Source organism: Hyalangium ruber, assembly GCF_034259325.1.
GTDB lineage: Bacteria > Myxococcota > Myxococcia > Myxococcales > Myxococcaceae > Hyalangium_A > Hyalangium_A rubrum.
The window spans coordinates 1-57,671 of record NZ_JAXIVS010000021.1; the positions used below are offsets into that span (position 1 = coordinate 1).

The 57,671-nt window shown below is 69.1% G+C and carries 38 protein-coding genes and 1 tRNA gene (1 of these 39 running past the window's edge); 18 read left to right on the top strand and 21 right to left on the bottom strand.

Annotated features, from left to right (window positions below; translation table 11 throughout):
* Positions 1 to 285: 285 nt before the first annotated feature.
* Together SYV04_RS39345 and SYV04_RS39350 are read left to right on the top strand one after the other, a co-directional pair.
* On the top strand, positions 286 to 1,779 hold the full coding sequence (locus tag SYV04_RS39345) for a catalase (protein ID WP_422724021.1): 1,494 nt from the start codon (positions 286 to 288) through the stop codon (positions 1,777 to 1,779).
* A gap of 92 nt (positions 1,780 to 1,871) precedes the next feature.
* Positions 1,872 to 2,504 carry an ankyrin repeat domain-containing protein gene (locus SYV04_RS39350; RefSeq protein WP_321551223.1) on the top strand — a complete coding sequence of 211 codons (633 nt, stop codon included), beginning with the start codon at positions 1,872 to 1,874 and terminating at the stop codon, positions 2,502 to 2,504.
* Between the two features lie 17 nt (positions 2,505 to 2,521).
* On the opposite strand, the gene kdd is transcribed toward SYV04_RS39350, so the two are convergent.
* From kdd to SYV04_RS39380, 6 genes are all read right to left on the bottom strand, one after another.
* Entirely contained in the window at positions 2,522 to 3,553 is a 1,032-nt protein-coding gene (gene kdd / locus SYV04_RS39355) for an L-erythro-3,5-diaminohexanoate dehydrogenase (RefSeq protein WP_321551224.1), read from the bottom strand.
* 6 nt (positions 3,554 to 3,559) lie between these two features.
* A complete protein-coding gene (locus SYV04_RS39360) occupies positions 3,560 to 4,567 on the bottom strand; it encodes an alpha/beta hydrolase (RefSeq protein ID WP_321551225.1) in 1,008 nt (335 codons plus the stop codon).
* 23 nt (positions 4,568 to 4,590) lie between these two features.
* Complete coding sequence (locus tag SYV04_RS39365; protein WP_422724022.1) at positions 4,591 to 5,541, bottom strand: uracil-DNA glycosylase; 951 nt, start codon at positions 5,539 to 5,541, stop codon at positions 4,591 to 4,593.
* 195 nt (positions 5,542 to 5,736) lie between these two features.
* Positions 5,737 to 6,981, bottom strand: a complete 1,245-nt coding sequence (coaBC, locus tag SYV04_RS39370) for a bifunctional phosphopantothenoylcysteine decarboxylase/phosphopantothenate--cysteine ligase CoaBC (RefSeq protein ID WP_321551226.1) — start codon at positions 6,979 to 6,981, stop codon at positions 5,737 to 5,739.
* A gap of 50 nt (positions 6,982 to 7,031) precedes the next feature.
* The gene (locus tag SYV04_RS39375; protein WP_321551227.1) at positions 7,032 to 10,007 is read right to left on the bottom strand and encodes a carboxypeptidase regulatory-like domain-containing protein; all 2,976 of its coding nucleotides are present in this window, start codon (positions 10,005 to 10,007) and stop codon (positions 7,032 to 7,034) included.
* 127 nt (positions 10,008 to 10,134) lie between these two features.
* Positions 10,135 to 10,965 (bottom strand): sterol desaturase family protein, encoded by an 831-nt coding sequence (locus tag SYV04_RS39380; protein ID WP_321551228.1) that lies wholly within the window; start codon positions 10,963 to 10,965, stop codon positions 10,135 to 10,137.
* A 132-nt stretch (positions 10,966 to 11,097) separates the two neighbouring features.
* Between SYV04_RS39380 and SYV04_RS39385 the strand changes: the two genes are divergently transcribed.
* From SYV04_RS39385 to SYV04_RS39400, 4 genes are all read left to right on the top strand, one after another.
* On the top strand, positions 11,098 to 11,805 hold the full coding sequence (locus SYV04_RS39385) for a TetR/AcrR family transcriptional regulator (RefSeq protein ID WP_321551229.1): 708 nt from the start codon (positions 11,098 to 11,100) through the stop codon (positions 11,803 to 11,805).
* Between the two features lie 119 nt (positions 11,806 to 11,924).
* A complete protein-coding gene (locus SYV04_RS39390) occupies positions 11,925 to 12,908 on the top strand; it encodes a hypothetical protein (protein ID WP_321551230.1) in 984 nt (327 codons plus the stop codon).
* A gap of 68 nt (positions 12,909 to 12,976) precedes the next feature.
* Entirely contained in the window at positions 12,977 to 14,077 is a 1,101-nt protein-coding gene (locus SYV04_RS39395; protein WP_321551231.1) for a trigger factor, read from the top strand.
* 154 nt (positions 14,078 to 14,231) lie between these two features.
* Positions 14,232 to 14,594 (top strand): hypothetical protein, encoded by a 363-nt coding sequence (locus SYV04_RS39400; protein ID WP_321551232.1) that lies wholly within the window; start codon positions 14,232 to 14,234, stop codon positions 14,592 to 14,594.
* A gap of 12 nt (positions 14,595 to 14,606) precedes the next feature.
* Here the strand turns inward: SYV04_RS39400 and SYV04_RS39405 are convergent, their stop codons facing one another.
* The 4 genes from SYV04_RS39405 to SYV04_RS39420 form a co-directional block, all read right to left on the bottom strand.
* Complete coding sequence (locus SYV04_RS39405; RefSeq protein ID WP_321551233.1) at positions 14,607 to 15,644, bottom strand: polyprenyl synthetase family protein; 1,038 nt, start codon at positions 15,642 to 15,644, stop codon at positions 14,607 to 14,609.
* A gap of 11 nt (positions 15,645 to 15,655) precedes the next feature.
* A complete protein-coding gene (locus tag SYV04_RS39410) occupies positions 15,656 to 16,369 on the bottom strand; it encodes a hypothetical protein (protein ID WP_321551234.1) in 714 nt (237 codons plus the stop codon).
* A 23-nt stretch (positions 16,370 to 16,392) separates the two neighbouring features.
* Complete coding sequence (locus SYV04_RS39415) at positions 16,393 to 18,558, bottom strand: FAD-dependent oxidoreductase (protein WP_321551235.1); 2,166 nt, start codon at positions 18,556 to 18,558, stop codon at positions 16,393 to 16,395.
* 93 nt (positions 18,559 to 18,651) lie between these two features.
* Positions 18,652 to 19,704, bottom strand: a complete 1,053-nt coding sequence (locus SYV04_RS39420) for a saccharopine dehydrogenase family protein (RefSeq protein WP_321551236.1) — start codon at positions 19,702 to 19,704, stop codon at positions 18,652 to 18,654.
* Between the two features lie 139 nt (positions 19,705 to 19,843).
* Between SYV04_RS39420 and SYV04_RS39425 the strand changes: the two genes are divergently transcribed.
* The 3 genes from SYV04_RS39425 to SYV04_RS39435 are packed head-to-tail and all read left to right on the top strand — an operon-like array spanning position 19,844 to position 25,987.
* Positions 19,844 to 21,103, top strand: a complete 1,260-nt coding sequence (locus tag SYV04_RS39425) for a hypothetical protein (RefSeq protein WP_321551237.1) — start codon at positions 19,844 to 19,846, stop codon at positions 21,101 to 21,103.
* Complete coding sequence (locus SYV04_RS39430; protein ID WP_321551238.1) at positions 21,100 to 21,747, top strand: hypothetical protein; 648 nt, start codon at positions 21,100 to 21,102, stop codon at positions 21,745 to 21,747. The genes SYV04_RS39425 and SYV04_RS39430 overlap by 4 nt, the downstream gene beginning before the upstream one ends.
* Positions 21,748 to 21,802: 55 nt before the next feature.
* Positions 21,803 to 25,987, top strand: coding sequence for a protein kinase domain-containing protein (locus SYV04_RS39435; RefSeq protein ID WP_321551239.1), 4,185 nt, complete (start codon positions 21,803 to 21,805; stop codon positions 25,985 to 25,987).
* A 7-nt stretch (positions 25,988 to 25,994) separates the two neighbouring features.
* Here SYV04_RS39435 and SYV04_RS39440 read toward each other — a convergent pair whose 3' ends face one another.
* Positions 25,995 to 27,284 carry a Stp1/IreP family PP2C-type Ser/Thr phosphatase gene (locus SYV04_RS39440; protein WP_321551240.1) on the bottom strand — a complete coding sequence of 430 codons (1,290 nt, stop codon included), beginning with the start codon at positions 27,282 to 27,284 and terminating at the stop codon, positions 25,995 to 25,997.
* 156 nt (positions 27,285 to 27,440) lie between these two features.
* Positions 27,441 to 28,037: a hypothetical protein gene (locus SYV04_RS39445; protein WP_321551241.1), complete on the bottom strand. Its 597-nt coding sequence runs from the start codon at positions 28,035 to 28,037 to the stop codon at positions 27,441 to 27,443.
* 95 nt (positions 28,038 to 28,132) lie between these two features.
* On the opposite strand from SYV04_RS39445, the gene SYV04_RS39450 reads away from it, so the two are divergent.
* The 8 genes from SYV04_RS39450 to SYV04_RS39485 all read left to right on the top strand — a co-directional run bounded on the left by SYV04_RS39450 (position 28,133) and on the right by SYV04_RS39485 (position 36,244).
* Positions 28,133 to 28,771 (top strand): BMC domain-containing protein, encoded by a 639-nt coding sequence (locus SYV04_RS39450; protein ID WP_321551242.1) that lies wholly within the window; start codon positions 28,133 to 28,135, stop codon positions 28,769 to 28,771.
* A gap of 68 nt (positions 28,772 to 28,839) precedes the next feature.
* Complete coding sequence (gene eutM / locus SYV04_RS39455) at positions 28,840 to 29,142, top strand: ethanolamine utilization microcompartment protein EutM (RefSeq protein ID WP_321551243.1); 303 nt, start codon at positions 28,840 to 28,842, stop codon at positions 29,140 to 29,142.
* 2 nt (positions 29,143 to 29,144) lie between these two features.
* Positions 29,145 to 29,435 (top strand): EutN/CcmL family microcompartment protein, encoded by a 291-nt coding sequence (locus tag SYV04_RS39460; RefSeq protein WP_321551244.1) that lies wholly within the window; start codon positions 29,145 to 29,147, stop codon positions 29,433 to 29,435.
* Positions 29,436 to 29,440: 5 nt separating this feature from the next.
* Positions 29,441 to 29,629 (top strand): hypothetical protein, encoded by a 189-nt coding sequence (locus SYV04_RS39465; RefSeq protein WP_321551245.1) that lies wholly within the window; start codon positions 29,441 to 29,443, stop codon positions 29,627 to 29,629.
* A 41-nt stretch (positions 29,630 to 29,670) separates the two neighbouring features.
* A complete protein-coding gene (locus tag SYV04_RS39470; protein WP_321551246.1) occupies positions 29,671 to 31,194 on the top strand; it encodes an aldehyde dehydrogenase family protein in 1,524 nt (507 codons plus the stop codon).
* Positions 31,187 to 31,753, top strand: coding sequence for a BMC domain-containing protein (locus tag SYV04_RS39475; protein ID WP_321551247.1), 567 nt, complete (start codon positions 31,187 to 31,189; stop codon positions 31,751 to 31,753). Before SYV04_RS39470 ends, SYV04_RS39475 begins: the two co-directional genes overlap by 8 nt.
* A 187-nt stretch (positions 31,754 to 31,940) precedes the next feature.
* Positions 31,941 to 33,491, top strand: coding sequence for an ATP-binding protein (locus SYV04_RS39480; RefSeq protein WP_321551248.1), 1,551 nt, complete (start codon positions 31,941 to 31,943; stop codon positions 33,489 to 33,491).
* 11 nt (positions 33,492 to 33,502) lie between these two features.
* A complete protein-coding gene (locus SYV04_RS39485; RefSeq protein WP_321551249.1) occupies positions 33,503 to 36,244 on the top strand; it encodes a PAS domain-containing sensor histidine kinase in 2,742 nt (913 codons plus the stop codon).
* Here SYV04_RS39485 and SYV04_RS39490 read toward each other — a convergent pair.
* The 3 genes from SYV04_RS39490 to SYV04_RS39500 form a co-directional block, all read right to left on the bottom strand.
* Positions 36,228 to 37,934, bottom strand: coding sequence for an acyclic terpene utilization AtuA family protein (locus SYV04_RS39490; protein ID WP_321551250.1), 1,707 nt, complete (start codon positions 37,932 to 37,934; stop codon positions 36,228 to 36,230). The genes SYV04_RS39485 and SYV04_RS39490 overlap by 17 nt on opposite strands.
* Positions 37,935 to 38,071: 137 nt before the next feature.
* Positions 38,072 to 39,319: an imm11 family protein gene (locus SYV04_RS39495; RefSeq protein ID WP_321551251.1), complete on the bottom strand. Its 1,248-nt coding sequence runs from the start codon at positions 39,317 to 39,319 to the stop codon at positions 38,072 to 38,074.
* Positions 39,320 to 39,334: 15 nt separating this feature from the next.
* The gene (locus SYV04_RS39500) at positions 39,335 to 40,690 is read right to left on the bottom strand and encodes an AHH domain-containing protein (RefSeq protein ID WP_321551252.1); all 1,356 of its coding nucleotides are present in this window, start codon (positions 40,688 to 40,690) and stop codon (positions 39,335 to 39,337) included.
* Positions 40,691 to 40,940: 250 nt separating this feature from the next.
* On the opposite strand from SYV04_RS39500, the gene SYV04_RS39505 reads away from it, so the two are divergent.
* A tRNA-Ile gene (locus SYV04_RS39505) sits at positions 40,941 to 41,014 on the top strand.
* A 118-nt stretch (positions 41,015 to 41,132) separates the two neighbouring features.
* Here SYV04_RS39505 and SYV04_RS39510 read toward each other — a convergent pair.
* The 6 genes in view from SYV04_RS39510 to SYV04_RS39535 are tightly spaced (at most 36 nt apart) and all read right to left on the bottom strand, a layout consistent with a single transcriptional unit that may run on beyond the window.
* Positions 41,133 to 45,740, bottom strand: coding sequence for a type I polyketide synthase (locus tag SYV04_RS39510; RefSeq protein ID WP_321551253.1), 4,608 nt, complete (start codon positions 45,738 to 45,740; stop codon positions 41,133 to 41,135).
* Position 45,741: 1 nt separating this feature from the next.
* The gene (locus SYV04_RS39515; protein ID WP_321551254.1) at positions 45,742 to 51,978 is read right to left on the bottom strand and encodes a type I polyketide synthase; all 6,237 of its coding nucleotides are present in this window, start codon (positions 51,976 to 51,978) and stop codon (positions 45,742 to 45,744) included.
* Between the two features lie 36 nt (positions 51,979 to 52,014).
* Complete coding sequence (locus SYV04_RS39520) at positions 52,015 to 53,832, bottom strand: IucA/IucC family protein (RefSeq protein WP_321551255.1); 1,818 nt, start codon at positions 53,830 to 53,832, stop codon at positions 52,015 to 52,017.
* On the bottom strand, positions 53,829 to 55,043 hold the full coding sequence (locus SYV04_RS39525; RefSeq protein WP_321551256.1) for an MFS transporter: 1,215 nt from the start codon (positions 55,041 to 55,043) through the stop codon (positions 53,829 to 53,831). The genes SYV04_RS39520 and SYV04_RS39525 overlap by 4 nt, the downstream gene beginning before the upstream one ends.
* A complete protein-coding gene (locus SYV04_RS39530) occupies positions 55,040 to 56,368 on the bottom strand; it encodes a lysine N(6)-hydroxylase/L-ornithine N(5)-oxygenase family protein (protein ID WP_321551257.1) in 1,329 nt (442 codons plus the stop codon). The genes SYV04_RS39525 and SYV04_RS39530 overlap by 4 nt, the downstream gene beginning before the upstream one ends.
* On the bottom strand, positions 56,365 to 57,671 hold the 3' portion of the coding sequence (locus SYV04_RS39535) for a GNAT family N-acetyltransferase (RefSeq protein ID WP_321551258.1). The gene runs 1,108 nt beyond the window's last position; only the last 1,307 of its 2,415 coding nucleotides appear in the window; its start codon lies off the right edge, out of view — the gene reads right to left on this strand; the stop codon is at positions 56,365 to 56,367. Before SYV04_RS39535 ends, SYV04_RS39530 begins: the two co-directional genes overlap by 4 nt.

Sequence of the window (57,671 nt, forward strand, 5' to 3'; positions counted from 1 at the left end):
GACCCGGCATGGACGCACCTTAAACGCCATTCCAGGGAAAGTGCTCAACCTCCTTACCTTCAAACCACCGCACACCGATATTTGGGTGCAACCCAGCCCACCGACATGACAGTGGATGTTCACCGCTCTTTCGGTGAACCCGAGGCGACTTCTTTCCTCAAACCATTGAATTCATTGAACTTAAACCCCTGGCACGGGCCCTGCTGAAGGAATCTCCCGCTTCCCCACCCCACCTCTCGGGAGACTGCCTTGAAGACGAAGCCCCTGATCCTCTCAGCGCTGCTCATGGGTAGCGCGGCCTACGCCGGCGCACCGGCCCTCACCACCGACTCGGGCTCCCCGGTCGGCTCCAACCAGAACTCGAAGACGGCGGGCCCGCGTGGCGGCATCCTCCTGGAGGACTTCCACCTCATCGAGAAGCTGGCGCGCTTTGATCGCGAGCGAATCCCGGAGCGCGTGGTGCATGCGCGCGGCGTGGGCGCCTACGGCACCTTCGAGAGCGCGGGTGACTTCTCGCAGCTCACGCGCGCATCGATCTTCTCCGCCAAGGGCAAGAAGACGCCGATGTTCGTGCGCTTCTCCACGGTGATCCACCCGCAGGGCTCTCCGGAGACGGTGCGCGATCCGCGTGGCTTCGCGCTCAAGTTCTACACGGACGAGGGCAACTGGGACCTGGTGGGCAACAACCTGCCGATCTTCTTCATCCGCGACGCCATCAAGTTCCCGGACATGGTGCATTCGCTCAAGCCCTCGCCCATCACCAACCGCCAGGACCCCAACCGCTTCTTCGACTTCTTCTCCCACCAGCCCGAGTCCACGCACATGCTGACGCAGGTGTATTCGGACCTGGGCATCCCGGCCAACTACCGGCAGATGAACGGCCACGGCGTCCACTCGTTCAAGTTCGTCAACGCCAAGGGCGAGGTGCGCTACGTCAAGTTCAACTGGAAGTCGCAGCAGGGCGTGAAGTCGCTCACGGCGGAGGAGGCCACGCGCACCCAGGGCCAGGACTTCCAGCACGCCACGCATGACCTCTACGAGTCCATCGGCAAGGGCAAGCTGCCCTCGTGGGAGCTGACCGCGCAGGTGCTCGACCCGAAGGACCTGGACTCCTTCTCGTTCGACCCGCTGGACGCCACCAAGGTGTGGCCGGAAGACAAGGCCCCGTCGATCAGCCTGGGCAAGTTCACCCTGGAGCGCACACCGGACAACTTCTTCGAGGAGACGGAGCAGGCCGCGTTCTCCCCGGGCGTCATGCCGCCGGGCATCGAGCCCTCCGAGGATCGGCTCCTGCAGGGCCGGTTGTTCTCCTACGCTGACACGCAGCGCTACCGGGTCGGCGCCAACTACCAGTCGCTGCCGGTCAACCGCGCGCGCGCTTCGGTGAACAACAACAACCAGGGCGGCAGCATGAACGCCGGCAACACTAAGTCGGACGTCAACTACGAGCCGAGCATCACCCGGGAGACGGAGGATGCCCCCGCGTACCTGCTGGCCCGGATGCCTCTGAACGGCACGACGCAACAGGCGGGCATCTCGAAAACGGACAACTTCTCGCAGGCGGGCGCCTTCTACCTGGCGCTGTCCCCGGCGGAGAAGGAGCGGCTGGTGAAGAACCTCGCCGCGGACCTCGGGCAGGTGCGTGACGCGCGGGTAAAGGCGCGCATGGTCGGCTTCTTCTACAGCGCCAACGCCGAGTACGGCACGCGGCTGGCCAAGGCGGTGGGCATCAAGGTGGATGACGCCAAGGCCGCCATCGCCCCGCTCGCCAGCCGGTAGCCCGCCCGGTGGTACCCGCCCCGGGGCCGTCTGTGCCCCGGGGCCTCTTTTGCCTCGGTAAACCCCTCGAACGTGCTGGATGGAGTGAAGCGATGCTGCGCAAGGTGATGAAGCTTCTGGGCCTGGTGGCGCTGGTGATGCTGACCGGCACGGCGGTCATGGTGGGCTACCTGATGACCGGCGGCCGTCCTCCCAAGGAGGGTCGCGTGCTGGCCGTGAGCGAGGCCGAGCGCTACCTGCTCGCCGCCGCGCGCGAGGGAGAGACGGAGCTGGTCGCCGGCCTGGTGAAGGCGGGCACTCCGGTGAACATCCAGAACGACCGAGGCTTCTCGCCGCTCATCCTCGCGGCGTACCACGGCCACCTCGAGACGGCGCGGGTGCTGGTGGCGGCGGGCGCGGACGCGTGCGCCGGAGACTCGCGCGGCAACACGGCGCTGATGGGCGCGGCCTTCAAGGGCCACGCGGACATCGTCGAGCTGCTGCTCCAGCAGCCCTGCGCGGTGGATCAGTCCAATGGCGTGGGCCAGACGGCGCTGATGTTCGCCAGCCTCTTCGGCCGCAAGGAGGTGGCGGAGAAGCTGCGCCAGCACGGCGCCTCGGCGCAGCGGCGCGATGCCAGCGGGCGCAGCGCCGAGGACTGGGCGAGCACCCAGAACCCCGAGGCTCCAGTCGCGGCGCCTACCGCGCTCGTGCCAGCAGGCGCCTCCACGGCGTCGGCGCGGTAGGGCCCCTTGGGGACCTGTCAGACGTAGCGCGTCTCGAACAGCTTGCGCAGGGCGGGCTCGGAGCGCAGCAGGTCCAGCGTCAGGTCCGCGTGACCCGCCGCGTAGCCGTTGCCCACGAGCATGGTGACGTCCTTGCCCACGCCCTCGGCGCCCAGGGCCGCCGCCGTGAAGCTGGTGGCCATGGAGAAGAAGATGACGGTGCCCCCGTCCTTCACGGAGAGGATCGAAGCCATCTCCGTGTTGCCCACCGAGGCGCAGTTGACGACGAGGTCGCACAGCGCGCCGTCGGTGGCCCGGGAAACGGCCTCCATCACGTCCACGCCCTGGGTGGCATCCACCTTCAGCGTCGCGTCACACAGGCCAATGCCCGACAGCGCCGCCAGGGCTTTCTCGGAGATGTCGAGCGCCAGCAGCCGCCCCTTCCCCTGGAGGTTGCGCCGGGCCTGCGCCAGGCACAGCGCGCCGCTCTTTCCCGCGCCCAGCACCGCCACCGTCATTCCGGGGCGCACATAGCGCGCCACCAGCGCGGGCGCGCCACACACGTCCAGCGCCGCCAGGGCGAGCGTGTCCGGCATGTCCGAGGGCAGGCGCGCGTAGATGCCGCTGGCGAACAGCAGGGCATGGCCGCGGATGTCCACCCGGTCGATCTCCGGGTGTACGGCCTTGATCTCCTCGATGACGAGCGGCGTGAGGGTGAGGCTCACCAGCGTGGCGATGCGGTCGCCCACCTGGAGCTTCTCGCGCGCCGGGTGCTGGGGGCCGATCTCCTTCACCCGGCCAATCAGCATGCCGCCCGAGCCGGTGACGGGGTTCTGCATCTTCCCGCGCTCGCGGACGATCTCCTGGATGCGCGCGGCGATGCGCGCCGGCTCACCCTTCACCTCGTCCTTGATCTGCTTGAAGGACGCGGCGTCGATGTTGAGGCTCTCCACGTCGATGAGCAGCTCCGCCTCGCGGCACGGCAGCGACGGGTCCAGCTGACGGGCCCGCTGCGGCAACACGCCCCGCTCCCCGACGACGCGGGACAGTCCGTACGTATCAGTGCTCATGTCCACTCACTCCCGCGCCATGCGCGGTACCAGGAAGCCCAACGAGCGCTCGAAGCGGTACGTCACCCCCGAGTGCGAGTCCTCGAACTCCTCGTGGCACAGCTCCGTGCCACTGGCCTTGAGCTCGTCGGCCAGCATGCGCGCGCCCCAGCGCAGGTTGAACTCGTCGCGGGTGCCGCAGTCGATGAAGACCGACTTCTGCTTGCGGAACGCGTCCAGGAACTTGGGCACGAAGCGCACGGGGTCATGCACCAGCCAGCGGTTCCACACGTCCAGCTTCAGCCGAGCCGTGTTCAGATCGAACGGCAGCTCGACGCCCAGCGGCTCGCCCTTCTTCGGCGAATACGCGGCGGCCATCGCCAGGATGTTGATGACGGTGAAGTCGTCCCCGCGCGGCTTGGTCTCCCGCGAGCGCCGCTTGAAGTCCTGGTACCAGGCCTCCACCCCGCCCGCCTTGAGCAGCGCTCCGGCCGCCTTGGGCAGGTCCGGCATGTAGCAGTACTCGAAGTAGGCGTCGCCGGAGTGGCTGCCCAGGTGGGAGAACAGCTCCGGGTGGTAGCGCCCCATCACCATCGCGCCGTAGCCACCCGAGCTGTGCCCCACCACCGCGCGCGAGAGCGCCTTGGGCAGGGTGCGGTACGTGCGGTCCACGAAGCCCACCACGTCCTTGGCCACGTAGTCCCGGTAGCGCCCGATGGCGTCACTGTTGATCCACTGGCTGCCGCCCAGCGACGTCCACCCATCCGGGAACACGCCGATGACGGGGGGAATCGTCCCCGCCTCGATGAGGGCGTCCAGCCGGTCCAGCGCGCTCAGGCCGAAGGCCGAGACGTTCGTCCACGTGGCCCCGCTGTTGGAGAAGGCGTGCAGGAAGTAGACGGTGGGGTAGCGCTGATCCCCCGCGCTGTAGCCGGGCGGCAGGTAGACGCGCAGCGCGCGGCGGGAGGGATCTCCCAGCGGGTTGGACTCCAGCGCGGGCGAATGCAGCTCGCGCGTCTCGAGTACTCCCTTCATCGTCTACCCCCTCACGCTCCGCACTAGGTGCGGGAGCCGGGTTGCTTGCCGAAGAGCTTCATGACCTGCTGGAGATCCTCCCAGGCCTTGCGCTTCTCCGCCGGACTGCGCAGGAGATACGCCGGGTGGAAGGTGGGCATCAGCTTCACGCCCTGGTACTCACGCCAATTGCCTCTCAGCCGTGTAATCGGTGTGCTGTCGCGAAGCAACGTCTGCGCCGCGAACTTTCCCAGCGCCACGATGACCTTGGGCTGCAACGCCAGGAGCTGCGCTCGCAGGAACGGCTCGCACGCGGCGATCTCGTCAGGCTCCGGATTGCGGTTTCCCGGCGGCCGGCACTTCACCACGTTGCAGATGTAGACGTCGTCCCGGCTGAAGCCCATGGCCTGGATCATCTTCGTCAGCAGCTCGCCCGCCGCGCCGACGAAGGGCACGCCCTGCAGGTCCTCGTTCTCGCCAGGACCCTCGCCCACGAAGACCAGCTCCGCGCGCGGGTTGCCCACTCCGAAGACGATGTTCTTGCGCCCCGAACACAGCTTGCAGCGCCGGCAGTCGCCCAGCTCGCGCCGGATCTGATCCAGCGTGGGCCGCTCGCCATCGACGACCCCGGGCAGCGGACCCGGGTAGGCGGGGGCGCGCTGGGGGACGTCGAGGAGCATCCCGTTGCCCACGGGTGCTGCGGGTGTCCGGGCCGGAGCGGGCTCGGGAGGAGCGGCGCGAGGCGGGGACGCCGGGCTCGGAGCGGCCTCGGGTGCGGCGGTCCGAACAGGGTCCGCCAGGGGCCGGGCGGCCGGGGGCGTCGCGGAAGACGCTGGCGCGGCGGCAGCCTCGGGCGTGGCCTTCGCTGCCCCGCGTGGAGGCATCATCGAGCGCAGCGAGGCGGAGCGCTCCGCGGCTTGCTTCGCCGCGTCGACCATCAGCACGCGGCCTCCCGCCTCCTCCTGCCAGAGCAGGTGGCGGCGCAGGTCCTCCATGGCTTCGGTCAGTTCTTCGGCGGATTCGCGCGGATCGCTCACGGTAGCCCGATCGGTAATGGAGGCGGTGCCTCCGGTTCAATGAGCCAGCCTGCGCCCGCCACCCGTACGCTTACCGCACAGGCGAGCAGGGCGCCACGGCCAATGTGCCCATCTTACAGGTAGGATCCGCCGCTGCCAACGTGCCACGTCACATCAACGTCCCGCGCCCCCTCGGCCGGAGGGCTCGGAGGCAAGGGGTAGGAGCAGCTCCAGGATGCCCCGAGCCACCTCGCGCTTGGTTCCGGTCAGGTCCTGTCGCAGGCCCGTGCGGGTGAGCACGGACACCCGGTTGGTGTCCGTCCCGAAGCCCGCCCCGGGAACCGTCACGTCATTGGCGACGATGGCGTCCAGGCCCTTGCGCTCCAGCTTCCCCTGGGCGTGCTCCAGCACCCGCTCCGTCTCCGCCGCGAAGCCCACCAGCACGGGCCGCTTTGGGGCTCCAGCCACCTTCCGCGACGCCTCGGCGAGCACATCCGGGGTGCGCACCAGCCGCAGCGACTCGGGCTCCTCGCCCTTCTTCACCTTCTGGGGGGCGCGCTTCTCAGGCCGCCAGTCGCTCACCGCCGCCGAGGCGATGAACCAGTCGACCGCCTCCACCCGCGAGAGCACCTCGCGCGCCATGTCCTCGGCGCTCACCACGTCCACCACCTCGAGCCCGTTGCGATCCACCGCGCCCACCGGCCCCAACACCACCGTCACCTGGGCCCCGAGCGCCCGCGCCGCCTCCGCGAGCGCCAGCCCCATCTTCCCCGTCGAGGGGTTGGAGATGAACCGCACCGGATCCAGGAACTCTCGCGTGGGGCCCGCCGTCAGCAGCACCCGCCGACCCGTGAGCGGCCCGCCGCCCAGCCGCGCCGCCGCTGCCTCCACGATGGCCGCCACGTCCGCCAACCGCCCTGCCCCCACGTCCCCACAGGCCAGCAGCCCCGCTCCCGGCCCCACGAACTCGAAGCGCGGATCGGCGCGCAGCGCCGCCACGTTCTCCTGCATCTGCCGGTTCTCCCACATCGCCACGTTCATCGCTGGCGCCAGCAGCACCGGCCCTCGGAACGCGAGCAACGAGGTGGTCACCGCATCCCCGGCCAGCCCTCCGCGGATGCGCCCCAGCAGGTCCGCCGTCGCGGGCGCCACCACGAACAGGTCCGCCCAGCGCGCCAGGTCCAGGTGGCCGAAGTTCCCCTCCTGGTTCGGATCGAAATAGTCCGTGAGCACGGGGTGCCCACTGAGCGCCTGGAAGGTCAGCGGCGTGACGAACTGCTTCGCCGCCTCCGTCATCGCCACGCGGACCTCGGCTCCGGCACGCCCTAGCTCGCGTACCAACTCGCACGCCTTGTATGCCGCGATGCCACCGCCTACTCCCACAATCACCCGGCGGCCCTTCAATCCCGTTGCGTCCATGGGACTTCCTTATGCGCGGCCAGGCGGGCTCGCAACCTCATGGCCGCCCTTTACTGGAGGAACGAGACCTCCTGCGCGCCAGGAACGCTCACCGAACGCACCACCGGCCCTCCTGGCGTCTCCGCGTGGAAGTTCGCCCACACCACCGAGTAGCGCCCCGGAGGCAGCCCCTGCAGCGTCACCCGCTCGGAGCGAGGCTGGTAGATCATCTGCCCATAGGCGGTGCGCATCAACTCCGAGGGAGGGCTGTCCACCGCCGGCACGTCCCCCGCCACCACCCACAGGGCCCGGCCCCGCTCGGGCTTGATCAGGACGGTGATCGAACCCGAGCCCGGCGCCGGCCCGAAGTCGAGCCGCTGCTGCGCGCCGCCCACCTGCACCAGCAGGGCCGGCTCGCCCGCGAACTCGCGATCCGTGCCCAGCAGGAAGCGGTAGCTGCCCGCCGGCAGATCCACGCCGTAGCGCCCATCCTGCCCGGTGACGATGGTCACGGGCTCACCGCGCTCAGCGCTCACCCCTTCGATCTGGTAGCCCGGAGCGGGCTGTCCACTGGGCAGGTACACCGTGCCGGACACGCGCGTGGCGGGCCGCAGCGTCAGCTCCAGCGGCCCTTCGTTGCTTCGGGTGAGCGTCCGCGTCGCCGACAGCCGGCCCTTGCGCGCGGACACCGAGAACTGCGCCACGTAGGGCGGACTGGAGAGCGTGAAGCGCCCATCGGGCCCGGAGAGCACGGACTCGTCGCAGACCTCGCACGACACCACCGCGTCCGGCGCGGGAGCACCGCTCTCGTCGCGCACCAGGCCGGAGAGGCTCGGCGCCTTCTGGAGCACCAGATCGCCCAGGTCCGGCGTCACGGGCCGGTCCACCATCAGCGGCTCATAGCCCGGCGCATCCACCGAGACGATGATGCGATCGCCCGCGGTGGCCAGGGCCACCTCGAAGCGCCCGTCGGGGCTGGACACGTCGTGCTCGTCCAGGCGGAAGCGGCGCACCGGCGTGCCGTCCTCGGCCACCACACGGCCGCGGAAGAGCGGGCGCCGCTTGAGCACCACCTTCACCGGCGGGCCTCCTGGCTTGCCCTCGGCGCGCTCCACCTGGTCGTACCCCGGGTGGCGCGCCTCCAACCGGTAGGTCCGCTCGGGGCGCAGGGCGCGGATCTCGAAGTGCCCTCGGGTGTCACTGGCCACGGGCTCCGCGCCACGCGGCATCACCACCAGGGTGGCTCCCGATACGGGAGCGCCCTGCTCATCCGAGACGTCTCCGGTAAGGACGGCGCCCGGGTTGAGCTCCGCGGTGAGCTTCAGCGTCTGCCCATCCTCCACCGTCACCTTCTGGCGCTCGGAGGCCAGGTAGTCCGGATGCGAGGCCACCATCCAGTAGGTGCCCGCGGGCAGGCCGCGCATGGGCACCACGCCGTCCGGACCCGAGGGCCGATCGCTGCGGAAGATGCCCTGCTGTTCCACCCAGAGGACGACGTCGGCGCCCTCCACCCGGCGGCCCTCGGACGTCACCGTCACCTCCAGCGAGGCGGCAGGCTCCAGCTCCAGCCGCACCCCTGAGGCGGGCGCCGTCACCTTCACCTTGCCGCCGCCCCACTCCGAGTGGTGCGCGTGCAGCTCGTACAGGCCCGGCGTGGGCACCTGCGCGGTGAAGAGACCTTCCGCGTCCGCCAACACCGCGTCTCCGGTGGGCTGGACCAGCACGGAGACGTTGGGCGCGGGCCGCCCGTACTCATCGATGACCTGGCCGGAGATGAGCGTCGCGCGCGTCATCTCCAGTTCCAGGGGCGTCTCCCCGGCCTTCACTCGCGCGGGGATCTCTACCTCCCGGAAGCCCTCGGCGCGCCCCAGCAGCATGTAGTCGCCCACGCCCAGGGGCCCCAGTTCCACGAGCGCCCCCGTCGAGGCCTTCTCCTGACGGATCACCTCGCCCTTGGAGGTGCGCAGGATCAGCTCAGGTTGGGGAACGGGCTGGCCGGCATCGTCCACCACGGTGACGAGCAGCCGCCCCGCTTCCTCCAGTTCCAGCGTGACCTGCGTCACGCGCTCCTCGAGCGTGAGAATGCGCGGCGCCGAGCCCAGCGCTCCGGCCTCGGCCGTGACCACCACCTCGTCCGGGTACAGCCCGGTGAACCGCGCGGGCGGTCCCTCGGTGCGAAGCTCTCGCGACAGGTGGTCCGCCTTCAGCCGCACGGTGGCCGCCACGGGCGCCCCGTCGTGCGTCACCCGGACCTCCAGCGTCCGCGTGGGCGTCAGCCGTAGGCGCACTGTCTGCGGGCCAGCCTCCACCTGGGCCTCCACCGCGGGCAGGAACCCCTCCGCGCTGGCGACGATATAGAAGGGGCCTTCCCCCAGTCCCTCGAGCGTGAAGATGCCCTGCCCTCCCGCGACAGCCTCGTGCGGAAGCGAGGTGCGGCGGGACACGGCGTGGACGCGCGCCCCGGGCAAGGGCTGGCCCGCGTCATCCACCACCTGTCCAGAGATGGTGCGCAGCGGGGGCAGGAACAGCTCCACCGGCTCGCCGGGAGCGGCGCGATCCCGCATCGCCACACCGTACCCAGAGGCCTTGGCCCACACGGAGAAGGAGACCCCGGCCAGGTGCGCGAAGCGGAACTTGCCGTCCGAGTCCGTGCGCGCGGTGGCCCGAGGCGTGAGGAAGCCGTGCTGCTGCTCGAAGAAGGCCAGCGCATGCACCCCACTCTCATGCGCCTGACACGAGAGCAGCGGCTGGCCACACTCGTCGCAGCGAACGGAGGTGATCGTCTTCTGCGCGCTGGCCGCGAGGAACACTTCCGCGCCGGGCACGGGCCGGCCGGTCGGATCCAGCACGCGACCGGTGAGCGCGAGTCCCTCCGCCTCGCCGGAAGACACCTCGACGGCCTGGAACTCGGGGAGCGCGCGCGAGGAAGGAGAGTCGGAGGCAGCGGATGCACGAGAGGGGCGCGAGGGCTCCGACTGCGGCCAGAACAGGGCCCCACAGACGACCACGAGGACAGACGCTGCCCCTATGACGAGCCACTTACGCATGGGTTGCCGCGACGGAACTTAATCCGGGGCGTGCCGGGCAACCTTCCTTCTTTACGGGAAATTCCCGGGCCGTTGCCCCCCAGACGCTCGGCCGGTCACGACAGCCGCCCTGGTCTCCCTACACGACTCAGGCGGCCTTGCTTGCGCCCACGGCATGCGTGGCGGGAAGCGCGTCCGCAACCTGGACGGGAGACAACCGCTCTCCGATGCGCGTCAGTCCCTGCCCTTCGCGCGCCCGGGCGTGGACGTGGGGATAGTCCGTGAACGCCGTCCCAAACCACCGATCCAGCACCACGGTGAAGAGCCCGTAGTGCCCCTGGTACCGGGCATGGTGCAGGGCATGGAACGTGGGCGTGAAGAAGAGTCGCCCGGCCCACGAGGACACGAAGCGCTTGGGCAACCACTCGGTGTTGCTGTGTCCCACGACGTTGAGGACGTAGTTGGTGAGGATGTACCCCATGAGGCCCGCCTGGGTCATGGGCATCACCTCCATGGCCAGCAGCACCAGACCAAAGCTTCCCCCCAGCAGCACCAGGCGCTCCAGCAGTGAGAAAGACAGGGAGGTGAGCGGATCCGTCACCTGCGCCACGTGGTGCTGCGCGTGAAAGCGGTAGAGCACACGCGTGTGCAGCAGTCGGTGCGTCACGTAGAACCACACCTCGAAGCCCACGAACATCCAGGCGAACGACAGCAGCGCCACCGGCACGCTGAAGGGCGCCAGGCGGTGAGCCGCGAAGTACCGGAACACCCCCACCAGCACCGCGTCGAAGAGCACCACCCCGACCGCCGCCCACGCCTCGCTGCGAAGCTGCCCATCAGCCAGCGCCCGACGGTAGACCCGCCAGCGCTCCGCCACGCGCGTATTCGCCAGCAACCCGCCGCCTCCCAAGATCGCGAGCTTCACCAGGCCTGTGACCACCAGGCTCATGCACAGCACCTGCACCAGGGTGGACTCCATGGGGTACTCCTCTTCACATGAGCGGGAATTTTTATTGGCAACGTTGATAACAACAGCGGGCCCGCATTGTCAATGCTGCCAATAACCACCCCGGCGTTGAACACGGAGAGGTGACGGGTAGGATGGGCGGCGATGGCATCCAAGCGTCCCGCTCGTCGAGACAAGGGCCGGCGCTCCTCCAGCCCCACAGAGCCTCCTCCTCCCCGGCGGCGCCGCACACCCGAGGAGGCGCGCGAGGAGATCCTCCAGGCGGCCGAGCCGCTCCTGGTGGAGCAAGGGCCCGATCGGGTGGGCCTGCAGGCCGTGGCGCGCGCCGCGGGGGTGAGCCATGCGCTCGTCACCCACTACTTCGGCACGTACGAGACGCTGGTCCGCGAGGTGCTCCTGCGCCGCAACCAGCTCGTGGTGGAGGAGTTCCAACGGCGCATGCTGGAGGCCTCCGAGCCGCTCAGAGCCGGTGAGCTGCTCGATCGCTTCTTCGCCATTCTCCAGCAGGTCGGTCAGACGCGGCTGCTGGCCTGGGCGCTGCTCACGGGACGCAGCGAGCACATGCCCCTGGCGCGCGCCCAGGGGCTGCGCGTGCTGGTGGATGCGCTGGAGTTCCACGCCCAGCGCGTGGCCCCCACCCTGGGGCAGCCCCCTCCTTCGCGCGAGACGCTGGAGATGGCGCTGCTGGTGGGGATATGCGCCTCGCAGTGGTACATGCTCGCTCGCGAGGGCCTGCTGCCTGCCCTGGGGAAAAGCGTGGATGCGGAGACCGACGCGCGATTCCGCGAAGTGCTCGCCGGGATGCTGCACTCCACCTTCGGGCTGAAGCCGCGAGGGAACGGCATGCCATGAGGGCAATCATCCCACATCAAGCCACAGTGTAAAAATGCACCTGGGTCTGCAACTTTCTTCCCGCTGCGCCGATAATCCCGGGTGAAGACGTAACCCTTTGAATCTCCCTGGAGTCCTTCATGGCCCCCCGCATTGGTGATGAGCCGCGCGTCGTCCGGCAGCCCCAGCCCACTCCCGCCAAGCCGACCACCCCGGCGCGGGCTCAGCCCACCAGTGGCACGCAGCAGCAGCCCGCTCAGAAGGAAGATCGGTTCGACGGGCCGATCAACGTCGTTGGCCGGATCGCCAACACCGTCAAGAGCTTCACGGACACGGTGCTCGGGCGCGAGACGAAGACCACCAGCGGGCAGCGCTCGTTCGGCCCCTTCAACCTCGGCAGCCAGCCCCGCTCGACGGTGGAGCCGCTGAACACGCGCGCCAGCCGCGGGGCGAGCATCCTGGGCACGGCCGCCAGCGTCGCGCAGCTGCCGGGCGCCACCTACACGGCCTTCCGTGACGCCCGTAACTTCATCCAGAACGCCACCCTGGAGAACGGCATCAAGGCGGCGGGCTCCGGGGCGAGCTTCGTCTCGACGACCGCCAACGTGGCCAAGGGCGTCATCGAGACGGGCAACCTGATCAGCAACTTCCGTGGCATCCGCGACGCGGCCGCTCGGACCATCCTCGACCGGGCGCCGGACGCCGCCCGCGGGCTGGTCAACCGCGTGGCCGGTGAGACCGCGCAGCAGGTGCTCGATGGCGCCTCGCGCCAGGTGACGCGCAGCGTGGCGGCCCGTGTGGCGGGCGAAGGCCTCGAGGTCGCGGCTCGGGCGGGCGCCTCCGCCGCGCGTGAGGCCGCTCCGCGCGTCCTCGCCGCCACCGCTGGCAAGGCCGCCTCCCGGTTCGTGCCGGGCCTCAACGTGGCGATCGCCGCGGCCGACACCGCCGCCTTCGGTGCGGAGGTGGCCAACGCCATCCGCTCCGGCGAGCCGAACTGGGGCAAGCTCGTCACCGGCGGCGTCACCGCGCTGGGCTCCATCGCCGCCGCGACGAACATCCCGGTCGTCAGCCAGGTGGGCGCGGCCGTCTCGACGGTCTCCAGCCTCATCGGCTCGTTCTTCTAGTCGGCCCCTGACTCTGGACCTTCGGCCTCCTCCCGAGGTGTGCTATCGAAGGTCCGGAGCGAGGCCCCATGGACCAGAAGAAGGACCGTTCCGAGAGCAGCATGTCCGGGTTGCCCACCGAGGATGTGCAAGTCAAAGGGCTCCTGAACAAGATCCCCGCGGCGCTGGCGCTGGACAACGCGCCCGTGAAGCTGCCGGAGGTGCAGGCGCCCTCCCTCGAGGGGCTCACCGCGGAGCTGTCTCCCAGGCCCATCACCCAGGACGATCTCCTCGAGCGTCTGGCGGAGCTGGTGCGCGAGCAAGCGCAGCGGCGCGTCCGCATGGACGGGGAAATCGTGGCCATGGGTGACGAGGTGATGATCGACACCCTGGGCTATGCCCAAGGGCGCCTCCTCCCGTTCTCCGTCCGGGAGAACGCGTGGGCCCTGGTGAATCCGGATCCCCTGCTGCCCGGCTTCTTCGAGGCGATGGTGGGCCGGCAGGTCGGCCTCTCGGTGGACATCGCCCTCACCCTCCCGTCGGACTATCCGGTGGAGGCGCTGCGCGGCGCGTCCGCGCGCTTCCTGGTGGATGTGAAGGAGGCGCGCGAGCTGGCGCTGCCGGACCCCCAGTCCGCGGCGTTCATCGCGTCCCTCGGCCGCGGCGCCACGCTCGCGGAGGTCATGCGCCACCTGGGCGAGGAGATCGCCCACGAGCGCACCACCGAAGCCGAGCGCGATGCGCGCGAGCAGGTGCTCGATGTGTTGGTGGAGCGCGCCAAGGTGGAGGTACCCACGGCGCTGGTGGACGAGGAGATCCGCCGCCGCTGGATGGAGGCCGAGCGCCCGATCCTCCAGCGCAAGGCCTTCGAGGCGGACGAGCTCCAGCAGGCGCTGGACGCCTGGCTCCAGGATCCGCTCACGCGGGCCGACGCCGCGCGGCGCCTGAAGATCGCCCTCGTCATGGCCGCCATCGCCCGGCGCGATCAGATCCAGCCCCGGCGCGAGGATCTCGACTCGATCGCGGGGCTGCTGACGGGGCCGGCGAAGATCCCGCGCGAGGAGCTGAAGCGGGTGCTCCAGAGCGATCCTTCGGCGCAGGAGCGGCTGGCCAACGTGATGATCCATCTGGCGACCCTCGACCACGTCATGTCGAAGGTGAAGTTCACCGCGGCTGGAACCGGCGCCTGATCCGGCCATGGGCTTTCTGGAATCGTGGATGTTCCGCGGCTGGCCGAGGCCCTCGCAGCCAGCTTCGTTCACGCTGGACCTGAGTACTGCGCGCCTGGGGACCCTAACCCTGGGGGCGCCGGCCCAAAGCCTGGCGGAGAGCCTGGGGCCTCCGGTGTCCTACTGGCTGATGCGCCGGCGGGGCTGGTGGCTCTATCCGGAGATCGGCCTGGCTTTCGAGGTGATGAACGATCGCATCATCTATATGGCGATCGTGGCCGCCCAGCCGGAGACCTCGCTGCTCCAGAACTTCGTGGCCCAATTCCGGCCCTTCTCCGGGCTCGTGCGCCACAGGCATGGGACCGAGCGCACCTCGAACCTCCAGGAGCAGACCTTCCGCGACGCCTTCGGAGCGCCCGTGTACGAAGACCGCGATCCCGAGGAGATCGTCGTGACGTTCCGCGTGAACGAGGTGGATGTAGAGACGGAGTTCCTCCCCAACGGACGCCTCAAGCACCTGGCGCTCTTCCCGACATAAGGCGCGGGGGCGTCAGGTCCGCTCGATGACCCAGGTGGGCAGCGCCGCCAGGAAGTCCTTGTCCGGCGAATCCGGCAGGTCGGCGAACACCAGCCAGAACTCGTGGAGCGCCGCCCCCGCCAGTCCGTGGGCCACCTGCCGCGCATAGTCGATCGAGCCGTACCGATCCATGCACTCGCGAACCCACCGGACCTCCTCCGGGGTCCGCTCCAACCGCGGCGTCCCGAGTACTCGCGAGAGTCGGGCCCGCTCATCGGCGTCCATCACGTTGAGCAGGTGGATGAGCATCAACGTGCGCTTGCCCTCCCAGATGTCCCCGTTGCGCTCCTTGCCGTAGCTCGCCTCGTCGCCCACGAGATTGAGCAGATCATCCTGGATCTGGAAGGCAGCGCCGACGAAGAACCCGAAGTGGAGATACCGGTCCAGCTCCACGCTGTCCCGGGTGCCGATGAGCGCCCCCACACGCATCGGGTAGATGCTGGTGTACCAGCAGGTCTTCTTCAGGACCATGCGCAGGTAGTCGGCCTCTCCCAGATCGGTGACGTGATGCTGGCGCCACCACAGCTCCAGCGCCTGACCCTCGACGGACTCGCGCGCCATCCGCTCCGCCTCCTCGAGGATCCGCAAGGCGAGCCGCGAGCCCAACATCCCCACGTTGTCGATGAGCGGCCGCAGGCTCAGGACGGCCAGGGCATCCCCGGCGTTGATGGCCAGGGGAGCCCCGTGGCGCAGGTGCAGGGTTGGACGTCCACGCCGCTCCTCGCTCTCGTCCTCCAGGTCGTCGTGGACCAGGAACGCATTGTGGAGCAGCTCCAGCGCCACGGCCGAGTTCAAGGCCTCCGTGGGCTGGGCACCAAAGGCGCGCGCGGTGGCCAGACAGAGGCTGGCGCGCAACGCCCGGCCGCCCCGCTCGGGATAATCCGAGACCAGCTCGTAGAACGCGTGACGGGACTGCCCGTCCCGCAGGTACTCACGCATGCGCTCCCGCGCGGCGGCCCCGTATTCCTCGAGCCGCTCCCGGACCCGCTCCGATGTGGCCCTGGCCGACATGCGCGCTCCAGTCATGGGGGAGGAATGCGAACGGTGAGCGTGCCGCGAGGAAGGCTCGTCCGCTCATCGAGGATGAGGCCGCTATAAACCCCGGGAGGGTGCTCCCCCGGAACCTGAAGGCGCAGGCACACCCGCTCCTCCTCCGGCAGGGCCTCGAGCCGCACGCCCGTGATGCGCGGCGTGTCTGGCTCGGGAGCACGCAGATCGTGAACCACGAGCGGCAAGCCCAAGGAGCGCGGGCGCAAGTCCACCGAGACCTCGACGCGCCGCGACGACTGGATGTCGAGCGTCAGTCCCACGGGAACTCCCCCCGAGGGCTCCGAGGACACGGGAGGCTCCGGAGCAACCGCCTTCGCCGTCTCGGTGGCGGTTTGGCCTCCCCCCGCCGCGAAAGGACCGGCAGTGCCCGAGGCGGGCGCGACGCCTGGAGCGAAGGGAGCCCCTGCCCTCCCCATCCAATCCATCCACAGGCTGGCGAAGTCCGCGAAGCTCCGGAACATCGCCCCGAAGCGCTGGGAGCCCTCATCCGCCGGTGGTGTACCCATGGAAGGAATCCCCATCCCACGCGCAACGTTCTGGCCCTGGCGCAGGTACTCCTCGATCACCCGGTACCCCATCGCCGCCCCACGGGAGGCGGCATCGCCGGGAGGAACCGGCGCTGGAGGTTCGAACAGCCCGCACCAGTTACGGATGGGCCGCGTGCGATCCGGCTCCGGCTTCTTCACTCTCTCTTGAGCGTCCATGGAACTCACGGGTGATCGAACCCCACGATCTCCTCGAGCCGAGGTGCGCCCGAGATGGCATGCGCCGCCAACCGACCTGACATCACCGCCGCTTCGACACAGCCCTGGTTGAAGCCACAGTCCGTCCAGTCGCCCGCGACGGTGAGGTTGTCGTAGGTATTGTCCAGCGGCGAAAGGCGGTACTTCAGCGTCCCAGGCAGGCTCAGGGTGTACCGGTCCGAGGGATTCACGTTGGCGGCCCAATACTGGGAGGAAAGGCGCGCCTCGCCCTGCATGTTCGCACTGGCCTCCGGCGACGCGTTCGCGTCCATGAGCAGGTCCCACCGGAACCCGCCCCCCTCTCCATGGGCCCGAGGCCACAGGTGGGAGATATCCCGCTGGAGGAAGCGCACGGCGTTGCGCCGGACCCGCTCGTGCTGCTCCTGAGGAAACGCAGGCCGGGCCCGCTCCGCCTCGGGGACATCCGGTAGCACGCTGCAGAAGTAGGCGATCGAAGCAGGAGGCTGGGGCCAGCTCTCCTCCGAGGCCAGGTGCGTCATGTCCGCCCAGGTGTCGAAGGGCTCGACGAACCCCGAGATGTTGATCGGCGGCTCTTGCCAGCCCAGCTCACGCATGCTCGCGCTCAGCCAGAGCTGGCAGGCCTGGGTCGGCACGCTCTTGACGTGCTCGACCATGGCACGCCAGCGCTCATCCCGCTCCACCAAGGGCTTGCAGACGTAGGGAATGGCCCCTCCCCCCACCGCGAGGACGACGAGGTCGAAGTCTTCCCGCACGCGCAGCGTCCGTGTCCCCGCTTTGCGCCGATCCCAGTGCGACTCGAAGGCCCATCCCTCACGCTCGAGCCGCTCGCCCTCCTCGAGCTGCTGGTAGTCGGGAGCCGCGGGCCAGCAGGGCAGCCCGCGCACGTCCACGAGCGGCTGGTACTCCCCTCCTCCCGCCACCCGGGCCTGCACATCGAACTCGAGCGTCTCCACGTACGGGCGCTCGCCCGGCCCGAGCCGCTCGGGCGTCACGAGTCGGACTTCCTCCAGGCGATGGAAGAACTCGAAGCGGACACCCCGTCGCTTCAGCACCTCGTAGAAGGGAGCGAAGACCACGTCGCCCATCCCGGATTGCATCTTCCAGAAGAAGGCCCCCCGGTAGGAGTAGAACGCGCGGAACGCGGCCCGCAGCCCCTGCCCGGCGGCGACCCGTGGCCTGCGGACATCCCCATCCTCATAGGCGAAGGTGAAATCGTAGAGCGCCCGAACGAAGGCACCGTTGATCGTCCCTTCCGAGGCACCATTGAGGCGCAGCCACTCCCGGCAGTCGTAATCATCGATGGCGTCAAAGCCTCTCGGATCCGTCAGCAGGCGGAAGCGCAGCCCCCCACGGACGACCGCCAGGATCATGTCGATGATCTCCCAGAGGCGGCGGAGCCTGTCGTCCGTCCCGAGCAGCCTCGCGAGCTGGTCGCGCAGCGCGGTGCTCACCGCGTCATGGAAGCGCAGCAGGAGGTTCTCCGGATAGCGGCGCAACGTGCCCAGCGCGACCTCCATCAGCCCCAGGGCCTCGACCACGGCGGCGAGCGTGGCGAACTGCCCGTACTTCAGGAGGCGCGACATCGACTCCATGAGCGCCTCCGGGTTCCCCGCTCCCGTCGGAGCAGAAGGCACCTCGGGCTCCCTGCCGGCGACGGTCGCCTCCGCGGACAGCACCAGGGCGCGCACCATCTCCAGGCTCCTCGCCAGATAGTCGGCGATGCTCGCCCGAGGGCTCTCGTTCCCCGGCTCGCCGGGCAGTCCCTTGGCGGGAGGCAGCCGGACCAGCCAGGGGGACCACTCCCCTCGCGGGGACCAGTCCATGATCCCGTTGAAGGGATCCGGCGTGAAGGCATCGCGCCAGTCTGCGATGCGGCAGGTGGCCGGGTCGCGCTTCAGCTCCGCATAGCACTCCCGAATCAACCGGAAGGCATTCTCATAGAACCCCATCCACAGATGGAGGCCGTGCTCCTGGATGCGATCCGCCGGCCCCCTTCCTGACGCGCCCTTGCCCCCCAGCCTCCAGCCAAGCTGGTACACGGTGACGCGATAGCGCCCCTGGTGCTCGGGGCGCGTGAGCTCGAAGGCGGCGGTGATCCCCGCGCATCCACCTCCGATGATCGCGACGTCGATGCAACGCTCGGTGCTCATGACCCCATCTTCATGAAGATGCACGCAAAGCCTGTCAATCCACGCAGGCCCCGAGCGTCCATGCACGAACGGCGATCTGGAACCGCGGGGTGATCAGAGTTCCTCCCGGAAGACACCTGGGAGTGAGAGCACGAAGTCCGGGCCGTAGACGCGCGCGGGCGTCTGGGCTCCGATCTCCAGATCTCCAGCCAGGACGCGCTCGAGGATGGCCAGCCCGGTGGTGCAGCTGAACCCATAGACTTCGGGAGTGCGCAGGCGCCCACGGAGACGGCGGCCCGCCGCGTCCTCCACCTCCGCGACGATGACGCCCTGGCACCTGGCACGCTCCGCGCTGGTGGGCCCCTCTGGCAGGACCCGCGCATGGACCTCGAGCATGAAGCGGCTCAGCGGCGTCGCGAGCAGCCCACCAGCCCAGCGGTTCGCCATCACCATCATCCACAGGGGCGGCGTCGAGTCCCAGTACACCTCGATGTCTGGAATGCCCGTCGAATAGTACGCGGCGCTCACGTCTCCCCAGCTCACGACGAGCCCCTGGCGCGGTCCGGTCCCAAAGTCGAACTCGTGCTGGAGCGAACCCGAGACGATCTCGCGGATCCTCCCGTCCCGGCGGATGTGGCTGGGCAGGCCCGCGTTGTCCGCGAGCGTCCGGAACGAGCCCCGGGAGACCTGATCGAGTCCAGAGATGCCCAGCTTGAGTCGCCGGGCCCCGCGTAACCGGCGTGACAAGTGGAGCGCGAGGCAGTCCGATGGGACGACGTCGAACCCGACGCCCGGCATGAGCATCACCCCGCGCCGGCGTGCCTCCATGTGATGCTGGAAGACGCCCTCGATGGACAGGGGCTCTCCGCTGAGATCGAGGTAATGGGTCGCCGTGCGCAGGCAGGCCTCGACCATGGGACGGAACGTCTTGGAGAACGGCCCCGCGACATGGAGGACGGCCGCGACATCTCGCAAGGCTTCGTCCAGCCCTGCGTCCAGGCGAGCTACCCGGTACTCCAGCCCCAGCTCCGAGGCGAGGGCCGCCAGCCGAGCCTCGTCCCTCCCGCCAAGGATGGGGCGCAAGCCGCGCTCCTTCGCCGCGCGTGCCAGCAGCCTGCCCGTGTAGCCCGTGGCACCGTAGAGGAGGAAGGGATGGGAGGTCGGCATTGGATCACCTCCACCAGCAACCTACGACAGGACACCCAACCCGTCGCATGGCCGTCCGTTGAGGACGCGCCGACCTGACTCATTTTCTACGGAGTGGGGTTCGGGCAAGGCCCGAGACATGCCGCGGAGGGTGGGGCTCATGAGCGCCAAGCGACAATCCGACGACGTCCTGCCCGAACGCGCCAAGTTCGTGCATGAATCCCGTGCGGCGCTGCTCAGTGTCTTCGTGCATGCGGACGCCCAAGCCGATCTCTCGGGTGCCCTCACTCCAGATCTGCGGCCGCTCCCTCTGCCGAAAGCTCTCGAGGTCATCGACGGGCTCCCGGACGGTGACTTCGAGCCCGCGCAGACCATCGCCGGGTTGAGGCTGACGAGCGCTGTTCTCCTCGAAGACAAGAAGGAGCTCGAGCCCTATCTCACGGAACTCCTGGGCGTGAACGCCAGGTCATTCAGGGGCTCGATACGCGACGCGTTGCTCCGACCACGTGATGGCCGAGTCGAGTCCGTGACCTATGCGGATCTCCGGCGGATCTTCTATAGCGACTCCTCCCGGGACCTGAGGGGAGACTTCCGCAGGAGAAGGAGCCCCCCAGCCCCCGTCTCTCCTGCCAAGGACAGCGAGCAGCGTCCCAAGCCCGACCCGGCCATTCTGGCGCGCCTCCAAGCGGAGAGCACCCGGGAGGACGAGCGGACGGGTCGCCGGGAGGGTGTACTGAAGGACATCCAGTCCTGCTTCGCCGGGCCGGCCGAGCAACCGCTGAGAGCACGGCGTGAGAGCCGGGTGGACCTGAACTCTCTCGTCACGACCGTGGACATTGCCTCGGAGTCCCGCTGGGACTTCCCGACGCTTGTCAGCGCCCTGGATCCACGCAACTGGAAACAATCGAAGTTCTGGCCCGCGAGCGACCAGATGCAGCTCAGCGAGACGACCCCTCCCGTCTTCACGCCCGTTGAGCCGAGCTCCCAGAAGGGACCGAGCTGGCATGGGTACCTCTTCGAACACGTCGAATGGAACTGGAACCTGCAGCGCATCTCCTCGTTCCGGAACTTCCTCGAGATCGACTTCGCCGTGGACCCCGTCGAGCAGTGGATCCGTCTGCAGTTCGCTCTCTACTCGTGCGAGGGCAGCGAGCTCTCCGTGCTGAAGCAGAAGCGGGGCATCGACGTCGACTCCGGCTTCCAGTGCGTCGCGGCGCTCCCCGCCTCTCCTGGCCAGCAAAACGGCGCCTTCAAGCTCCGCACCGTGAAGCACGTCCGCTTCGCGGACCTCCTGGACCGGCGAACCCCGAACCAGGGCCCGGCGGGAGTCGGTCTCTTCCTGTCCTTTCTGGCTCCGTCCCTCGTGGGGCTCTGGATGAACGAACTCCTCGATAGTCTCGAAAGGAATCCTCCGTCATGACCACGTCCACTCGAGACAGTGACCGGGATACGCCGATGATGGACGCCTCCTCGGCCGCCACCTTCTGGAACGACATGTTTCAGACCAACTTCACCTTCTGGCAGAGCCAGCACAGCCGCTTCTTCTCCGCGCTCGATAAAATGAGGGAGGGAAAGTACGACTCCGCCCAGTGGATGCAGGACGTCGCCGGGTCCTGGGATGCGTGGCTCACGCTGCTGGCGAGCCCCTGGCAGGCGTCGGCAGGTCGAGAGCGGCAACTGCCCACCTTGCTCTTCGTCGTGGATGGAGACGCCGAGTTCATCGGCCCCACGGATGCCCCCACGCATGTCTTCCTCCCCGATGGCGTCACAACCCGCGTGACGGATCTCCATCCAGTGGTAGGGGCAGGAATTGCGGTGCGAGGAAAGAGCCTGGAACAGGGAACTGGCAACATCGACGCGAACGCTCACATCCGGGCCCAGCTCTCGCCGAACCGGGACCGGGTGGAGGTCTCCCTCGTCGATCTCGGCCGAGGCCAGAGCCGGCGAAAGACCCAGGGCATCGACCCGGGGCTCTACGTGGGTGCCGTCTATGCCACGGAGGTAGCGACCCGCCGCCCCCTGGCGATCATCTACGTGCTCGTCGAGGAGTCCAAGGAGCCGTAACGCCCACGCAGGGCAGCCCCTCTCCCTACCCGAGAGCACCAGACTGGGAGACGCGATGAGCCACATCGGAGGTCATGAGGAGGAGAACGCGCTGCCGCTGGCCGAGTACTCGCTCTCGCGCGGGGACTCCGAGTTCGAGGACTCATTCCTGCGAGAGCTCGTCTGGCAACCTCCCCCGGTGCCCATGCCCGTGCTGGGCGAGCGGCTGGGAGGCCTGGATGGGAGCCGCTACGAGATCCTCGAGCTGATCGGCCAGGGTGGCATGGGCCAGGTCTTCCGGGCCCTGGATCATGAACTGCAGCGGACCGTCGCCCTCAAGTTCCTGCTCTCCTTCCTGCGCATGTCCCCTCAGCAGGTGACGGCGCTCCTGCGTGAAGAGGCCCAGGCCATCGCACGGCTGGACCACGACAACATCGTGCGGATCCACGATCTGGCCCTGTGGAACACCGGCTTCCGGCAGAAGAGCGGGCTGCCCCCGGCGAAGGTTCCCTTCCTGGTGATGGAGTACCTGGAGGGAAAGACCCTGCAGTCCATCCTGATGAAGGGGCGGCTGGAGCTGCGGCGCGCGCTCGACATCATGCTCGATGTGGGCGCGGGGCTGGCCCATGCCCATGAGCGCCACCTCGTCCATCTGGACCTCAAGCCAGGCAATGTCTTCATCCTCGCCCAAGGCCGCGCGAAGCTGCTCGACTTCGGCCTGTCGCGCTTGCTGACGGGCGGCACCTTCACGCTCGACACCACGGGCTCGGGAACACCTCCCTACATGTCTCCCGCCCAGTGGCGGCGCGAGCCTCCCCATTCGTGCGACGACACGTGGTCCTGCGGCGTCCTCCTCTTCGAGATGCTGACGGGCCAGCTCCCCTTCCCCTCGCTGGAGTCCGAGGAGATCCAGAAGTACGTCACCTCGGCCCGGCCGATGCCCTCGGTGCGCGAGCGTCGACCAGAGCTGCCCGTGGAGTTGGACAAGTTCATCGCCTCGACGCTGGACAAGACGCCCGGCAACCGCCCTCCCGATGGCTCCGAGCTGCTGAAGCGGCTGTGCGCCCTTCAAGAGAACCTCGCCCTCAGGCCCCGGCGGGTGCGGGCCGTGGCGGAGCGGCGACAAGTCACCCTGGTGGCATGCCGGCTCTCGCTCGCCTCCAGCAGCGGCGTCATCGATCCCGAGGACTTCAGCGAGCTGGAGGAGTCCTTCCACCGCGCCTGCACGCGCCTCATCCAACAGGCGGGGGGAACCATCACGACGGCCATGGGGGCCGAGGTGCTCGCGAGCTTCGGCTACCCGCGCCTGCAAGAGGATGACTCGGAGCACGCGGTCCGGGCGGCCCTGCGCCAGACCCAGGAGCTGCCACGAGAGCTGTTGAGCCACTGGCGCCAGGGGCTGTCCGTGCGGGTGGGCATCCACACGGACCTCGTGGCCCTGTCCGACGTGATGCCCGAGTTCCATGGAATGACACCCGCCATGCAGGGCGAGGGCCCTCGCATCGCCTCCTGGCTGGCCACGCAGGCCGAAGCAGGGACGGTGCTCCTCAGCGATCAGGCCTATGCGCTCGTGCGCGGTCGCTTCCACACCAGGTTCCTCGGCCAGCGAACCTTCGAGGCGCTCTCGGGGCCCCAGTCCGTCGGCCTCCACCAGGTGCTTCACGAGCGCAGGAACGTGACCCGCTTCGACCGGGCGCTCGTCATGGGCCCCCTCACGACGCTGACGGGACGAGAGCCGGAGCTGCGGCGCCTCACCCTGTTGAGGGAGTCCACGCGCGATCAAGGGGCCTTCATCCTCCTGCGGGGCGAAGCGGGGATCGGCAAGTCCCGCCTCATCCAAGAGCTGCACGATCGCGAACCCGCCAATGCGAGCACCTGGTTCCGGTGCCAGTGCTGGCCCCAGTTCAAGGACAGCGCCTTCCATCCCTTCATCACCTGGCTCCAGCGCTTCCTGGAGTTCTCCCCCGAGGACACGCCCGAGGAGAAGCTGCGCAAGCTGGGGGAACAACTGGGAGCAGCTGGCCTGCCCACGGAGCATGTGCCCCCCCTCGCCTCGCTCCTGTCCCTGCCTCTTCCCGAGGGCACTGCCTTCCGGAGTCTCCCCCCGGAGCATCAGCGGGAGCGAGGGGTGCGGGCGCTGGCCGCGCTCTTCCAGCAACTGAGCGAGAAGCGGCCCCTCGTGTTCGTCGTGGAGGATGTGCATTGGGCCGATCCCTCGACCCTCCAGTTCCTAGGGTTCCTCCTGGAGAGCCTCGAGCGCCTCCGGGCCTGCTTCCTGCTCACCACCCGTCCCGAGTTCACCCATGCCTGGGCGGGCCATGACTCCTTCTTCGAACTCCGGCTCGAGCCCCTCTCCCCTCAAGCCACCTCGGCGCTGATTCAGGAGACCGCCCACGGCACGCCCCTAGCGGCGGAGACGATCGAGATGCTCGTGGCGAGAACCGACGGCGTTCCGCTCTTCATCGAGGAGCTGACCCGGATGGTGGTGGAACAGGGAGGCACGGGCGCCACCGCGGAGGGCTCGCTCCTGCCCATCCCCACCACCCTGCACGAGCTGCTCCAGGCGCGGCTCGACCAGCTCCCTGCCCAGACGAAGGCGCTGGCGCAGCTCGCGGCCCTGCTCGGCCGGGAGTTCAGCCACGACGTGCTCCACGCCGTCTCGTTCCTGGAAGAGGACGAGCTGCGACAGACCATCGAGCGACTCGAACGCGCCGGCCTGCTCTTCCAGCAGGGGTGGCCACCCCACCTGACCTATAGCTTCAAGCACTCGCTCATCCAGGACGCGGCCTACCAGTCGCTGACGCGGAGCACGCGCCAGCACTACCACACGCGCCTCTTCCACGTGCTGAGCGAGCGCTTCCCCACGATGGCGCAAGAGCAGCCAGAGCTGCTCGCGAACCACGCCACCCGCGCGGGCCTCTCGGAGCAGGCCGTGGAACTCTGGCAGCGGGCGGGGCAGCTCGCCGCATCGAAGTCCGCCCTCGCCGAGGCCATCCACCACTTCACCCGAGCCCTCGAGCAGCTCGCGTTCCTGCCACCGTCGCGAGAACGGGACGAGCGGGAGATCACCCTGCGGGTCGAGCTGGGCCAAGGGCTCGTCTCGACGAAGGGCTTCGCCGCCAAGGAGGTCGAGGAGGTCTTCACCCGCGCACACGAGCTGTGCGAACAGTACGGGGAGGTCCCCTTCTCCGTCCTCTGGGGCATCTGGGCCGTCGCGCTGGTGCGGGGCAGCCGCGAGGACACCGATCAGCTGGAGGCGCTCTTCTATCGGCTCCTGGAAACCCAGGCGGATGCCACCACCCAGGTGGTGGTCCATTCCTCGCTCGGAACCCTGGAGTTCTGGCGAGGCCACTACGCCGAGTCCCTGCGGCACAACACCCTGGCCAAGCAGTTGAGCCGCGAGGACCCCTCCATGAGGAACCTGGCGCGCATCCGCGGCGGCGGCAGCCAAAGCTATGTCGCTGAACAAGTGCTCCACGCGCACCTGAGCGGGGCCTTCGGCGAGTCGATGCTGGGAAACATCGACCGCGCCCGCGAGCTCTGCCAGGAGGCGCTCGCCCTGGCCGAGGCGATGCAACACCCGTACGCCGTCGCGCTCACGCTCTCATTCGCCGCCACGATCGAGTACGAGGTGGACGAGCCCGAGGTGGCGCGGGACCTGGCCAACCGGCTGATCGCCGTCTCCACCCGGAACGGCTTCCTGTTCACCCTGGCGACGGGCTACTGCGTCCTGGGCTGGGCCACCGCCCGCCTCGGAGACCCTCAGGCGGGCATCCCCATCGTCCAGCAGGGCCTTGGGCTCCTCCAGGCCATGGGCGCCCTGCTCATCTACCCCACCTGTCTGGTGTGCCTGCTCAAGGCCCAGCTGCTCGCCGGCCAGAACGCCGAAGGACTGGCCGCGACGAAAGAGGGGCTGAGCATGCTCGACACCCTTCTGGCCCGCCGGGCGCGCGGCGACCTGCTGCGGCTCCAGGGAGAGTTCCTGCGCCAGCAGGGCGCGCTGGAGGCGGCACGGGCGTCCATGGAACTGGCCCTGGCGGAGGCCCGCGACTGTGGCGCGAGGCTCCACGAGCTGCGCGCGGCCGCGAGCCTGGCTCGACTCCTGCGACAGTCCGGCAACGTCTCCGAGGCCCATGCGGTCCTCGCGGAGACCTGCGGCAGGTTCCCCGGAGGGTCCGAGCTCCGGGACTACAAGGTCGCCCGCGAGCTCCTTACGGAGCTCTCCGGCCACGAGGAGGCACCTGGGGCGACGCCGGGCTGAGCCCGGGCTACTCCTCGGCGAAGGGCTGGACGGACTGCGCCACCGCCAGCTCCTGGCGCGCCTCGCTCAGCTCCGAGTTCGTCGCCCGGAGCCGATCCGACAGCACCTGCACGAAGCTCCAGAGCATCTTCACCGCGAGGATGGACTCGCGCTTCATCAGGCTCATCAGGTCCGGACGGGCAATGACCATCGTCCGCGTGGGCTCGGTGGCGCGCACCGTGGCCGAGCGCGGCGCGTTGTCGATGAGCCCCATCTCTCCGAAGTGCCCGCCGGCGCGCAGCTCCGCGATCTCCACACCGTTCTTCTCGATGACGACGCGGCCGCGGATGACGACGAAGAGCTCCTCGCCGGGCTGCCCTTCGATGACGATCTCTCGCCCCGCCGGGAAGGTGCGCGTGGTGGCGATGGACAGCACCGCCGTCTGCTCCTTGTAGGTGAGGTGCCGGAAGAGCGGGATCTTCCGCAGCGCCTCCATGCGCGACTGCGCCTCGCTCGTCTCCTCGCTGGCCACCGCGCCGTCGCCCGCCACCTTCACCACCACCGCGGTGATGTTGTCCTTGCCGCCGCGCTCGTTGGCCGTGTCCACGAGCTTCTTGGGCAGGTCCCCCGCCGCGATGTTGCTCACCAGCGGCAGCATCTCCTCGTCCTCGAGGTAGCCGTGCAGGCCGTCCGAGCAGAGGATGAACACGTCGCCCGGCATCAGATCGACGATCAGCGTGTCGACCTGCACCGACTCCTGGATGCCCACCGCGCGCGTAATCACGTTGCGGTACTGCGAGTTGGCCGCCTGCTCCTTGGTGATGGTGCCGGCCTTGAGCTGCGCGGCCACCAGCGTGTGGTCCTCGGTGAGCCGGTGGCACTGGCCGTGGCGCACCAGGTACACGCGCGAGTCGCCCACGTGGCCGATGACGCCCTTGTTGCCGCTGAGCGCCAGGCACACGAACGTGGTGCCCATGCCGCGCTTGGAGGCGTCCGTCAGCGCCATCTTGTAGATGTCCGCGCACGCGCGCTGGATGGCCACCTCCACCAGCGCCGCCGCCGCCGAGCGGCTGTCCTGCGACGGGTTGGACGCCAGATCCTTCAGCAGGTGCTTGTTCGCGGTGATGTGCTGCTTGACCACTTCGGTTGCCCGCGCGCTGGCGACTTCGCCCGCCGCGTGGCCGCCCATGCCGTCGGCGACGATGAACAAGCCGAGCGGCTGATCCACCAGCATCGCGTCTTCATTGTGCTGGCGCTTCCGACCGACGTCGGACAAACCGAAGGCTTCTGTGGTCAAGGCCAAACTCGACACTCCCATGACTCCGAGGGATGACTCCGCACGTTACGCAGCACGCCGAAGACCTGGCAAGGTTCACTGTCCGACCGGCGCCGCGCGCATCCTGTCAGAGCCTTCCCCGGCGGAGAAGCCGCCTCCTCCGCCAGCAAGCAAGCGGTGACGACCGACACTCCCGGTTCACCGCCAATCCGCGAAAACGCCGAGCAGCAGCCCACCCGCGTAGGGCGCCGCCACGCTGCGCCTGCGGTAGCTGAACGGCTCCCCGTAGCCCCCGCTCACCCCCAGGGCCACCCTACCTAGCTGGTAGCCCAGGTGGACCCGTCCTTCCAGCAACCCCGCGCTGTAGCGCTCGTCGGGCAGGTTGCGCAGGTGCGCCCCGTACCAGAGCGGCCCGGCCGTCACCTGGAACCCCCAGTGGAACCCCGAGGGGCTCTGGTTGCGGTAGCCCCCGCCCACCTGCACCGTGTGCTCGTGGAAGGAGTCGATGGGCTCGTCCGCGCCCGCGACGACCGTGTCCGGCAGCGCCACGGCGAACCCGCCCCCACCCTCCAGCACCAGCACGAGCGCGTCCTTGCGGTCCTGGAAGACGGTCAACTGCCACTGAATCCGGGCCTGAGGGGTGACCGTCCCCCCTCTCAGGTAGGAACCCAGAAAGGCCCCGCGTGGGAGCCATACGGGGGTGTACTCCCGCTCGGGCGTGGAGGTGCTCGACTGGGCCTGCGCGACCGTGGAGAGCCCGAACAGGAAGTAAAACAGGAGCCAATGGCGGGACATGCTACCTTTACCGCCATCCCACACGGCGCTTGTCAACGAACTGTTCGGTTGGCTATAGCTGCCGCCTCCATCCGCCTCTCCGGGAAGGGTGCTTTTTGGCCACGTCGCTCCGGGCGTTCGTTTTCCTTGATTCGCTGCAGCCGCAGCTCGCCGCGCACATCTGCACGACCTGCCGCGGCTATTTCCCGGTGCCCTATGTGGCCTCCCTGTTCGTGGAGATTGCCCCGGGCATGGCCATCCACGGCATCATCGACACCGCGCTGAAGGGCACGCGGGTCCACCCGGCTACCCTGGTGGTGGAGCGCGCCTACGGCATGCTCGAGGTCCACCACGAGGACAAGGGCGAGGTGCGCAGCGCCGGCGACTCCATGCTCCGCTTCCTGGAGGCCAAGGAGGAGGACCGCATCAAGCCGAAGCTGGTCTCCAACACCATCATCCGCGCCATCGAGCCGATGCACGCGATGATCCTCGACAAGATTCGCTTCGGTTCGATGATCGAGCCGGGCCAGTCGCTCTTCATCCTCGAGTGCGAGCCGGCCGCCTACGCGGCGCTGGCGGCCAACGAGGCGGAGAAGGCGGCCGACGTGAAGCTGGTGGACGTGACGCCGTACGGCGCCTTCGGTCGGCTCTACATGGCCGGCTCCGAGGCGGAGATCGACGCGGCGGCCGAGGCCGCGGTGGCGGCGCTCAAGGGAATCACCGGCAAGGAGCCGGCTTCCTTCAAGGACAAGTAATTTCCAGCCAGTCCCCTCAGGGGCAGGGCTGAAGTGATTTCACCGCAGCAGCGGAGAGGAACCAACAGATGGCGGATGCACTCGGGCTGATTGAAACGAAGGGCTTCGTCGGCATGGTCGAAGCGGCGGACGCGATGGTGAAGGCGGCCAAGGTGGAGTTCGTCGGCTACGAGAAGATCGGCGGCGGCTACGTGACGGCCATCATCCGTGGCGACGTGGCTGCGGTGAAGGCGGCCACCGAGGCGGGCGCCCGGGGCGCCGAGCGCGTGGGCGAGCTGGTCTCCGTCCACGTGATTCCGCGCCCGCACGGCAACCTGGACATGGTGTTGCCGCTGGGTCGTAAGGACAAGGCCAAGGTGGAGAACACCTGACCATGCTGATGGGCAAGGTGGTGGGGACGGTGGTCTCCACCCGCAAGGAGCAGGAGCTCGAAGGCCTCAAGCTGCTGGTCCTCCGGGGAATGGATCTGGAGGGCAAGGCGAACGGCCCGGTGGTGGTCGCGGTCGACGCGGTCGGCGCCGGCGTCGGCGAGGTGGTGCTCTACTGCTCCGGCTCCAGCGCCCGGCAGACCCAGGTAACCAAGGACCGCCCCGTCGATGCGACCGTGATGGCCATCGTCGATCAGTTGGAAGTGGGCGGCACACTGAAGTACGTGAAGGAATAGAACCCATGCCAGTCGTGACAGTCCGGGCCTCCAAACGCCCGGCGAAAGGCGACTCCCTGGTTCGCAAGGTGACCGAGGCGGCGGGAGACCTGCTCGCGCAGAGCGATCGCGTTCTCGTCGTCTACGGCAAGGAGACCGCCAGCATCTACTACGAGGGTTCGGAGCCGGCCCCGTCGCTGCCCCGCGCCTCGTGACGTGAAGTGGCGGGCGCCCTGCCCCGCCGGGAGCCCCGCTGATGTCCCTCGACCCGAAGCAGATCGACGCCATCGTCGATCAAGTGGTCCGCAAGCTCTCCAAGGAGCTGTCGGACCTGCCGCAGCCGGTGCCCGCCCCCGCGAAGCCTCCGCACGGCCACAACGATGACCGGGCCGGCAGTGAGCGCCGCTTCGGCACCGCTCCCCTCACCCCCGAGGCCCGGCCGCCCGTCTCGCGCCGAGCGGGCTCCCACCGGGGCCGCAAGGGCATCTTCGACGACCTGGACAGCGCCACGGAGGCTGCTCGCGCCGCTCACGAGGAGTGGAGCGAGATGTCCCTGGAGGTGCGGGACCGCGCCATCGAGGCCATGCGCGAAGTCACCCGCCGCTCCGCCCGCGAGCTGTCCGAGATGGCGGTGAAGGAGACGGGGCTGGGGCGCGTGGAGGACAAGGTCAAGAAGAACCTCCTGTGCGCCAACAAGACTCCGGGCACGGAGATCCTCCGCGCCACGGCCTTCACGGGAGACCACGGGCTGGCGCTGCTGGAGCGGGCGCCCTACGGCGTCATCGGCTCCATCACCCCCACCACCAACCCGACCGAGACGATCATCAACAACGGCATCGGCATGGTGGCCGGTGGCAACGCGGTGGTGTTCAACGTCCACCCGAGCGCCAAACGGGTGAGCGCGCACCACATCCAGCTGCTCAACGAGGCCATCGTCTCGGCGGGTGGGCCGGACAACCTGCTGTGCGCGCTGGCCGAGCCGACGATCGACTCGGCGCAGGCGCTGATGAAGCACAAGAACGTGCGCCTGCTGGTGGTGACGGGTGGCCCGGCGGTGGTGCGCGCGGCGATGAACTCGGGCAAGCGCGCCATCGCGGCCGGCCCGGGCAACCCGCCGGCGGTGGTGGACGAGACGGCCCACATCGACCGGGCGGCCAAGGACATCGTCGACGGCGCCTCGCTGGACAACAACATCGTCTGCATCGTGGAGAAGGAAGTCTTCGCGGTGGCCTCCATCGCGGACGCGCTCAAGCGCCACATGGAGAACCATGGCGCCTACGAGGTGACGGGCGCGGCCATCCACCGGCTGGAGAAGCTGGTGGTCCACGACGGCCACCCGGTGAAGGACTGGGTGGGCAAGGACGCGGAGAAGATCGCCGAGGCCGCCGGCATCCGGGTGCCCAAGGGCACGCGGCTGCTGTTCGCGGAGGTGGACCCCTCGCACGCCTTCATCCAGGCGGAGCTGCTGCTGCCGGTCATCGGCTTCTCGCGGCTGCGCACGGTGGAGGACTGCATCGCCGCGGCCGTGCAGGCCGAGCACGGGTTTGGCCACACGGCGACGATGCACTCGACGAACCTGGACCACCTCAACGCGATGGCGCGCGTCATCAACACCTCCATCTTCGTGAAGAACGGGCCGTCCTTCGCGGGGCTGGGGATGACGGGCGAGGGCTACACCTCCTTCACCATCGCCTCCCCCACGGGCGAGGGGCTGACCACCGCGGTGAACTTCACCCGCGAGCGGCGCTGCACCCTCAAGGACGCGTTCCGCATTGTCTGAGCCAACGCCACTTCCCGGGCCCGCGCTGGCGCTCTTGGAGCTGGACTCCATCGCGCGCGGCTACGTCGTGGCCGACGCGGTGGTGAAGCGCGCCTCGGTGACGATCGCGCTCGCGGAGGCGGTGACACCGGGCAAGTACCTGCTGCTCTTCTCCGGCCCGGTGGCGGAGGTGCAGGAGTCCTTCGCGGCGGGCCTGGAGACGGCGGGGCGGACGCTGCTGGACAAGCTGTTGCTGCCCATGGCCGCGGACGGGCTGGTGGAGGGACTGCAGGGCCGCTTCCCAGGGGTCTTCGGCGAGAGCGTGGGCATTGTCGAGACGCACACGGTGGCCGCCGCGCTGCTGTGCGCGGACACGGCGCTCAAGCGGGCCGAGGTGACGCTGGAGCGGCTGCAGCTGGCGCGCGGCATCGGCGGCAAGGGCCTCTTCGTGGTGAGCGGTGAACTCCACATGGTGGAGGCCGCGCTCGAGGGGGCGGCGACCGCCGTGGAGCCGCACCTGCTGCAGACGACGGAGCTCATCCAGCGCCTCAGTCCCGAGCTGCGCGGCCGGGTGCTGTAGCGCCCTCCCCTGCACAGAAAAGTTCGGGCTTTGGAACTTCTCTGCGCGGGTGAGTCAGGGACCGGACCGTCCCGCCGCTACAACGTGCGGTGGCCGACGATTCCGTATTGCCCCGCCGTACACCGGGCTGCCACGCAACACTCCATGGGATTACACCTTTCTCATGAGAAACGGGAACTCGCCTGCCATGTTGGAGGAGCCGTCGTCGGACCGTCCTCCGGATTGGCAGCTGGCCCCGGGGGCCGCGGAGCCGAGCGCCATGGCGCCGTCGGCGGACCTGCCCTACCGCGAGCTCTTCCTGGCCGTCGCCGAGCAGATTCCGGACGCCATCTTCACCAAGGATCTCCAGGGCCGCTACACGTTCATCAACAGCGCGGGAGCGCGCTACCTGGGCCTGCCCCCCGAGCAGATCATCGGCCGCAAGGACTCGGATCTGATGTCGCCGGAGGAGGCGCAGAACACGCAGGAGTTCGACCGTCAGACGCTGCTGGCCGGGCGCACCCTGCACGCGGAGATGACCGAGTTCATGGCGGGGGTGCGCCGCGAGTGGCTCTCGACCAAGGGGCTCATCCAGCAGGACGGGCAGGTGCGGGGGCTGTTCGGCATCTGCCGTGACTTGTCGGAGCACCGGCGCAGCGAGGCGGCGCGCACCCAGAGCGAGGCGCTGTTCCGGGCGGCGGCCAGCAGCAACTTCGATGCGTTCTGCATCCTCCGCAATGAGCCCGAGGGCCTGCGCCTGCTGCGGCTCAATCCCCATGCCGAGGCACTCTTGAGCTGCACGGCGCTCGAGGCGGAGGGGCGGCTGCTGTCCGACTTCCCGCAGGCGAGCTTCATCGCGCCGGCCCACCTGTGCGAGGAGGTCTGGCGGACGGGCAAATCGCACGATGACGAGGTAGAGCAGGTGCTGCCCCGACAGGGGCGCCGGTGGTTCCGCCGCCAGCTCAACGCGGTGGGCGACTGCATGGCGGTGATGGTGCGGGACATCACCGAGCAGCGCGAGAGCGAGATGCGGCTGCGGCTCAACGAGCGCATGGCCGCCATCGGGATGCTGGCCGCGGGGGTGGCGCACGAGATCAACAACCCGCTCGCCTTCGTCTCCAGCAACCTCTGCTACATCGACAAGGAGCTGCGCCGGCTGAAGCTGAGCCCGAACGACCTGGGCGAGATGATGGAGGCCATCACCGACGCGCGCGAGGGCGCCGATCGGATGCGTGACATCGTCCAGAGCCTCCGGGCGCTGGCCCGGGGAGATTCGATCACCACCCGCCCGATGGACCTCCAGGAGGTGCTGGAGAACTCGGTCCACCTGATCTGGGGCCGACTGAGGAGCCGGGGCGGGCTGGTGCGCGACTACGCGGATCTGCCGCAGGTGATGGGCAACTCGGTGCAGCTGTCCCAGGTATTCGTGAACCTGTTGATCAACGCGGTGCAGGCCCTGCCCCAAAGCAGCGGGGAGATCCGGCTGGTGACGCGGCTGCACAGCGACACGCTGGTACGGGTGGAAGTCCACGACAACGGCTGTGGGATTCCGGCCGAACACCTGAACCGGATCTTCGAGCCGTTCTTCACCACCAAGCCCGTCGGAGAGGGAACCGGGCTGGGGCTGTCGATCAGCCATGACATCATCCGCGGGCTGGGAGGAGAGCTGACGGTGAGCAGCATCCCAGGCAAGGGAACCACGTTCCGCATCCTGCTGCCCGTGGCCCCCGCCGACGCTCCCCTCGACGAGATGCACTGAGCGGATCCCGCGTGTCCAAAGCTCGAACCGAGAGCAGCCGGGCACAACTCGAGGCCGTGATCAATGCGATGGCCGACGGCGTGGTCGTCTTCGACATGGACGGCAACGTAGTCCTGGTCAACGAGGCAGAGGCCCGGATCTGTGGCTTCGCGAGTGCCGAGGAGATGAAGCGCGATCTCGCGTTCTTCGCGGAGATCTACGAGCTCTCGCTCGAAGATGGGCGCCATGTTCCCGTGAAGGAGTGGCCCGTCTCGCTGGTGCTGGCGGGCCAGACCCTCAACCAGCTGCAACTCCGCGCCCGGCGACGCGATACGGGACAAGAGTGGGACATCCAGTTCAGCGGAGCGCCCGTTCGGGATGACACGGGAGCACAGGTGCTCGCCGTCGTCATCACCCGCGACATCACGGATCACGTCCGCGCCGAGAAGACGCTCCGTGCTTCGCAAGAGCGCTACCGGGCGCTCTTCGAGGCCATCGATGAAGGCTTCTGCGTCATGCGGATGATCTTCGACGAACACGACAAAGCCATCGACTACCAATTCCTCGAGACGAACGCCGCCTTCGAGCGCCACACCGGGCTCGCGAATGCCGTGGGAAAGAAGGTCAGCGAGCTCGTTCCACAGCTCGATGAGTCCTGGTTTCGGATCTACGGACGGGTGGCGCTCACCGGCGAGGCGCTGCGCTTCGAGAATCACGCCCCGGCGATGGGCCGCTGGTTCGAGGTGTACGCGTCTCGCGTGGGCGAGCCGGAGCGCCGGCTGGTCACGCTCGTCTTCAAGGACATCACCGAGCGCAAGCTGGCGGAGCAGGCGCTCCGCGAGAGCGAGGCCCGCGCGCACCAGGCTGCCGCCAAGGCCGAAGCCGAGAGCCGCCTGCTCGACGCCGTGCTCGCGGCGGCGCCCGCGGGCATCATCGTGGCGGACGCCACCGGCAGGATCGTTCGGACGAACCCCGCCAATGCGCGCCTGTGGGGAGTCGTCCCCATGTCCTCCAGCGTGGACGAGTACCACGAGTGGAAGGGCTGGTGGGCTGACGGCTCGGAGCGGCAGGGCCGCCGCGTGGAGGCACATGAGTGGGCCCTGACCCGGGCCCTGCGCGGAGAGAGCGCGCCGGGCGACATCGTCGAAATTGAACCGTTCGACGCTCCGGGGACGCGCCGCACCATGCTGAACTCCGGTGCCCCCGTGCGGGATTCGGCGGGAAACATCCTCGGGGCCGTGGTGGCACAGATGGACATCACCGCCCGCGTCGCGGCCGAGGAGGCCGTCCGAAGGAGCGAGGAGCGGCACCGGCTCGTCAGCCTCGCCACGAACGACGTGATCTGGGACTGGGATCTCCAGACGAACCAGGTTGAATGGAACGAAGCGGCGCTGGAGCAACTTGGCTACACGCCCTCGGCGATCGGCCACACCAGCGAGGGCTGGTACAGCTGCATCCACCCGGAGGATCTCGACCGGGTGCTCAAGGGAATCCACGCGGCGATCGATGGCGACCAGGACAGCTGGACCGACGAGTATCGCTTCCGCAGGAGCGATGGCTCCTACGTCACCTTCCTCGATCGCGGGCACATTGGCAGGGACGCTTCCGGCAAGGCCGTGCGCATGATTGGCTCGATGTTCGATCTGACCGAGCGTCATCGGGCAGAAGCCGCCCTGCGGGAGAGCAAGGAGCGCTTCGAGGCGCTGGCAGACAACATCTCCCAGCTCGCCTGGATGGCGGACGAGACGGGGTGGATCTTCTGGTACAACCAGCGCTGGTTCGACTACACGGGCACGACGCTCGAGGAGATGGAGGGCTGGGGCTGGCGGAAGGTCCACCACCCGGAGCACGTGGAGCGCGTCGTCGAGCGGTTCCGGCAGCACATCTCCTCGGGAGAGGTGTGGGAAGAGACCTTCCCGCTGCGCTCCAAGACGGGCGAGTACCGCTGGTTCCTCACCCGCGCCCGTCCCATCCGGGACGAGCTGGGCCGGGTGCGCCGCTGGTTTGGAACCAACACGGACATCACCGCGCAGCGCGAGACCGAGGCGCGGTTGAAGGAAGCCCTCAAGGCACGCGACGAGTTCCTCTCCATCGCGAGCCATGAGCTGAGGACTCCGCTCACGTCGATGAAGTTGCAGCTGCACCTGATGCAGCGCGGCCTCGAGCACGGCGACCCGAGCGCCGCCTCGGCGGAGCGGGTCCGCAAGCTCGTGGAGCAGTCGAATCGACAGATCGCACGGCTCGCACGGCTGATCGACGACATGCTCGACATCGCGCGCATCCAGACGGGCCGGCTCGTCATCGAGCCGACCCCGGTGGACGCCGTCGAGCTCACCCGGGATGTGCTGGGGCGCCTGGGCCCGCATCTGGCCGAGGCAGGCACTCCCGCCACGCTGGAGGCGCCGGAGCGGCTCGAGGCCCGGTGGGATCCCTTCCGCATCGAGCAGGTCATCACGAACCTGCTCACCAACGCCATGCGTTATGGGAACCACAAGCCGGTCACCGTGCGGCTGCGCTCACGCGAGGGGCGCATCCTGCTGAGCGTGCAAGACCAGGGGCTGGGCATCGCGAAGGCGAGCCAGGAGCGCATCTTCAACCGCTTCGAGCGGGCCATCTCCGCGAGCGTCGTGTCGGGCCTGGGCCTGGGGCTCTTCATCAGCCGGCAGATCGTCGAGGCGCACGGCGGCCGCATCTGGGTGGAGAGCGAGGGCCCGGGTCGAGGCTCGACGTTCTGCGTCGAGCTCCCCGCCTTCGCGGCTACCGCTCGTTCCTGAGCAGTGCCTCGGGAACATCGATGTGGCGGGAGCGGAGCCACTCGCCCAGCGCCTTGCCCTGTGGATCGAAGCGCGTAGACGACGAGACGCCCTCGCCGAGAATCCCGTCGATGACGAAGTTCAGCCCTCGGAGCCGGGGGAAGAGGTGCCGCTCGATGGGGAAGGCGGCGGCCTCGGGGAGCAGCTCGCGGAGCTTGTCCGAGGTAAGCGTATGCACGAGCCACCTCCACGCCTCGTCCGTGCGGGCCCAGACGCCGATGTTGGCCGTGCCTCCCTTGTCGCCACTCCGCGCGGCGACGATGCGACCGAGTGGCACTCGACGCGTTGGACCCGCGGGCAGCGGCTCGGGGAGCGCGGGTGACTCCGCCGGTCCGAGGGCCAGCGTCTGCTCCGAAGGAGGAATGACGGAGCGCGTCCCGTCTGGGAGGACAGCGACATGCTCCACCTTCGCCGCGTCGACGTAGGCCGGCGTGTAGACGCCGTAGGGAGCGCTGTCCGCTGGAGGCGCCGTCATCGTGAAGCCGGGATAGCTCCCCAGCGCCAGCTCCACCGCCGCGCCGCTGAAGGCCCGTCCGATCACCTTCGCGTCGGGGTCCTTCACCACCACCCGCAGGAACGCCGCCGCCTGCTCCTCCGTGGGCGCGTCCTCCCGGTCGGTCCGGACGAGCGTCCAGTGGATCTCCTTCGGCTTGCGGGGCAGCGCGGCCTCGAGCTGCTCGCGGGCCAGGCGGGCCTTCTCCTCGATGTCGAGGCCGACGAGGACGAACGTCGACTCGTTGCGGTACCCGCCGAGGTGGTTGAGGCAGACCTTCACCGTGGGCGGGGGTGGCTCGCCACGAACGCCCGTGATGCGGACACGGTCCTTGCCGTCGGAGGACAGCGAGAGCGTGTCGAAGCGGGCCGTCGCGTCGGGCCCCGCGTACCGGGCCCCAGTGATTTCGTAGACGAGCTGCGCGGTCACCGTGTCCACCGTCACCGCGCCGCCCGTGCCCGGGTGCTTGGTGATGACGGAACTCCCATCTTCATGGATCTCCGCGAGCGGGAAGCCGGGTCGGCGGGCGTCCAGCTCCGTGAAGAAGGAGTAGTTGCCTCCTGTGGCCTGGGCACCACACTCCAGCACATGGCCGGCGACCATCGCCCCCGCGAGCCGGTCCCAGTCATCCGTCCGCCAGCCGAAGTGCGCGGCCGCCGGGCCCACGACGAGCGAGGCGTCCGTCACGCGTCCGGTGACGACGATGTCCGCTCCCGCGCGCAGGCACGCGGCGATTCCCCACGCTCCCAGGTACGCGTTCGCCGTGATGGGCGTGCCCAGCCCCAGCGCATCCGCGTTGCCCGAGAGATCGTCGCCCTCCACGTGCGCGACCCGGGCCTTCACGCCCAGACGCTCGGAGAGCTGGCGGAGCGCGGTGGCGAGCCCCACGGGGTTCAAGCCGCCCGCGTTGGTGACGACCCGGACCTTCTTCTCCATGGCGAGCGCCAGGCACTGCTCCATCTGGCGGAGGAAGGTCTTCGCGTAACCGAGATCCGGATCCTTCATCCGATCGCGACCGAGGATCAGCATCGTCAGTTCGGCGAGGTAGTCGCCGGTGACGACATCAAGCTGACCGCCTTCGAGCATCTCGCGGACCGCCGAGAAGCGGTCTCCATAGAAGCCCGAGGCATTGCCGATACGCAGGGGGGACGCGGCCATATTTTCTCCACTCAGCGACGACACCTTCACCCCACTCTCTACACCAGCCTCCGCACACCGGGGCGAGCGCAGTACAGAAGAGTCACGAAACCGGGGCAAACCCAGGCGTCCCTAAGACGCCGCCCGGCCACTGACGATTACACCACCGGGCTTCGCCCGACGCGGGACAGGTGTCCGTGGCCCTCCTCGTCGAACCGCCGTAGCAGTTCGTCCCGGCCCTTCTTGCCGTGCTCCAGGAGGTAGGACAGCTCCGTCGGTAGTAGCGCCTGGACGGTGACGAGCCGCACCTCCCCGGACGGCATGGGGAAGCTCCGGGGGAGCGCGCTCGGCCCCATGCCCAGCAGCACACCCACCCTGCCCTCCTGAGTGACGAGCGGCTGGGGCATGCCCTTGCCGGAGACCTCCATGGACATCCAGCCCGTCTTCACCTTCTCGCGCACCCGCTCGTGCTCCGCCACCTCGTCACCCACCCGCTCCAGCAGCAGCAGGGGCCAGCTCTCATGGGCGTCCTTGAGGGGCTCGTCTGTCTCCAGGGCCAGCTCCAATCCGAAGCCCACGGACGGCTCCACGCGGTCCACGAAGAAGTCTGAGAGTCCATCCGTCACCAGCAGGGTGCGTCCACCTGGCCGGTGGATGACACGCCAGACCTGCCGCCGGGCGGGCCATGAGCCGCCCACGACGATGGGGATGATGGCTTCCTCGTCCAACCTTCCCAGAGTGCGCCAGAAGGCCTCGCGGGCGGCGTCCGTCTGCTCTCGCAACGCAATGAGTCGCTGGTTCCGTTCGCGCTCCTCATGGCTGATGGCGCTGGGGCCGGTGACCTCCTTGAACTTCACGCCCGTGATCCCCGCGCGATCAAGGGCCTCTTTGATGTCCTCGGAGACAATGAGGGCGATGGTCCATCCCCAGGTGCGGAACACCCTGGCATCCCCCACCTTCGAGGGGTCGATGCGCATGCCATAAACGGCGCGGTACTGTCCTGTCTTCTCTGGCCGACCGTCCTCCGGCCTCCAGTACCGAACCTCCTCAGAGGCCTTGTCATCAATGCAGCGGACAATGCGGGTAGCGTTCAGGATGGAGAACTGATCCGGTTGCCCGGTGATCCCCACAGGGATGATCTCCACGTCGCTCGGAGCCATCTCCGCAAGAAGGGATGCCACCCTGGCGTGGACGACGGGGATGCTGAAGGCTGCATGCGAGAAGTCGAGGGGAATGCCGGGTCTCTCGGCCGGAATCTGAACATGGCCCTTGAACCGGGCAGGCTCTCCCACCCTGAACTGCCAAGGGTCTTCGAGCTGATGGCCGTTCTGATCAAGGGGATGGCCCAGCTCCCAACGCCCTGGCAGGTACACATCGTCCGCTAGATCGAAGTACCGCTTCGGCATGGCTCCCTCTTACCGTCATGGGTTCCGGGTAACCAGCCGGTTGAGCCGTGTACCCGGTGTGGAGATTTCCTCGGCCAACGCGCGAAGTTCTGCTTCCAGCGCCTGCCTGCACATCTGAATCGTCCGGCACCTGGTCGTTGCGTCATCGAGCCGCCTGTAGATCTCCTCGTGGTACTCCTGCGGGTGGGGCCCCTTGTGGCCCCTGATGCGGACAATGTTCGCCGGATCGTTCAACGACATACCGGCCCGGTCGAAGATCTTCTGGAACTTCGGCGTCCATGGGCCGCCGCTGTGAGTGGCCTCGGTCCACTTGTCCGTGGCGATGTGGTGGTCGTGTCCCTCTGCATCCACCGGCCTGGAAGCCGCCCCGCTCATGCTCTGAGCAGTCGCGGCGACCGCATTGGGAGCCAGGGCGATGGTGACCGCATCAGCGGTCACGGTCACGGCTTCCACCTGCGCCACTTCCGTCAGTCGAACTCCCACCCGCGCTGCGCCTGCCGCTGACGCTTGAGCCGAGCCCGGCAGCGTGGGCACCTTGGCTGAGAAGCTTGCCGCCGTCTGACCGATGGCGGCAGTGAGCAGCAGGGCGAATGCCCGCGCCGCGTTCTTCCCCATCACCTTGCCGTACTTGCTCCCGGCATCGCGGATCGCCGCGAACGTGGTGGCGTGATCCAACTCCTCCACCATCCGCCTGAAGCCTTGGATGAGCGTCCAGAACGTGTCCACTCCGATGTAACAGACGAAGCTGGCCGTGACGACCGTCGCCAGCCCTTTGGAGAACACCGGCTCGGGCGCCAGCCACATCGCCGCGTAGATCGCCATCGTCCAGTACAGCGTGGCCTTGATCGCCTCCGGGTCGGCCAGGTCCTTGAAGGCCTGCATCATCTCCGGCACCACCTCTTCGATGGCGAAGGACATGGCCAGGGCGTAACGGCCATCCCCGGTAAGGACAGGGTGAGTCATCAGCGCCTTGCGACAATCCCCAGGCTTCCCGAGGGCCTCGCAGAACTGCAAGTATTCCTGCGTCACTCGCGCAGCCACCTCGGCCCACTCCGAAGCCAGGGGCGGTGCGTCCAGCGGAACAACTCCTTCGCGCTGGGTGTAGCGGTACCAGCCACTGCGTGGGGAGACTTCGAACTGCTCCCTCGCGGCTTTCTCCGGGTTGAAAGAGGGCCTCATCCGCCGGACCTCCTTCGCGATGGCCTGGGTGAACTCCTCCTTCCCCAACTCCACCGGATTGGACTCGCCCGTGCGGGGGATGTGAATGAGGGGCGGGCCCTGCCCCGCCTCCAGGCGTACCTCGGGCGTCGTGCTGCACGTCGTGAACAGGGCCAAGAGCAAGACTGCAACGAGCAGACGCCCAGGCGCCATGAGACGCCCTCCAGATCAAAGAGGGTTCCAGCCTACGAGAACGTTGACTCCGATCCCCAGGCCCTTGCGAAAACAGGGACTTGCGCGAACAAGCTCCCGGGACCGTCCGCGAACGTGGACGGTGCAGCCAGGGCCGGGCCTGCTCAGCACTTCTAACTCAGTTAGAAGTGCCCACTCGCCGCCTCGCAGTTGCATGTACCGAACCCCTTGCGGCGGCGCGTCAGGCTCGGTATAGGGGGCAGCACTTCATGGCCAGGTAGCTCACCTGGTTAGAGCGGCGGTCTCATAATCCGCAGGTAGTCGGTTCAAGTCCGACCCTGGCCACAGGCCCCGGAGTCACTCCCTGAGTGATTCCGGGGCTTTTTCTTTGTCCCAAGCGCTCAGCAGCGGCCCGAGCCCGAGCGCCTGGAGGGCTTCCAGGCACTCGACTCCAGAGCCCGCCTCAGGCGTTGGACGCCAGCGGCTTCTCCGCCAGGTGGTTCACCAGCTCCGCGATCGTGGGGTGATCGAAGAGCAGCGTGGCCGAGAGCCGATCCTCGAGCCCCGTCTGGAGGGACTTGCGCAGCTCGACCGACGTCAGCGAGTCCATCCCGAGGTCGAAGAGGTTCTGCTGCGCGTCGAGATCCTGGGACTTGTCGAAGCCCAGCACCCGGCGCACCTCCTCCTGGACATAGCTCTGCAAGAGGGAGCGACGCTCCTCGCCCTCACACCGCGCCAGCTTGCTGCGCAGGGGCACCGTCTGTGTCGTGGGGACTGGTGCCGCGGGCACGTTCACCCGCGGAGTCGGAGCGGCCTCCTCCACCAGCCGGCTCATCCAGGCAGGCTGCTCGCCCGCAGCGAATTTGCCCGCGAACTTCGCCCAATCCGCCGCCAGGATGGTCACCTGCGCCAGCGGGCTCTGGACCACCAGCTGCATTGCCTCCACCGCCCGGTCTGGAGCGAAGGACTCCACGCCCCGGTCCAACCAGCGGCGACGCTCCGCCTCGCCCAGCCCCGCGGCCATGCCCACCTCCGCCCAGGGACCCCAGTTGATGCTCAGCGCGGGCAGGCCCATCGCCCGGCGACGGTGCGCCAGGCCATCCAGGAACGCGTTGGCCGCCGCGTAGTTCCCCTGCCCCGCCGAGCCGATGAGGCACGACACCGAGGAGAACAGGAGGAAGAGATCCAGCGGCAGCTCTCGCGTGGCCAGGTGCAGGTTCCACGCTCCCACCACCTTCGGTGCGAAGACGCGCGTGAAGCGCTCCCAGCTCTGGCGCAGCAGCACCCCGTCATCCAGCACTCCCGCCGCATGCACCACTCCGCGCAGCGGCGGCAGGTGCTGGTGGATGTGGGCCAGCACCTCGGCCACGTCCTCCTGCTTCGAGACATCCGCCCGGAGCACCGTCACCTTCACTCCGGCCTGGCCCAGCGTCGCGATCGCCTCGCGTCCCGAGTCCGACGGATCCTTGCGGCCCAGCAGCACGAGGTGCTTCGCCCCTCGCTCCGCCATCCAGCGCGCCACCCGGAGCCCCAGCCCTCCCAGGCCACCCGAGATCAGGTACGTGCCCTCGGCAGACAACGTGTACCCCGCGGCATCGGGACGCTGCGCGCCCTGGACAGGCATCAGCCGCAGCACGCGCCGCCCATCCCCGCGCAGCACCGTGTCCTCCGACGCGCCCACGGAGAGCTCCGACAGGAGCTGCCCCGCCTCCTCCGCTCCGCCCTGTCCGAGCGGAGCCAGATCGATGCGCCGGCTCTTCAGCTCGGGGTGCTCCACCGCCAGGACGTTGCCCAGGCCCCACAGGGTGGCTTGGGCCGCGTCCAGCTTGGAGGGCTCCGCTCCCGCCTGCTGCGCCCCTCGCGTCACCAGCCAGAGGCGAGGCGGCTCCGCCTGCTCCAGTCGAGCGAGCGCCTGCGCCAGGTGCAGCACGCTGCCCGTGCCCAGCGCGAGGGCCCCTTCCAGCGCCTCGACCGAGCTCCCCTCCTCCACCGCGAGCTGCGTCGCCCACAGGTGGACCACGCCCACCAGCGGCGCATGGATGGAGGACAGCTCGCGCAGGAGCCTCCGGAACTCGTCCGGACGCCGCGGATCCACCTGATACTGATTCGCCGAGAGCCGCTCGTAGCCGGCCCCCGCCGTCACCGTGATGCAGGTGTTCTCCCGCGCGCGAAGCTGCGCCGCGAGCTCCGCGCCCAGACCGCGCTCGTCCTCGAGGACGAGCCAGGTTCCCTGGGGCAGCGGACCCGAGGCCGCGAGCGGCTGGGGCTCCCACACCGTCTCGTACAGCCAGCGGTCCGGGGTGGTGGTCAGCGGCTTGCGCAGCTTCTGGCTCGCATCCCGGAACACGAGGCCTCGCGCTTCCGCGATCCGCGCGCCGCTCGCATCGAACAGGGTCACATCCCCCGTCTTCACGCCCGCCGTCCCACCGGGACGCAGCCGCGCGTGGCACTTCAGCTCGCCGGCAGCGCTCGCCCCCCGGAACGCGAACGTCTCCAGGCTGAACGGAACATGGAGCCCCTCCGCCCCACCCTCCGCCTGCTCCACCACCGCATACAGCGACTGGAAGCAGGCATCGATGAGGCCCGGGTGCAGCGAGTACTGCTCGCCGCTCGCCACCACCTCCGCCGGCAGCCGCAGAAGGCCCACGGCCTCCCCTTCTCCCACCCAGAGGGTGTCGATGCAGCGGAAGGCGGGACCGAAGTGGTAGCCCTTGCCCGCGAGGCGCCCGTAGAACTCCTCGCCCGGGAGCTGTCGCTCGCAGCGAGCCTGGAGCGCGTCCACCGGCAGCGCGCCGGAGGCGGCCACTCCCGCGGGAGACAGGCGCAACCGGCCCGTGGCCGCCAGCGCCCAGGTGGCCTCCTCACCTGCCTGCTTCGACTCGCGCAGTCCGAGGATCTGGAAGGAGAAGCCCGAGCCCTCCGGCTTCAGCAGGAGCTGCACGCGCTGCGCCTCGTCATCCGCCACCGTGAGCGGCTGGAGCAGGTTCAGGTCCTCCACCTGGCAGGCGCGCCCGCCGAGCGCCGTCTCCGCGGCCGCGAGCAGCATCGACACGTGGGAGGCCCCCGGAATCACCCGCTGCCCGTGCAGACGGTGGTCGTCCAGGAACCGAGGCGCCCCCGGAGAGAACCACACCTCGAAGACCCGATCCTGGATCAGCGGAGAGCGGATCGGCTCGCCCGGGAAGGGACTGGCGCTGGCGCCCCTCCGAGGCGTGGGCGCGGCCACGGTCGGCTTGCCCGTCCCCACGGCCCAGCAGCGGCGACGCTCGAACGGATAGGTGGGCAGCGCCAGCGTGCGACGCGGCACGTTCCCCTCCAGTCCCGTCCAGTCCACGCCATCCCCGCGAACGTAGCGGCGCGCCAGCTCCTCCAGCGCCAGCCGATCGCTCTCGGAGCCATCCAGGATCGGGAGGATCCGGCTGCGAGACTGCTCGCGCGCCAGCCCCGTCCGCACGCCCCGGGTGACATTGCCGGAGGCAAAGGCCCGCAGCTTCTCGCTCAGCTCGGCCGTCGAGCCCGTCACCACCGCCAGCCGGTGCGGGAAGTGGACGCGGCAGAGGTTCACCGTGTGGCAGAGGTCCGCGAGCGACTCCGCGGGGTTCTTCTCCAGGTGCTCCGCGTAGCGAAGCGCCAGCGCCTTCAGCGCCGTCTCGCTCCGGGCCGACAGCGTGAAGAACTGCCAGGGCCGCTCAGGGCGAGGAGCCACCGACGGCTCCGCGGGCGCCTCCTCCAGGAGCACGTGCGCGTTCGTCCCGCTGATGCCGAACGAGCTGACACCGGCGATGCGCGTGCCCTGCGCGGGCGTCCACGGCGTGAGGCGCGTCGGGAAGACCACCGGCGTGCCGCTCACGTCGATACGGGAGCTCACCTGCTTGAGCGTCGGGTGCGGCGGGATCTGCTGGTGCCGCATCGACAGCACCACCCGGATGAGGCCCGCGACGCCCGAGGCGGACTCCAGGTGGCCGATGTTCGCCTTGGCCGTGCCGACGAGCAGGGGCGCCTCCGGCTCCCGCCCCTCTCCCAGCACCGTCGTCAGCGCCCCCACCTCTATCGGATCCCCGAGCGGCGTACCCGTCCCGTGGGCCTCCACGTAGCCCACCTGCCCAGGCTCCAGCCCCGCGTTCTGCAGCGCGGCCCGGATCAGCTCCTGCTGCGCCAGCCCGTTGGGCACCGTGAAGCCGCCACTCGGTCCGTCCTGGTTCACCGCCGACCCACGGATGAGCGCCAGGATGCGATCGCCGCTCCGCTGCGCGTCCGACAGCCGCTTCAGCAGCAGCACACCGCAGCCCTCGCCCCGGCCGTAGCCGTCGGCCGACTCGTCAAAGGACTTGCACCGCCCGTCCGGAGCCAGCGCGCCCGCCTTCGACAGCGCCAGGGTGATGTCCGGCGAGAGCATCAGGTTGACGCCACCCACCAGCGCCAGCTCGCACTCTCCACTCCGCAGGCTCTTGAGGGCCGAATGCACCGCCACGAGCGACGAGGAGCATGCCGTGTCCACCGACATGCACGGCCCCTGGAGGCCCAGCACGTAGGAGAGCCGGCCCGCCGCGCCGTTGAGCGACGTGCCCGTCACGTAATAGAGGTCCAGCAACGCCGGATCCGCGTCCTTCACCCGCTGGGCGTAGTCCCCATAGGTGATGCCGACGAACACGCCGGTGCGCGAGCCCTGGAGCTTCTCCGGAGACTGTCCGGCGTTCTCCAGGGCCTCCCACCCCACCTCCAGCAAGAGCCGCTGCTGCGGATCCATGCTCACCGCCTCGCGCGGCGAGATGCCGAAGAACTGGGGGTCGAACTCATCCACGTTCGACAGGAAGCCACCGGGACGCAGCTTCGCCCGCGTCGCCGCGTCCTCCCACCGCGCCTCCGAAGGCATGGAGACGGCGTCCACTCCGCTGCGGAGCAACTCCCAGAACGCCTCCGGGTTCTCCGCGCGCGGGAAGCGGCACGCCATACCGATGATCGCGATCGGCTCCGAGTTCGCACGCGTCACCGCATCGAGCTTCGCCTTCATCGCCCGCAGCTCCAGCAATGCACGCTTGACGGGCGAAGGATCCGTTTCCTGGGTGTTCATCTCAGTTACTCCCACTCAGCATTTCGAGTTCTTTCAACAAGAGGGCTTCCGCTTCGGCCTCCGAGAGCAGGCTCAGATCGGCCGTGAGGTCTTGCTTCGCCGGGACCGCGGGCGGAGCAGGTCGGCGCGGCGGTACGACGGCCGCGGGGGGTTTCTCCGTCCAGCGCAGGACCGTTCCCGCCACGAACTCCGTGAGGGCCTCGAGGGTCGGGTAGTTGAAGACCACCGTCGTGGGCAGCGAACGGCCGAGTCCCGCCTCCAGCCGCTTGCGGAACTGCACGGTCATCAGCGAGTCCATGCCCATGTCGAAGAGCCCCTTGCGCGTCGGCAGCGCCTGGGGGTCCGTGAGGCCCAGCACCTTCGCGGCCTCGGCGCGCAGCCGGTCGAGCAGCACCTCGCGACGGGTCTCCACCGACATGTCGTCGAGCCGCAGCAGCAGCCAGCCCGAGGCCTCCTCTTCCTGGGGTGCCTCCTCCGCGTCGGCCAGGGCCGCCATGTTCCGCAGGAAGGGCCGCTCGCGCCGAGCCTCCTGCACGGGCAGGAAGGCGCTCCAGTCCACGTCCACCAGCGCCACCTGGCGCTGCTCCGAGGCGAGCAGGGAGGACAGGGCCTTCAGCGCCTGGACCGGAGCGAACTCCTTCAGGCCCACCTGCGAGGCGGCGTGCAGTTCCTCGGCCATGCCCCTGCCCGCCCACGGTCCCCAGTTCACAGACAGGCACGGCAGCCCGAGCGCGCGGCGGTGATGCGCCAACGCGTCCAGGAAGGCATTCCCCGCCGCATAGGGGCCCAGGCCTCCCGCGCCCCAGAGCGAAGCGATGGAGGACATGCAGAGGAAGAAGTCGAGCTCCAGGGAAGCACTGAGCCGGTGGAGGAGCCAGGCCCCGCTCACCTTGGCGCGCAGGAGCCGCGCCAGCTCTGCGGCGGAGAGTCCCGTGAGCGGCCCCCCGCCGAGCACTCCCGCCGCATGGACGATGCCGCCGAGCTTCGGCAGTGCCGAGCCAAAGGCCTGGAACACCTCCGCCATCCGGAGCGGATCGCCAACATCCGCGCTGAGCACCTCCACGCGCGCGCCCAGCGCCTCCAGCTCACGCACGGCCGAGACGGACGCGGCGACACCCTTCTCCAGCGCCCCGTCCCACCGGGCCCGCTCCGGCAAACCTCGCCGGGACAGCAACACCAGGTGACGGGCCCCCTGCCGCACCATCCAGCGCGCCAGCTCGAGGCCGAGCGCGCCCAGTCCTCCGGTCACCAGGTAGCTGCGGTCCTCCCGGAACGAAAGCTTCGTCCCCGCCACCGTCTCGTTCGGGCTCCGGGCAAGTCGGGCCACGTGCCGCAGCTCGCCGCGGAACGCCACCTGGTCCTCCCCGTCGGACGCGAGCAGCTCCTCCAGGACCTGATCCACCTCGTCCTCCGAGCCGGCCGGATCGAGATCGATGAGCCCTCCCCAGAACTCCGGGTGCTCCAGGCCCAGGGTCTTCCCCAGGCCCCAGAGGGGCGACTGAGCGATGCCGGGAACATCGGCGACCGCCTCCTCGCCGGAGACGGGCTGCGCGCCCCGCGTCACCACCCAGAGCCGCGGGGACTCGGACTTACGGCCCTTGGACAGCGCCTGAACCAGGGACACGAGCTTCGCGGGGCCCAGAGCCTGGGCCTCCTCCAAGGCCTTCACCGACAGATCCTTCGCGTCCGTCTCCTCGGAGGGTGCTCCACACCCGATGTAGACCACTCCCCGCAGGGGCTTCATGCCCCGCTGAGCGTGCGCCTCCAGCAGCACGCGGAAGTCCTCCGCCGCGTCCCCCGGCGCCGCGCGGTGAAGCTCGCTCAGGTCCACATGGACCGCGTCTTCCTTGCGCGCCTTCAGTTGCTTCACCACCGCCGTGCCCAGCCCCTTGGCGGGGGACAGCACCAGCCAGCTCCCCTTCCGGGAATCGCCACCGGGTTCCGTCGAGGGCTCCAGCTCCTTCGGCTCCCAGTTCGCCTCGTAGCGCCAGTCCGGAGAGGGCTCCTCGGAGGAGGACGCCTTTCGGGCGGAGGCCACGGGCGCCCGGAGCGTCCGCTCCCCCAGCTCCAACCAGTAGCGGCTGCGCTGCCAGGGGTGGTGCGGCAGGGCCTGGAAGTGCCCACCGTCTGGATAGAACTTCGTCCAGTCGGGCACGAACCCGGCGGCATAGAGTTCTCCGAGCGAGCCCGCGAGCGACGCCCACTCGTCACGTCCCCGGCGCAGCGACGGGACGGCCAGGGCCGGACGCCGACGCTGCTGCGCGCACTCCTGCACCGGCTGGCAGAGCGCGGGGTGCGGGCCGATCTCGATGAAGGTGTCGAACCCCTCGTCCAGCAGCGCCTGCACCGCCGTGGCGAAGCGCACGGGCTGCCGGACATTGTCTCCCCAGTACCCGGCCCCGACGGCGGCCGTGAGCACGCGGCTGCCCGTGACCGTCGAGAACAGCGGCACCGTGGGCACCCGAGAGGCGATGCCTTCGAGCGTGCGCACCAGCTCGGCCTTGTAGGGCTCCATCTGCGGGCTGTGGAAGGCGTAGTTCACCGGCAGGAAGCGGCAGACCACCTGGCGCTCCTCCAGCTTGCTCACCAACTCCTCCAGCGCGGCCGGCTCGCCGGACAGCACCGAGGAGATGGGGCTGTTGGACACCGCCACCGCGAGCCGTCCCGCGTAGGGGGCCACGAGCGCCTCGGCCTCCTCCAGGGGGAGGGCCACGGCCGCCATGCGCCCGCTGCCCTCGGACTGCTGCATGAGGCGGCCCCGGTGGTAGACCACCCGCACCGCGTCCTCAAGCGTGAGCGCGCCCGAGACGTGAGCCGCCGCCACCTCGCCCACGCTGTGGCCCACGATGACGTCGGGCTCAACACCCCAGGAGCGCCACAGCGCCGCCAGCGCCACCTGGAGCGAGAAGAGCGCCGGCTGCGCCACCGCCGTCTCCTTCAGGCGCGAGGCGCTGCCTTCCGCCGCCAGCTCGTCGAGCAGCGAGCGCCCCATATAAGGATGCAGCAGCTCGGCGCACCGCTCCAGCACGGCCCGGAAGACGGGCTCCCGCGCCAGGAGCTGGCGACCCATGCCCGCCCACTGCAATCCCTGGCCGGAGAAGACGAAGACCCGGCGGCCCTGTCCCCCCTGGGGCGCCGAGCGAGGAGCGCGGTCCGCCAGGAAGCTCTCCAGCTGCCGCACCAGCTCCTCGCGGGACCCGGTCGGCAACAGCAGCCGCTGCGAGTGGTGGCTGCGCTTGAGGGCGGCGCTGAAGCCCAGGTCCTTGACGGAGAGCCTCGGCTGCTCGCGCACCCGCGCCAGCACGTCCGCCGCGAAGGTCCGCAGCGACTCCGGCTCGCGCGCCGACAGCGGCACCAGGACGGCGCCTTCCGGCTCCCCGGAGCTCCCATTCCAGCGCAGCTCGCGCCCGTGCTTATAAAGGAGGGCGAGCGCGTCGAGCAGCACCGCGCGCCCGTCCTCGCCCCGCCGCAGCGAGGGCAACACCGGGCCCCAGCGCCCGTGGAGCTCCAGCGTGCGCTGGATGTCCCGGACGAGGATGGGGTGCGGGCTCACCTCCACGAAGAGCGAGTTCGACTCCCGGGCCGGCACCGCCACGGTCTGCGCGAAGAGCACCGGCTCCTGGAGGCTCCGGGCCCAGTAGTCCACGCTGAAGTCCGAGCCCTCGCACCACGCGGCACGAAGGGACGAGAGCATGGGCACCTGGGCCTTCTCCGGACGCAGCCCCTCCAGCTCCTGGCGAATCCGCGCCTCCAACGGGGCCATGAGCGGGCAATGCACGGCCGCATCGGTGCGAATCATCCGGGCCAGGACACCCCGGCGGCTCACCTCCGCCAGGACGGCCTCGAGCGCCCCCTTGTCTCCCGCGAGGACGCTGGAGACGGGACCGGCGTAGATGGCCAGCCAGAGGCGGCCCTCATGGCGTTGGACGAGCTGCTGGGCCTCCTGGGGAGACACCTCCAGGAAGGCCATACCCCCCTGCCCGCTCTGGCTCGCCGCGGCGCGCCCCAGGGCGCAGATGACCCGGGCCGCGTCGCCCAGCGAGAGGACTCCGGCGACATGCGCCGCGGCGACCTCGCCGATGCTGTGGCCCACCACGGCGTCGGGCTGGATTCCCCAGGAACGCCACACCGCCGCCAGCGCCACCTCCACGCCAAACAGCGTGGGCCAGAGCACATCGATGCGCTCCAGCTCTCGCGAGCCCTCCCCTCCCGCGAGCACCTCCAGGAGCGACCAGGGGACCTTTCCCTCTTCCCGCAGGGCCCGGTCACACGCCTGGAGCGCCGTGAGGAAGGCAGGCTCCTCGCGCATGAACTGCCGGGCCATCTCCGGCCACTGCGAGCCCTGCCCCGAGAAGGCGAAGATCAGCCGAGGGCGGCCCTCGGCGGGCACCTGGCCCACGGCCACCTCCGGGTGCTCGCCCGAGCAGAAGCCACCGAGCCGCTCGGCCAGCTCCGGCAACCCGCGGGCCGTCACGGCCAGCCGGTGCGCATGGCCTCCGGAGCGGGAGAGCGTCGACTGGCACAGCTCGGCCAGCGCCACGTCCGGAGCCCCACTCGCGGCCTGGGCCTTCAGCTCCAGCGCCTTCGCGCGAAGCCCCTCGGCCGTCTCCGCGGAGAACGCCAGGAGCTGCACGGGGCTGTGCGGCACGGCCTCGCAGACAACGTGCGCGTTGGTGCCTCCGAAACCGAAAGAGCTGATACCCGCCACGGCGGGCCCCTCCCCCACCGGCCACGGCCGAGGCGAGGTGACGACCTCCATGCGCAGATCCGAGAAGGCGATCAGCGGGTTCGGCTGCCGGAAGTGGAGGCTCGGAGGAATCCGCCCCTTCTGGAGCGACAGAGCGACCTTGATGAACCCGGCGATGCCGGAGGCCGCCTCCAGGTGGCCGATGTTCGTCTTCACCGAGCCCAGCAGGAGCGGCTCCTCCACGGGCCGGCCGCTGCTCAGCACGGCGCCCAGGGCGGAGGCTTCGATCGGATCTCCCAGCGCCGTGCCAGTGCCGTGGCACTCCACGTACCGGACGCGCTGGGGCTCCAACCCCGCCTGGCGGTAGGCGCGACGCAGGAGCTCCTCCTGCGCCTTCGGGTTCGGCGCGGTGAGGCCATTGCTCGCCCCATCGTTGTTCACCGCGCTGCCTCGGATGACGCACCAGATGGGATCGCCATCCCGAAGCGCCCGGCTCAGGGGCTTCAGCACCACCACGCCGGCGCCCTCTCCCCGGACGTACCCGTTGGCGCTGGCATCGAAGGCCTTGCTGCGTCCGTCCGGCGACAGGCCGCCGAACTTGCACATCTCCACCGTGCTCTCGGGCGCGAGGATCAGGTTGACGCCGCCCGCCAGCGCGACTTCGCACTCCCCGCTGCGCAGGCTCTGGCAGGCCAGATGGATGGCCACCAGCGACGAGGAGCACGCCGTGGTGACGGTGAGGCTCGGGCCGTTGAGCCCCAGCAGGTACGAGAGCCGCGCGGAGATGATGCTCAGGTCCTGCCCCGTCGCGGTGTGCTGGACGATGCCCTCCACCCCCATCGGCAGCCGGGCGTAGTCCGACTTCCAGGCACCGACGAAGACACCGGCGGAGCTGCCCTTGAGCCGCTCGGCGGGCAGGCCCGCGTCCTCCAGCGCCTCCCAGGCGATCTCCAGCATGAGGCGCTGCTGGGGATCCATCTGCGCCGCCTCGCGCGGCGAGATGCCGAAGAACATCGGATCGAACTGATCCACGCCCTCGATGAAGCCGCCATGGCGCGCGTGCATCTTCCCGGCCTCGGACGGATCCGGGTGGAAGAAGGACGGCAGGTCCCAGCGGTCCGAGGGCACCTCGGAGATCGCGTCGACGCCCTCGTTCAGCATCCTCCAGAAGGCCTCGGGGCTGGCCGCCTTCGGGAAGCGGCAGCCGATGCCAATGACGGCCACCGGCTCGTCCTGAACGGTGCGCCCCCCGGACGCCGCCGTGCCCAGGCGCTGGGCCCTCCCACCCGCCAGCGCCTGCGCCAGCGAGGCGATGGTGGGGTACGCATAGGCCAGCGTCGGAGACACCGGCTGTCCCAGCGCCTGGCTCAACTCCACCATCAACGCGGTGAGCCGCAGGGAGTCGAAGCCACAGCGGCTGAAGGACTCATCCCGAGCCACGAGGTGCTCGGGGCGGCCATCCTGCCGGGCCACGCGGATGCGGAGCCAGGCCTCGATGGCCGAAGCGCTGGCCGAAGGGCCGAGTTCTGGGGAGGGAGTGGTGGAGTCCATGGCGTTGACCGGGGGAGCGGGAGGGAGCGGCGGGCCTCAGGCCGACCGCGACAGGGGGTTGTCCACGTGGCCGATGAGGATCGCCTTGGGCCGATCGCTGTCGTCGCCGTAGCCGTAGTCGAGCAGGCGGAAGCGGTTCAGGCAGATCTTCTCGAAGCTCGGGGCCTGGAGATCGAAGAGCGAGAAGCGCTCCTTCAGCTCCGGGAAGCGGCGCTGGTGCTGCTCCACCTGGTCGCGCACCAAGTCCCAGAAGGCCCGCTCCGAGAACCCCAGGTGCGTGGCCAGCACGTCCGACAGGTAGCGGAAGTGGCAGACGAACAGCCCGGTGAGGATGTGCTGGCGAAGCTTTTCGCCCGGCACCTTGATGAGCACCTCGGGGAGCTTGCCCGGCAGCTTCTCGCGCTCGGGGATGGGCTCGGTGCTCAGGTTCACGTCGTCGATGAAGTCCTTCATCGCGAGCCGGACCGGGGCGAAGTCCTTCACCACGAGGACGGCGTTCTCACCGTGCGGAGAGAAGGCGAGCCCGTAGTTGTAAAGGAAGTGCAGCAGGGGCGGCAGCACCGCGCCGAAGAGGCGCTGCAGCCACACCTTCGTCTCCAGGCCCGAGCGGCGGATCAGCTCGGCCACGAAGGGCTGGCCCTGGTGATCCACATACAGCAGCGAGGCCATGGTGAAGGCGCGCTCACCCTCCTTGAGGGAAGGCGCGAGGCTCTGCCGCCAGATGGCGCCCAGCAGCTCGTGGAAGTGGTACGGCGCGTCCTGGACCTGCTCGTAGTACGCGTGGGGATAGTTGAGGCTCGCCACCTCGCCCAGCAGCACCAGCCCACACTCCTCGGTGAGGAAGCGGTCCTGCGCGAGCACGCCCTGGAACCAGTGGGTGAGCTCGGGAGCCGCCTCGGTGCGGTCCCCGGGCAGGCCGCGGTACACCGCCGTGTTGAGGATGCTCAGCGGCAGCTTGACGTAGCGCTTCTCCGGGGAGTGGATGTTGACGAACGTCCGGATGGACTGCTGCGGCAGGTAGTGGTCCGGCCCCTGGGACTTCAGCGGGACGATGTCGCCCCGGGCGATGTCAGCAGCGAACTCGGGGATGATCTTGTTCGTCCACTGCCACCGATGCACGGGCAGGAAGAGATAGTCCTCCGCGCGGTGTCCCTTCTCGGTCAGCTCCGCCCGGAAGTTCGCGAGGACCTGCTCGCCCAGTTCCTGGCGCATGAGCACCTCGTGCTCCAGGCCGGGGACGGCGCGGTAGTGGGCCTTCTTGCGGCTCACCGCCACCCACGCCATCGTCGACGGCTGCTTCTGCTCGGGGGCGTAGGCGAGGTAGTCGTCGTAGCCAAAGCCCAGGCGGCCCTTGTTGAAGACCATGGCGGGGTGACCGGTCATCTCGCCTTCCACCTGCCCGTAGCCCATCTCGGCGATCTGCTGGGAGGACGGGCTCCGGTCGGTGGCCAGGTGCGTGTCCGCCATCAGCGTGTTGCTCAGCTCCTTGAGCAGATAGGCGGTGTTGAAGGGCTTCATGCCGATGGCCTCACGCGCATCGAGCACGAACTTCAGGGCGTCCTCCGCCGGAGCGGCCACTCCTGCCTCCGAGCGCCGCAGCGACTCGGGAAGAACGCGGTAGTTGCCCAGGATGCGGCGCTGCCCATCGAACAGGTACGCGCGCCCTTGGGGGAGCTCGAGCCGGAAGCGCACCTGGTCGCCCTGCTTCTCGATGATCTCCGCCTGGAGGAGCCCCTCGTAGAGGAACTCAGACAGCATCTTCGCGATGAGGGCGCGGTTGACGGCGCTCCAGATCTCGGGGCGCAGCGCGCCTCGCGGATCGAGCAAGGGGCCGGTGTTGTCTGCTTTCATCATTTGACTGCTCCTTGAAGAACGGGGATTGCGACCGGGTCCTTGCGACCCTGGAACACCACGGCCGAGGCGAGGATCAGACTCAAGGCGAAGGCCCCCACGGCGGCCCAGAACGGAGCCACGAGGTTCGCCTGGCCCACCAGCTCCGAGGCCAGCAGCGGCGCTCCGAGCAGCGCGGCGTTCTGCCACGCGACGGAGAGGCCCACGCGCAGGTGGAGCCGGCCCTCACTGCCCGCGCTGAACAACCGGAGCTCGAGGATGGACTGGGCGATGATGACGCAGAAGCCGAACATCACCCGGCCCGCGAGCAGCAGCACCCAACCCGAGCTCACCGCCTGCAGCACCAGCCCCACGACGAGCAGGCTCACGCTGCCGATGTAGAACGTCCGATGCTGCCCCGGAGCATGGAGCCGGCGGACCCAGGGCATGGCGACCAGGGCCATGGCGCTCGGCACGAGGAAGAGGACCCCGGCCATCGTGGTGGACAGTCCGTACCCCTCCGCCGAGGAGACGTACTGGGTGAAGTAGGGCCGGATGACGTTAAGGCCCAGGTGGAAGCTGATGAAGCACAGGCCCAGGGCGGCCATCCATCCCCAGGAGGCAGAGGGCGCCGCGTTGGCGGCCTCCGCCGGAGCCTGCCGCACCATCTTCTTCAGGCGCAGCGCGTACAGGCACAGCCCCAGCAGGACGATGTCGAGCACGGCCGCCGGGTAGAAGATCCACAGGGGCGAGGGCATGTCGATGACCCAGGCGCCGCAGAGGGACGAGGCGATGATGGCCAGATGCACCGCGGCCTGGAGCTTGCCGACGGCGGCCGCGCGCCCCTCCCCTCCCGCCAGCTCCAGGAGCAGGGAGTAGACAAGCATGTAGCTGCTCTTGAAGATCAGCAGCAGCACGGTGAGCACGATGAACTGCTGCTCATCCTGAGCCAGCGCACACAGCGCGGTCAGCACGGCGGTGAAGAACTGCCCCACCGCGAGCAGCACGGTGGCCGAGTAGCGGCGGGCCAACAGCCCCCACAGGGGGCCGCAGAGCATGACCGTCAGGCGGCAGATGGCGATGAAGCGCCCGGAGAACTCCAGGTCGCCCACGCCGAACACCTTGGCGAAGAACTGGGGATAGAACGGCGACAGCAGCGTCTCGGTGAAGACCTGCAGGAAGCCGCACACCAGCAGGATCCACTGGGCCCGGCTCATGGAGGGAGACCCGCTCATTCCGGTGCTCCGAACTCGAGGAACACGTTGCGCTCGCGCGTCTTGTAGACCTCGCGGCCCAGCAGGGAGTTGATGATGATCGAGTTGCGGTGCGCGCCAAGGCCCAGGTCCGGCGCTCCCACGCCGTGGGTGTGGATCTCTCCGTTCTGCACGAAGATGTGGTTGGCGCTCTCCTCGCGCTGCGCGACCCGGTAGTCGCTGCCCACCATGTAGCGGCCCTGCTCGTCCCAGCGAATCAGGGGGCGAAGCTCGGACAGGAAGCCCGGCACCTGGGCGCGGTAGCCGGTGCCCACCACGACGCAGTCGGTGTCATGGTGGAACTCCTTGTCCTGCTGGCGCTGGCGGAGCTGAAGCCGGAAGCGGTTCGGAGCACCGGGGGTCTGCTTCGCGGACATCACCTCGCACAGGGCGCGCATCTGCACCGCGGGCACCTCTCCGCCCACCGACCGCTCGTACAGCAGGTCATTGATGGCGGCGAGCGTGGAGGTGCTCATGCCCTTGTAGAGCAGATCCTGCTGGGGCAGGACCCGGTCCTTCACCGCCTGGGGCAGGCCGTGGAAGTAGCGGGTGTACTCGGGCGAGAAGTGCTGGAGGCCGAGCTTCGTGTACTCCATGGGGTGGAAGCCCGAGGAGCGGGTGAACCACGAGAGGCGGAAGCCCTGCTCCTTCTGCTCCTGGAGCAGCGTCAGGAAGCACTCGCCCGCGCTCTGCCCGGAGCCGATGACCGTGATGGAGCGCGCCTTGCGGCACTGCTCCCGGTTGCCGGAGAACTCCGCGGTGTGGAAGACGGCGTCGGAGGGCAGGCCCTTGAAGCAGTCGGGCATGATGGGCGTCGTGCCCACGCCCAGCACCAGGTGCCGAGCCCGGTACCGGTACGCCTGGCCCGCGGCGCTGCGCGCCTCCAGCTCGTAGAAGCTCTCCCCACCCTCGCGCACCTTGCGGATGCTCGACACGCTGCGGTCGAACTGGCAGCTCTCCAGCTGCTGGGAGACCCACTGGCAATAGTGGTCGTACTCGGTGCGGGGGATGTGGAAGTGCTCGTAGAAGTAGAAGTGGTAGAGGCGCCCCATGTCCGCCAGGTACTTCAGGAAGCTGAAGCGACTGGTCGGGTCGGCCATGGTCACCATGTCCGCCAGGAAGGGCACCTGCAGGGAGGTGCCCTCGAGCAGCATGCCCTCGTGCCAGCGGAAGGAGGGCTTCTGCTCCAGGAACACCGCCTTCACATCCCGCACGGGCTCCAGCAGGGCCGCGAGCCCCAGGTTGAAGGGGCCCAGGCCGATGCCGGCGATGTCATAGAGGGGAATCGAGGAGGACGTGGGGCTCATGCGCGCTCCTGGGGGAAGTACTTCTCGCGCCGATAGAACAGGAGGGCCGCGCGCTTGTCGGGCAGCTCCACCTCCATCTGCACCTCACCGCCGCACTGCTTCGCCACCTCGAGCACGAGGCGGTTGCGCGCATCCGGCTCCCCGACGACCCGCTCCGTCTCCGGGTGGAGGAACATGTACTCCGTGAAGGCGCGCAGCATCGCCACGGAGACCTTCCGCTGGAGGAACTCGAAGGGCCCGATGAGCAGGTGGCAGCCCTGATCCGTGGGGTGGACCGGGTAGTAGCGGCCGAGGATGTCGTCCACCACCCAGTAGCGCTCCCAGTAGCTCATGGGCACGCCATCGATCATTCCGATGTAGAGCGTGTGGTGCGCATCCTCCAAGGCCCGGCGCAGGTACCGCTCGATGACCGGCAGCGGCTTGGCCATGTTCCAGAACGGCTCCACGTGCTCCAGGTTCATCCACTCGTGGATGAGGTGGAGATCGCGCGCGTACTCGAGGCGGCGGAAGCCGATCCACTTCTGGAGGGACTCGTCGAACTTCGCGAAGACCCAGTCCGGCTGCCAGAACGGGCAGCCCGGGTTCTGCGTCATCGCCGGCACCTTCCGCTCGATGCAGAAGGGGTTCTTCACCTCGACGTAGACCGACTGCACGGCCACGGGCGCCAGCAGCTCATCCAGCCCCTGCAGCCGGGTGAGCAGGTTCGCCTTGCAGCGCAGCGTCCGCGTGGCCAGCACGCGCCGAACGAAGGGCGAGAGGCTCTTGCAGGCCGCGTCGATGTCCCAGAGGGACTGGCGCAGCTCGGCCAGCAGGGCCCGCTCACCCAGCACGCCGTCGGAGCCCAGCGCCCCGACCATGCCGAGCATGTTGTTGATGATGAGGTAGTAGCCCAGCCGCTCGTCGACGAGATCCTCGGGGGCCACCGCCTCGCTGGCGATGCCGAGCTCCGGCAGGTGCTTGCGGAGCTGCGAGATGGTGGTGTCCCGGTAGTAGACGCCCTGGTTGTCCCGGTAGTAGGCGCGGTGGGGGTAGCCGTCCTTCAGCTCCAGCACCGTGTTCTGCTGGTGCGCCTCCAGCCCGAGGCCCCGGCACAGGTGCATCCAGCAGAACGGGTGCAGCGTCACCGACAGGAACTTCCGGAACCACTCCCGGGCTACCGTCTCCACCGGCCGCTGTTCCTTCTCGGCCAGGAGTCGGATGATCTGGCCCGCGCGGGTACCACCGTCCTCCGGGTTCTCCGCGCACAACGTGGCCAGCGGAGTGGCGTTGATGTGGCTGTCCCCGGGAAAGGGGTTCTCACGCA

What these genes read in the sequence shown, in the direction of transcription:
- SYV04_RS39345 (WP_422724021.1), top strand. Translation starts at nt 286, where the DNA reads ATGGGTAGCGCGGCCTACGCCGGCGCACCGGCCCTCACCACCGACTCG.
- SYV04_RS39470 (WP_321551246.1), top strand. Translation starts at nt 29,671, where the DNA reads ATGTCCCTCGACCCGAAGCAGATCGACGCCATCGTCGATCAAGTGGTC.
- SYV04_RS39490 (WP_321551250.1), bottom strand. Translation starts at nt 37,934, where the DNA reads ATGGCCGCGTCCCCCCTGCGTATCGGCAATGCCTCGGGCTTCTATGGA.
- SYV04_RS39430 (WP_321551238.1), top strand. Translation starts at nt 21,100, where the DNA reads ATGACCACGTCCACTCGAGACAGTGACCGGGATACGCCGATGATGGAC.
- SYV04_RS39530 (WP_321551257.1), bottom strand. Translation starts at nt 56,368, where the DNA reads ATGAGCCCCACGTCCTCCTCGATTCCCCTCTATGACATCGCCGGCATC.
- SYV04_RS39360 (WP_321551225.1), bottom strand. Translation starts at nt 4,567, where the DNA reads ATGAAGGGAGTACTCGAGACGCGCGAGCTGCATTCGCCCGCGCTGGAG.
- coaBC (WP_321551226.1), bottom strand. Translation starts at nt 6,981, where the DNA reads ATGGACGCAACGGGATTGAAGGGCCGCCGGGTGATTGTGGGAGTAGGC.
- SYV04_RS39380 (WP_321551228.1), bottom strand. Translation starts at nt 10,965, where the DNA reads ATGGAGTCCACCCTGGTGCAGGTGCTGTGCATGAGCCTGGTGGTCACA.
- SYV04_RS39390 (WP_321551230.1), top strand. Translation starts at nt 11,925, where the DNA reads ATGGCCCCCCGCATTGGTGATGAGCCGCGCGTCGTCCGGCAGCCCCAG.
- SYV04_RS39510 (WP_321551253.1), bottom strand. Translation starts at nt 45,740, where the DNA reads ATGAACACCCAGGAAACGGATCCTTCGCCCGTCAAGCGTGCATTGCTG.
- SYV04_RS39445 (WP_321551241.1), bottom strand. Translation starts at nt 28,037, where the DNA reads ATGTCCCGCCATTGGCTCCTGTTTTACTTCCTGTTCGGGCTCTCCACG.
- SYV04_RS39465 (WP_321551245.1), top strand. Translation starts at nt 29,441, where the DNA reads ATGCCAGTCGTGACAGTCCGGGCCTCCAAACGCCCGGCGAAAGGCGAC.
- SYV04_RS39405 (WP_321551233.1), bottom strand. Translation starts at nt 15,644, where the DNA reads ATGTCGGCCAGGGCCACATCGGAGCGGGTCCGGGAGCGGCTCGAGGAA.
- SYV04_RS39525 (WP_321551256.1), bottom strand. Translation starts at nt 55,043, where the DNA reads ATGAGCGGGTCTCCCTCCATGAGCCGGGCCCAGTGGATCCTGCTGGTG.
- SYV04_RS39515 (WP_321551254.1), bottom strand. Translation starts at nt 51,978, where the DNA reads ATGGACTCCACCACTCCCTCCCCAGAACTCGGCCCTTCGGCCAGCGCT.
- SYV04_RS39480 (WP_321551248.1), top strand. Translation starts at nt 31,941, where the DNA reads ATGTTGGAGGAGCCGTCGTCGGACCGTCCTCCGGATTGGCAGCTGGCC.
- SYV04_RS39440 (WP_321551240.1), bottom strand. Translation starts at nt 27,284, where the DNA reads ATGGGAGTGTCGAGTTTGGCCTTGACCACAGAAGCCTTCGGTTTGTCC.
- SYV04_RS39395 (WP_321551231.1), top strand. Translation starts at nt 12,977, where the DNA reads ATGGACCAGAAGAAGGACCGTTCCGAGAGCAGCATGTCCGGGTTGCCC.
- SYV04_RS39425 (WP_321551237.1), top strand. Translation starts at nt 19,844, where the DNA reads ATGAGCGCCAAGCGACAATCCGACGACGTCCTGCCCGAACGCGCCAAG.
- SYV04_RS39495 (WP_321551251.1), bottom strand. Translation starts at nt 39,319, where the DNA reads ATGCCGAAGCGGTACTTCGATCTAGCGGACGATGTGTACCTGCCAGGG.
- SYV04_RS39365 (WP_422724022.1), bottom strand. Translation starts at nt 5,541, where the DNA reads ATGGAGGACCTGCGCCGCCACCTGCTCTGGCAGGAGGAGGCGGGAGGC.
- SYV04_RS39520 (WP_321551255.1), bottom strand. Translation starts at nt 53,832, where the DNA reads ATGATGAAAGCAGACAACACCGGCCCCTTGCTCGATCCGCGAGGCGCG.
- SYV04_RS39385 (WP_321551229.1), top strand. Translation starts at nt 11,098, where the DNA reads ATGGCATCCAAGCGTCCCGCTCGTCGAGACAAGGGCCGGCGCTCCTCC.
- SYV04_RS39500 (WP_321551252.1), bottom strand. Translation starts at nt 40,690, where the DNA reads ATGGCGCCTGGGCGTCTGCTCGTTGCAGTCTTGCTCTTGGCCCTGTTC.
- SYV04_RS39350 (WP_321551223.1), top strand. Translation starts at nt 1,872, where the DNA reads ATGCTGCGCAAGGTGATGAAGCTTCTGGGCCTGGTGGCGCTGGTGATG.
- kdd (WP_321551224.1), bottom strand. Translation starts at nt 3,553, where the DNA reads ATGAGCACTGATACGTACGGACTGTCCCGCGTCGTCGGGGAGCGGGGC.
- SYV04_RS39460 (WP_321551244.1), top strand. Translation starts at nt 29,145, where the DNA reads ATGCTGATGGGCAAGGTGGTGGGGACGGTGGTCTCCACCCGCAAGGAG.
- eutM (WP_321551243.1), top strand. Translation starts at nt 28,840, where the DNA reads ATGGCGGATGCACTCGGGCTGATTGAAACGAAGGGCTTCGTCGGCATG.
- SYV04_RS39415 (WP_321551235.1), bottom strand. Translation starts at nt 18,558, where the DNA reads ATGAGCACCGAGCGTTGCATCGACGTCGCGATCATCGGAGGTGGATGC.
- SYV04_RS39420 (WP_321551236.1), bottom strand. Translation starts at nt 19,704, where the DNA reads ATGCCGACCTCCCATCCCTTCCTCCTCTACGGTGCCACGGGCTACACG.
- SYV04_RS39375 (WP_321551227.1), bottom strand. Translation starts at nt 10,007, where the DNA reads ATGCGTAAGTGGCTCGTCATAGGGGCAGCGTCTGTCCTCGTGGTCGTC.
- SYV04_RS39435 (WP_321551239.1), top strand. Translation starts at nt 21,803, where the DNA reads ATGAGCCACATCGGAGGTCATGAGGAGGAGAACGCGCTGCCGCTGGCC.